The sequence below is a fragment of the Acidovorax sp. GW821-FHT10A04 genome (genome assembly GCF_059415825.1).
In genome coordinates this window covers 169,461-225,644 of record NZ_JBWKNZ010000009.1, presented here as the reverse complement: position 1 = coordinate 225,644, position 56,184 = coordinate 169,461, and the positions used below count along the sequence as shown (strand labels likewise).

Here is a 56,184-nt window from a genome sequence, read left to right as displayed (position 1 = left end):
CCATCGGCATCACCAAGCTCACGCTGGTGCAACCCTGAGGCTCCCTGCGCTTTCCTTTCGTTCCATGTTTTCTTTGCAAGCCCCTTACCGCCGGCGCGCCCTGCGCCTGGCGGTTGCCAGTATCGGCCTTGCGGCCCTGGGCGGCCTCATGGCCGACACGCCCGCCGACCCGCTCGGCGAGAAGGTCGGTGGCAACACCACGGTGTTCGCCACGGGCCGCAATGCCTTTTCCTTCCCGGCCGCCAACCTGGACGATGCGGAGCGTACGCGCTTCGTGATCGGCAATTCGTTCTTCCGCCGCAACTGGGTCGAGGCACCGGCCTCCACCAAGGCGCGCGACGGCCTGGGTCCGCACTTCATCGCGCGCTCGTGCGGTGGCTGCCATGTGCAGGACGGCCGGGGCGAACCGCCAGCCATCTTCAACCGCCTGGGCGATACCAAGGACCCGACCGTGGCCTTGTTGATCCGCCTGTCCATCCCCGGCGCGGACGCCCATGGCGGACCCAAGCACGACCCGGTGTATGGCGACCAGTTCAACAACGCGGGCGTGCAGGGCGTCAAGCCCGAGGGCCGTGTGACCCTGCGCTACAAGACCATCAAGGGCCAATTCGCCGATGGCACGCGCTACGAACTGCTCGACCCGAGCTACGGCTTTGCCGACCTGGGCTACGGCCCGATGCACCCTGAGATCATGGCCAGCCCGCGCATCGCGCCGCAGATCATCGGCGTGGGCCTGCTCGAAGCCATTGCCGAAGCCGACATCCTGGCCAACGCGGCCGACCAAGCTGCGGCCGGCGGCCCGATCAAGGGCGTGCCCAACCGGGTGTGGGACGCGCCCTCGGGCCAGATGATGCTCGGCCGCTTCGGCTGGAAGGGCAACGTCGCAACCATCGCGCACCAGACCGGCGGCGCCTTCCAGGGCGACATGGGCATCACCTCCAGGCACTTCGCCAACGAGACCTGCACGCCCACGCAAAAGGATTGCCTGGCCGCACCGAGCGGCAAGAGCGCCGCCGCGCAGGGCCAGCCCGGCGTGGAGATCGACGACAAGACCTTTGACGACGTGGTCTTCTACCAGGCCACGCTGGCACCGCCCGCACGGCGCAACCCCAAGGACGCCCAGGTGCTGCGCGGCCAGGCGCTGTTCGCGCAGGCCCAGTGCGCCACCTGCCACCGGCCGAGCTACGTCACCAAGGAAGGCCCCTTCCCACACCTGACGAGCAAGGCACTGTCGGGCCAGCGCATCTGGCCGTACACCGACATGCTGCTACACGACATGGGCGAGCGCCTGGCCGACAACCGGCCCGACTTCGCCGCCAATGGCCGGCAGTGGAAGACCCCGCCGCTGTGGGGCACGGGCCTGATCAAGGACGTGAACGGCCATACCCGGCTGCTGCACGACGGCCGCGCCCGCGGCGTGCTCGAGGCCGTGCTGTGGCACGGCGGCGAGGCCGAGGCCGCCAAGGACAAGGTTCTCAAGATGAACAAGGCCGAGCGCGACGCGCTGGTCAAGTTCGTGGAGTCGCTATGAAACACCCATCCCTTCGCACTGCAGCCGCCGCCGTGGCCCTGGGCGCGCTGCTGCTGCCGGCCCAGGCCCAGACCGGCTGGAAGCTCAACGCCGTGCCCTTCTACGACACCACGCACGCGCTGCAAAGCCTGTACGGCCACTGGGGCAAGCCGCGCGCGCAGGAGCTGGCCACGGCCGCGCAGGCGCTGACACCGGCCGTGCGCGCGCTCTGCGAGGCACCGGCTGGGCAATCGCAAGCCGCTTTGGCCAACGCCCGCAGCGCCTGGCAGCGCAGCATGATGGCCTGGGAGACCTTGGGCGCCGTGGCCGTGGGCCCCGTGATCGCGCGCCGCACCCAGCGGCAGATGGACTTTGCGCCCACGCGCCCAGCCCTCATCGAGCGCGCCATCAAGACCCAGCCCCAGGGCGCCCAGGCCTTCGAGCGCATCGGCACGCCTGCCAAGGGCCTGCCGGCACTGGAATGGCTGCTGTGGACGCAACCCGTTGCCCCGGCATCGGCTGCCTGCAGCTACGCCGTGGAAGTGGCGCTGGACATCGAGCGCGAGGCCGTGGCTGTGGCCAGCGCCTTCGACACCGCTGCCGGCACCGACTGGGCGGCCGAGGACGAGCAGGAGCGCTCCACCGCGGCCATGGGCGAGTTCATCAACCAGTGGGTGGGCGGCATCGAGCGCCTGCGCTGGGCGCACATGGAAAAGCCGCTGCGCGCCGCCCAGGGCACGCGCCCGCCCGAGTACCCGCGTGCCGCCAGCGGCCAGGCCTCTGCCGCCTGGAAGGCCGAGTGGAATGCCCTGCGCAACCTGGCCGTGCTGCCCGACAGCGCCGCCACGCCCACGCCCGGCGAGGCCCTGGTGCCGCTGGAGACCTATTTGCGCGGCCGCGGCCTGAACCCGCTGGCCGACCAGCTGCTGGCCACCACGCAGCGCGTGGACAAGGCCTTGCAGGCCATCGACCAGTCCGGCGCCACTGGCAAGGCCGGCGGCGAGCGGGTGCTGCAGGCCTCCAGGGAGCTGGCCGCGCTCAAGCGCCTGGCCGAAGCGGAAATTGCCCCGGCGCTGCAGGTGAGCATCGGCTTCTCCGACGCAGACGGAGACTGAGGTGCATGCATCGTTGAGCCGCCGCCAGGCCCTGGTGCTGATGGGCAGCCTGGCGGCCATGCCCCTGGCTGCGCATGCCGCACCCCGGGGTTTAGAGATGCAGCTGCTGGGCGCCTGGCAGGAGGCCGATGGCAGCTACCGCATCGGCGTGCTGGCAGCCCAGGCCGGAGGCCCTTCGCCGCTGCGCGCACGCCACGTGCTGGAAGTGCCCACACGCGCCCACGGCCTCAGCCAGTTGCCCGATGGCAGCATGGTCGCCACCGCGCGCCGCCCCGGCGACTGGCTGGTGCGCTGGCACCCGGGCCAGCCCGCCGACAAGGCGCAATGGCACTGGGTCGATGCCACGCGCTCCTTCAACGGCCATGTGATCGCCAGCGCCGATGGCCGCACCCTCTACACCACCGAAACCGACGTGGACACGGGCGCCAGCCTGGTGGCACGGCGCGACGCGCGCAGCCTGGAGACCGTGGACGAGTGGGCGACGCACGGCATCGACGCGCACGAGCTGATCTGGGCCCCTGCCGCCAAGGGCGCAAAGCCCACGCTGATCGTGGCCAACGGCGGCGTGCCCACGGCCCCCGAAACCGGCCGCACCAAGCGCGACCTGCACACCATGGATTCGAGCATCGTGCGGCTGCACGGTGACAGCGGCGAGTTGCAGGGCCAGTGGCGCCTGCCCGATGCGCGCCTGAGCCTGCGCCACCTGGCATGGAACGCCGAGCGCACGGTGCTGGGCATCGCCCTGCAGGCCGAGCACGCCGAGGCGGCGGACAAGGCGGCTGCGCCCATCCTCACGCTCTTTGATGGCAAGGCGCTGCGCCTGTGCCCGTCCGGCCAGTCGATGGCCGGCTATGGTGGCAGCATCGCCAGCACCGCCGAGGGCTGGGCCGTGAGCTGCCCGCGCAGCCAGGGCGTGGCCACCTTCACGCCCGAAGGCCAATGGCGCGGCCTGGTGGGCCTGGAGGAGGTCTGCGCACTGGCGGTAGGCAGCGGCCGCCTGTGGGCCGCCGGGGTCTCGCACTCCCTGGAAGATGCGCGCGCCCCCAGCCCGCTCACGCACGCGCATGCCAAGGAACTGGCCGGCGCGCGCATGGACAACCACTGGGTGAACTTTGGCTGACACCCCCTGAGTCGCTTCGCGCCTTCACCCCTCTCTCGACTCGCTGCGCGAGTCGGGAGGGGGACGCCCCCGGTGCGGCGGGGCGGCCCTTGCACGGGGGCACTGGCTCAGGCTGTGCCGGTTGCATGCGCAGCGCTACGAATAGCTGAAGTGTTTATCGAAGGGTGGCTTCAGGCCGTCTGCCGCTTGCGCTTCGCCAGGTCCTTGAGGCTGCCATGCAGCGCGAGCTTGCGCACGATGGCCGAGAAGGCGCGCGTGGAGGCCGACTCGCGCGCCAGCGGCGACCACAGCATGCCCGGCGTGCGCACCGGCGTGGGGCTTTCGAGCCGCACCACCACCAGCCCCGACTGCGCTGACACCACGTTCGCCGCGACGATGGAGGCCAGCTGCGTCTTGCCCACCAGGTCCATCATGGGCGCCAGGGTGTTGATCTCGGCCACCACCTGCGGCTCGGCGCCGCAGGAGCGAAAGCACTCGTCCAGCATCTGCCGCGTGGCAAAGCTTGCGGGCAGCAGGGCCATGGGCATGCGGTGCAGCTCCACCATGCGCACGCGCTTGCGCCGCGCGAGCGGGTGGCCCTGTGCCACCACCAGCACCATCTCCTCGTTGTAGAGCGGCTCGAACTGCAGCGGCCCCGGCGCGGCGGGCCGGTAGGCGATGCCCAGGTCCAGCGTGCCCTGCTGCAGGCGCGCGGCGATGTGGTCGGCCGACAGTTCCTCGACCACCACCTTCACGCGCGGATGGCGTTCGTGGAAGCTGGCGATGCAGCCCGGGATGAAGCCCAGGTTGAAGGTGTGCGTGGAGCCGATGTGCAGCTCGCCCGCCACCTCGGAGCCGTTCTGGCGCAGCGCACCCAGGCCCAGGTCGATCTCGTGCAGGGCCTTGGTGCAGTAGTGCAGGAACTCGTCGCCCGCACTGGTCAGCGCCACGCGCTTGCCCACGCGGTCGAACAGCGCCGCACCGATCTCCTCTTCGAGCTGCTTGATCTGGTGCGACAGCGTGGACTGCGTGACATGCAGCCGCTCGGCCGCACGTGTGAAGTTGAGCGAGCCGGCCAGGGCGATGAAGTAGCGCAGGTGCCTCAGTTCCATGGCGGTGCCACCGGTGGTTGATCGATGCCATCGATGGTAACCATGAAAAACAATCATTTCCAGGAATCCACCGCGCCCCCTACATTCGCTCACAGCCCCACAGCGGGGCCCCACACAACGACAGGAGACAACGAGGTGCACAAAGTCCTCAGCGGTATCAAGGTGCTGGAACAAGGCACGTTCATCACGGGCCCGGCGGCAGGCATGTTCCTGGCCGACCTGGGGGCCGAGGTCATCAAGATCGAGCAGCCAGGCGCAGGTGACCCGTTCCGCGCCTTCCGCGGCGGGCTCTATAGCCCGCACTTCCAGACCTACAACCGCAACAAGCGCAGCATCACGCTCAACCCCAAGCTGCCCGAGGATGCGGCGGTGTTCGACGAGCTGGTCAAGGATGCGGACGTCTACATCCAGAACTTTCGCCCCGGCGCGGCCGACCGGCTGGGCGCGGGCGAGGCCCGGCTGCGCGGCCTGAACCCGCGCCTGGTGTACTGCGCCATCAGCGGTTTCGGCCAGACCGGCCCGGCCGCCGGCCGCCCCGCCTACGACACCGTGGCCCAGGCCGCCAGCGCCTTCCTCAAGCTGCTGGTGAACCCTGCCAACCCGCGCGTGGTGGGCCCCGCGCTGGCCGACGCGATGACCGGCTTCTATGCCGCCTATGGCGTGCTGGGCGCCATCGTCGAGCGCGGCCGCACGGGCCTGGGACGCAAGGTCGAGGTGTCCATGCTCGAAGCCATGTGCCACTTCAACCTCGATGCGTTCACGCACTATTTCTCGGAAGACGAGGTCATGGGCCCCTACAGCCGGCCCAGCGTCTCGCAGTCCTACGTGCTCGAATGTGCCGACGGGCTGTGGATCGCGCTGCACATGTCCTCGCCCGAGAAGTTCTGGCAGGGCCTGGCCAACGCCATCGAGCGCCCGCGCCTGTTCGACGACCCGCGCTTTGCGACGCGCGAGGCGCGCATCGTGCACCAGGAGGACCTTATCGACCTGCTCGGCGGCCTGTTCCGCGGGCAGACGCGCGCCACCTGGTGCGAGCGCCTTGAAGCCGAGGACGTGCCCCACGCCCCCATGTACGACACCCGCGAGGCCATGGAAGACCCGCAGGCCCGCCACCTGCAGCTGCAGGTGAGCGCCCCCCACCCCGAAGGCGGCGAGTGGCGCACCATCCGCTCGCCCGTGAGCTTCGACGGCGAACGTGCGCTCGAGGTCACGGCGCCGCCCACGCTGGGGGCCGACAACGCGGCCATCGTCGGGCCGATACGCCAACGCCTCGGGCAGGCGCTCTGACGCGCCAGCCCCCCAAAAAAAAGACCAGGAGACAAGAACCCATGACCCCATCGAACGAGAACGAACTGACCCAGGCCGTGCTGCGGCGCCTGGAGGGCGCCAGCGACCCGCGCTTTGCACAGATCATGCAGTCGCTGGTCACGCACCTGCATGCCTTCATCCGCGAGGTGGATTTGAAGCCCGATGAGTGGATGCAGGGCATCGAATTCCTCACCGCCGTGGGCAAGGCCTGCGCCGGCCAGCGCCAGGAGTTCATCCTGCTGTCGGACACGCTGGGCGCCTCGATGATGGTGGTGATGCTCGACCAGCTGCGCGCCACCGCCCATGCCCAGGGCAGCCAGCGCATGACCGAAGCCACCGAGGCCACGGTGCAGGGCCCCTACTACTGGGAGGGCGCGCCCGAGCTGCCGCTGGGCGCCAACCTGTCCGAGGGCGTGAAGGGCGAACCCACCTTCTACAGCGGCCGCGTGACCGACACGCACGGCCAGCCGCTGGCGGGTGCGCTGCTCGACATCTGGTCGGGCGACGGCGAAGGCGTGTATGACATGCAGGTGGAAGGCTCGGGCATGGCGGCGCGCGCACGTGTGCGCACCGACGAGCAGGGCCGCTACTGGTTCTGGTCCATCCGCCCGAGCTTCTACCCCGTGCCGGTGGATGGTCCCGTGGGCCGCATGCTCGAAGGCATGGGCCGCCACCCCAACCGCCCCGGCCACATCCACATGATGGTCTCGGCGCCAGCGCATGCGCCGGTCACCACCCACCTGTTCGTGGCGGGCAGCCCCTACATCGAGTCGGACGCGGTGTTCGGCGTGCGCCCCAGCCTGGTCGTGGACTTCGAACAGCACCCCGCCGGCCAGGCCCCCGACGGCAGCGCCCAGGCCGTGCCCTGGTGGTCGGCGCACTACGACTTCCGCCTCGAACCCCAACACTGAGATCCGACCCATGAAAATCGGAAAATCCACCGTCCCGCGCACGGCCATCTGCACCTCCAACGAGCACACCATCGTCGTGCGTGGCGAGGACCTGTGCAACAACCTGATCGGCCACCTGTCGTTCGCCGACTACTTCTTTTTGCTGCTCACCGGCCGCCGGCCCGATGCGGCCTGCAGCGCGGTGCTCAACGCCACCCTGGTGGCGATTGCCGAGCACGGCCTGGTGCCCAGCGTGCAGGCCAGCCGCATGACCTTTGCCGCAGCGCCCGATGCGCTGCAGGGTGCGGTGGCGGCCGGCATCCTGGGCTGCGGCTCGGTGATCCTGGGCGCCTCCGAAACGGCGGGCCGCATGTTCGCCGACGTGGCGGCGCGGGTCGATGCCGGCGCCACGCTCGACGATGCCGCCACGGCGGTCGTCACCGAGCTCAAGGCCGCGCGCCGCTCCATCCCGGGCTATGGCCACCCGCTGCACAAGGAGGTGGACCCGCGCGTGGGCCGGCTCATCGCCGTGGCCACCGAAGCGGGCGCCGACCTGCGCTACGTGCAGATCGCCCAGGCCCTGGAAAAGGTGATCCCCGCCATCGTCGGCAAGGAGCTGCGCCTGAACGTCTCGGCTGCGATCCCCGCGGTGCTGATGGGGGTGGGCTTCCCCGTGGCCTCGCTGCGCGGCGTGCCCATCCTGGCGCGCACGGCGGGTCTGATTGCCCACCTGGCCGAGGAGGCCGAGACGCCGAGCGGCTTTGCCCTGTCCTACCAGGCCACGCGCGAGCTGCAGTACGAGGGCAGCGTGCCCGACGGCTTCGGGGAGGCGCCATGAAGCGCCGCCGGATCCTTGTTACCGCCACCACTCTGGCGCTGCTGGCCGCTGGTGCCAGCGCCCAGGGCAATAGCCGCCCCCTCAAGCTGGTCGTGCCCTTTGCGGCCGGCACCTCGACCGATATCGTGGGCCGCGTACTGGCCGAAGCCCTGGGCCGCCAGCTCGGGCAGACGGTGATCGTGGAGAACAAACCCGGTGCGGGCGGCACCATCGGCAGCGAGATGGTGGCGCGTGCGGGCGCCGATGCCAACACCCTGCTCATGGGCACCGTGGGCACGCATGCCATCAATCCCACGCTGTACAAGAAGCTGCCCTACCAGCCGCTGCGCGACTTCGTGCCGCTGGGCTTTGCCGGCGCCACGCCCACCCTGCTGGTGGTGCCGGCCAGCGCGCCCTGGAAGGGCGTGGCCGACCTGCGCCAGGCCAGCGGCAAGGCGGTGAGCTTTGCTTCGGCGGGCAACGGTACCTCGGGCCACCTGGCGGGCGAGACGCTCAACATCCGCCTGGCCAAAGACTTCGTGCATGTACCCTACCGCGACGGTGCGCAAGCGCTCACCGAGCTCATGGGTGGCAACGTGCAGTTCATGTTCTACCACCCGGCCGCCGTGCTGCCCCACATCCGTGCGGGCAAGCTGCGCGCGCTGGGCGCATCGAGCGCGAAGCGCAGCGCGGCCGCCCCCGACGTGCCCACGCTGGCAGAACAGGGCGTGGCGGACTTCGACCTGGTCGCCTGGTTCATGCTGTATGCGCCCACTTCCATGCCGGCCGCGCAGCGCGACCAGCTGCGCGATGCCACGCAGGCCGTGCTGGCCCAGGCCGAGGTGCGCGACAAGCTCGCTGCCCAGGGCATCGAGCCGGCCGCGATGAATGCCGCCGAGATGGCTGCCTTCGGCACGGCCGAAATCGCCAAGTGGGGCGAGGCGGTGAAACGCTCCGGTGCCCAGGTCGACTGACCCCAGTCCCAGCCATGAATCCCCCACCCCACAGCCCGCCCGGATCGGGGGCGGCTCTGGCGCAGCCATGCCCGGTCCGAAAGGAGTGACGCCATCGATTGACCGAGGGACGGAGCTATCCACACGGTGCGGTGCACGCCATGGCGGCAAAGCACCGCAGGTATTCCAAGCAAGCAGACCACACAAGCGGGCACGACTGACCCGCAACAGGAGACAAGCAATGCGCAGAACGATGATGATCAAGACCCTGCTGGGCCTGGCCAGCGGCATGCTGCTGGCCACCAGCGCCGGCACCGCCCTGGCCCAGGGGGCCGAGTGGCCGAACAAACCCATCAAGATCCTGGTGGGCTTCGCGCCCGGCACGCCGCCGGACATCTTTGCCCGCATGTACGGCGACTACATGGGCAAGAGGCTCGGCGTGCCCGTGGTGATCGACAACCGCCCCGGCACGGCGGGCAACCTGGCGTCGGACACGGTGGCCAAGTCGCCGGCGGATGGCTACACCTTCGTGTACAACCTGTCCACGGCCTTCACCATCAACCCCTACATCTACAGCAAGCTGCCCTTCGACCCCGACAAGGACCTGGTGCCCGTGGCCACCACCATGCGCCAGGGCCTGGTGCTGATCGCCACCAACAAGTTCCCGGCCAAGACCGTCAAGGACCTGGTGGCGGCGGCCAAGGCCAAGCCGGGCACCTACTCGCACGCCTCCTATGGTGCGGGCAGCCCTTCGCAGCTGATCGTGGAGTCGCTCAAGGACGAGGTCGGCATCGACATGCTGCACGTGCCCTACCGCGCCAGCCCCATCGCCGACCTGGTGGGCGGCCAGGTGGACACGCTGATGGAGCCCATCGCCACCGGCTACCAGCTCATCAGCAGCGGCAAGGTGCAGGCGCTCGCCTATTCGGGCCCCACGCGCCACCCTGCCCTGCCGGACGTGCCCACGCTGTCGGAGGTGATGCCCGGCTTCTCGATGATGTCCTGGCACGGCATCTGGGCGCCGGCGGCCACGCCCCAGCCCATCCTGACCCGCTTCAACGCGCTGATGGTGGAGGCGAGCAAGGACCCCGACCTGTCGCGCCGCATCAAGGAGCTGCACAGCGAGCCCCTGGGCGTGACACGCACCGAAATGGCCGCCATGGTGCGCCGCGATGCGGAGATCTACAGCCGCGTGGTCAAGGCGCGCAACATCAAGGTGGACTGAGCGAACACCGGCGACCGCGGCGAAGCGCTGCTACTGCGCAGGCGCGGGGGCCGGTGCAGCGGCAGGGGCCGGCGCCTCCTGGGCCTTGGGCTTGGGCACCTTGTCGCAGCCGGCCAGGGCCAGCGCCAGCACACAGGTGCCGGCCAAGACCGCGCAGGACATGGGGGATGGATGGCGGAGCATGGGCAGGTCCTCCTGGCCGTCAGATCAGAGGGCCTGCGCCGGACGGCGCGGGTGCAGGCCGCTGGGACTCCCATTCTTCAGGCGCCAACACGCGCTGTCTGTCAGAAAAAGGCGCCAACCGCCGGCCAGCAAGGCCCGTGGCGGCGGCGCCGCTCCTTCAATCGACGATGGTCAGCTTGGCCACCGACAGCGCCAGCCACTTGGTGCCATGGCGCGGAAAATTCACCTGCGCGCGCGCATCGTCACCCGTGCCTTCGAGTGCCAGCACCTTGCCTTCGCCGAACTTGGTGTGGAACACCGCGATGCCCGCACGCAGGCCGTGCGATGGCTGCGCCTTCTGTACAGGCACCGGGGGGCTGGCGAAATGCTCGCTGCGCACGGCACCGAAGCCGCCCCGGTCCCGCTGGGCGAAGGGGTTGCCGCCCCCGGCATTCGGCGCAAAGCTGCCGAAGCCCTGCTGCTTGGGCGTGATCCACTTGAGCGCGGACTCGGGCAGCTCGTCGAAGAAGCGGCTCTTGATGTTGTAGCGCGTTTGGCCGTGCAGCATGCGCGTCTGCGAATGGCTCAGGTACAGGCGCTTGCGCGCGCGGGTGATGGCCACGTACATCAGGCGGCGCTCTTCTTCCAGGCCCTCGCGCTCGTTGGCCGAGTTCTCGTGCGGGAACAGGCCCTCTTCCATGCCGCCGATGAAGACACCGTCGAACTCCAGGCCCTTGCTCGCGTGCACGGTCATCAGCTGAACGGCGTCCTGCCCGGCCTGGGCCTGGTTGTCGCCGGCCTCGAGCGCCGCATGGGTCAAAAAGGCGGCCAGGGGCGACAGCGTCTCGCCCGTGTCGGCGTCGACGATGCCGGCCACGGTGGGCAGGGCTTCGTCGGTCACCGGCGCATTCGGGTCGAGGCCCTGGCTGGCGGGGCTTTGCGTGAGGCGGTCGTTGCGCAGTTCGTCCACCGGCAGGGCCACGGCATCGCGGCCAAAGCCTTCCTGGGTGACGAAGCTCTCGGCCGCGTTGACCAGTTCCTCCAGGTTCTCGATGCGGTCGGCGCCTTCCTTCTCGGCGCGGAAATGCTCCACCAGGCCCGAGGATTGCAGCATGGTCTCGATGATCTTGCGCAGGTTCATGCCCTCGGTCTGCTCGCGCAGCACGTCGACCATGGCGACGAAGGCCGAGAGGTTGGCCCCCGCCTTGCCGGGCACGGCGCTCACGCCGTCGTGCAGCGAGCAGCCGGCCGCGCGCGCAGCGTCCTGCAGCACCTCGATGCTGCGCGCGCCGATGCCGCGCGGCGGGAAGTTGACCACGCGCAAAAAGCTGGTGTCGTCGTGCGGGTTCTCCAGCAGGCGCAGGTAGGCCAGCGCATGCTTGATTTCCGCGCGCTCGAAGAAGCGCAGGCCGCCATACACGCGGTAGGGCACGCTGGCGTTGAACAGGGCCGATTCGATCACCCGGCTTTGCGCATTGCTGCGGTAGAGCACGGCGATCTCCTTGCGCTCGAAGCCATCGCTCTTCACCAGTTGCTTGATCTCGTCCACCATCCACTGCGCTTCGGCCAGGTCGGTGGTGGACTCGTACACGCGCACCGGCTCGCCCGGGCCCTGCGTGGTGCGCAGGTTCTTGCCCAGGCGCCGGCTGTTGTGGCTGATCAGGGCGTTGGCCGAGTCGAGGATATTGCTGTAGCTGCGGTAGTTCTGCTCCAGCTTGATCTGCTGCTGCACGTCGAACTCGCGCACGAAATCGGCCATGTTGCCCACGCGCGCACCGCGAAAGGCGTAGATGCTCTGGTCATCGTCGCCCACCGCGATCACGCTGCCGCGCGCCTCGAAGCGCCCGCCGGCGTCATTGCCCGCCAGTTGCTTGAGCCAGGCGTACTGCAGCTTGTTGGTGTCCTGGAACTCGTCCACCAGGATGTGCGCGAAGCGGCGCTGGTAGTGCTCGCGGATGGGGTCGTTGTCGCGCAGCAGCTCGTAGCTGCGCAGCATCAGCTCGCCGAAGTCGACCACGCCCTCGCGCTGGCACTGCTCTTCGTAGAGTTGGTAGACCTCGACCTTCTTGCGCGTGTCGCTGTCGTGGGCCTGCACGTCGCCGGGGCGCATGCCCTCTTCCTTGCAGCCCGAGATGAAGTAGGCGAGCTGCTTGGGCGGGAAGCGCTCGTCGTCCACGTTGTGCTGCTTGCACAGGCGCTTGACGGCCGAGAGCTGGTCCTGCGTGTCCAGGATCTGGAACGACTGCGGCAGGCCGGCGGCCTTGTGGTGCGCGCGCAGCAGCCGGTTGCACAGGCCGTGGAAGGTGCCGATCCACATGCCGCGCACGTTCACGGGCAACATGGCCGACAGCCGCGCCACCATTTCCTTGGCGGCCTTGTTGGTGAAGGTCACGGCCAGGATGCCGCCGGGCGTGGTGTAGCCGTTCTGCAGCAGCCAGGCGATGCGGGTGGTGAGCACCCGGGTCTTGCCCGAGCCGGCACCCGCCAGGATGAGCGCATGGCCCGCCGGCAGGGTGACGGCGGCGAGTTGCTCGGGGTTGAGATTGGCCAGCAGGGGCGGCGCAGCGGAGGGGGCGGCGGGCGTGGAGGGCTCCAGGGGCTCGGGCGCACCCGGAAACAGGTCTTGTGGGAACATGGGGGCATTGTAGAAAGCGCCACCGCCTGCCATGAAAAACATTGCCCTTGCCGCAGCCATGCTGCTGGCCCTGCATGCCCCCCACCTCGCAGCCCAGTCGAGCTGCAGCAGCGACGGCGTAGCCCGCCCCGCGGCGCTGTTCGAACGTTTCGTGAGCGCCGACTGCGAAAGCTGCTGGGCCGACAAGGCCACGCCGGCCCCCTCGGCCCCTGGCACCCTGGTGCTCGACTGGATCGTGCCCGGCACGCAAGGCGACAACGCCCCGCTGTCGGCGGCCGCCACGCGCGATGCGCTGGCGCGGCTGGCGGCCCTGGGCCGCACGGCCCCCACGGCCACGGACGTGAACACCGCGCCCGTGCAGGGCGTGCAGGGCAGCCGGCTGCGCGTGTCGCACGGGCCGGCGTTCAACGACTACCTGGGCGCCTCCATCGCCTTCTCCCCGGTGCCGACGCGGGGAGCAAGCCCTGCGGCAGGGCCCGATGCGGGCGGTTTCTACCTGCTGCTGGTGGAATCCATCCCTGCCGGCACCGAGGGATCCCCCGTGGCCCGCAACCTGGTGCGCAACGTCTACCAGCGCTCCCTGGACAACCCGCACACCCTGTCCAGGGGCGAACGCTCGGGCTGGCGCGACTCGCGGCCCATCTACATCCCCGAAGGCGCCAAGACCGACCGCCTGCGCCTGGTCGGCTGGGTGCAGGACAAGGACGGTCGCATCATCGACGCGGCGCAGTCGCGCTGCGTGCCTTAGAAGCTTTGCCCTATTGAAGGGATAACAGTAGGGATATACCGGCGCCCGCTGGCGCGGGTAGAATCAATCACCGGGCCCAAGTTTCTTGCAGCCCGGTTTTTTTGTGCCTGCGCACAGCAGGGTTCGCGGCGGCCAGCACGGCCGCAGCCACGGAACCGGTCTCCAAGCCAAGCGCCCACCGCCGTGGAAATTGTTTTGCGGCGTCCTTTTATGGAGCTTGGAAATCTCATGGAAATCTTCGACTACGACAATGTCCTCTTGCTGCCGCGCAAGTGCCGGGTGGAAAGCCGCTCGGAATGCGATGCCGGCGTGGAGCTGGGCGGGCGCACCTTCCGCCTGCCGGTCGTACCGGCCAACATGAAGACGGTGGTGGACGAGAGCATCTGCACCTGGATGGCGCAGAACGGCTATTTCTACGTCATGCACCGCTTCGACCTCGACAACGTGCAGTTCGTGCGCGACATGCACGCCAAGGGCTGCTACGCCTCGATCTCGCTGGGCGTGAAGCAACCCGACTACGACACGGTGGACCAGCTGGCCGCCGCAGGCATCACGCCCGAGTACGTGACCATCGACATCGCGCACGGCCATGCCGACAGCGTGAAGAACATGATCGGCTACCTCAAGTCCAAGCTGCCCGCGGCCTTCGTGATCGCCGGCAACGTGGCCACGCCCGAAGCGGTGATCGACCTCGAAAACTGGGGTGCCGACGCCACCAAGGTGGGCGTGGGCCCGGGCAAGGTCTGCATCACCAAGCTCAAGACGGGCTTCGGCACCGGTGGCTGGCAGCTGTCGGCGCTCAAGTGGTGCGCGCGCGTGGCCACCAAGCCCATCATTGCCGACGGCGGCATCCGCAGCCATGGAGACATCGCCAAGAGCATCCGCTTCGGCGCCAGCATGGTGATGATCGGCTCGCTCTTCGCCGGCCATGAGGAATCGCCCGGCAACACCGTGGAGGTCGATGGTGCGCTGTTCAAGGAGTACTACGGTTCGGCCAGCGACTTCAACAAGGGCGAGTACAAGCACGTCGAGGGCAAGCGCATCCTCGAGCCCATCAAGGGCAAGCTGGCGGGCACCCTGGTCGAGATGGAGCAGGACGTGCAAAGCTCCATCAGCTACGCCGGCGGCAAGAAGCTCATGGACATCCGCAAGGTGAACTACGTGATCCTGGGCGGCGACAACGCGGGCGAACACCTGCTGATGTAATCGCGCCCGGTCTTCGCAGGGCCTGGGACAGCTTCAGGCCCGCAGGAGAATCAAGGCCATGTGGTGCACATCGTGCCCGGGCCTGGCCAACGCATCGACGATGCTGAAGTGGTTCAGGCCTTCCTGCACCTGGCAGCGCGGCACGGCGTGCGAGCCCCAGGCGTCCTGCACCAGCCGCGCCTGGCGGATGAACTCCGGGCTTTCATCGCCGCCCACGGCACAGTACAGCATGCCCTGGCCGGGCGCCTGCAGGCGTGCCGGGCTGTACTGCAGCACCTGCTGCTCCGTGAGCTTGAGCGTCTCCTGCAGGAACGGGGTGTGCATCAGCGGATCGAGGTCGTGCAGGCCCGAGACCGACAGCGCGCTGCGCACCGCGCCATCGGGCAGGTTGCCGATCAGGGGCCAGACGCTGGTGAGCAGCATGGCCGCCAGTTGCCCACCCGCCGAATGCCCCGCCACCGTGATGCGCTGTGGATCGCCGCCATAGCGCCCAATGTTCTGCCAGATCCAGGCGATGGCCTTTTCCATCTGCCGCATGATCTGGGGAATGCCGACCGGTGCCTCCGGTGTACCGGGGCACAGCGCGTAGTTGACCACCACCACGCAGACGCCTTCGCGGTTGAAGGCCGGCGCAATGAAGGAGTGGTCCGACTTGTCGAGCGCGCGCCAGTAGCCGCCATGGATGAAGACCAGCACCGGGGCCCCCTTGCCGGACCCGGGCGGCAGCTGGGTGGTCGGGAAGACATCCAGGGTCTCGCGCGTGCCCTTGCCATAGGCCAGGTCGGGCACGCAGGGGTGGTCGGCACGCACCTGGGCCGACTCCTGGGCCCAGCGGGCGAAGTAGTTCACGTGCTCGGGCACCAGCGCCCGGTTGTTGTACATCAGCTCCAGCCAGGCGGGGTCGTGCGGGGTTTTGGTGTCCAGGGCCATGGGTAGGTTCTCCTCGTCCTCTGGCGCCACATCATCCCGGCAAGTGGCGCCGACTGCAAGCCCGATGACAGGCTGGCAGCGCGAAAACCGCCGATGATGGCGGCAGAGACAACCGCACCAGGAGACAGAGACCATGCACAACACCCCTCCCCTGCGCACCACCGTCCTGGGCATCGGCATGATGGGAGCGCCCATGGCACGCCGGCTGCGCGCTGCCGGCCACGAGGTCCACGCCTGGAACCGCACGCGCGAGGCGGCCGAACCGCTTGCCGCCTCGGGCATCACCGTCCACTCCGACGTGCGCGATGCCGTGGCCGGCGCGGACGTGGTGATCAGCCTGCTCGCCAACGGCCCCGTGGTGGGCCAGGTGCTGTTCGAGCGCGGAGCAGCGCAGGCCCTGCGCCGGGATGCGCTGTTCATCGACATGGCCTCCATCCAGCCACGCGAGGCACGCGACCATGCGGCGCGCCTGGGCGAGATGGGCATCGCCCACCTCGACGCCCCGGTCTCCGGCGGCACCGTGGGCGCCGAGAACGGTACCCTGGCCATCATGGCCGGGGGCCGGCCAGAGGACTATGCGCGCGCCCAGCCCATTTTTGCGGCGTTTGGCCGGGCCACCCATGTGGGGCCGCACGGCGCGGGCCAGCTCGCCAAGCTGGCCAACCAGATGATCGTGGGCATCACCATCGGCGCCGTGGCCGAGGCGCTGCTCTTCGCCGCCAAGGGCGGGGCCGACATGGCCAAGGTGCGCGAGGCCATCAGTGGCGGCTTTGCCGACAGCCGCATCCTGCAACTGCATGGCCAGCGCATGGTGGAGCGCAACTTCGCCCCCCAGGGCCGCATGACGGTGCAGCTCAAGGACATGCGCAACGCCCTGGCCACGGCCGGCGAGATCGGCTTCGACGCGCCTATCACGGCACTCTTCGAGGCCTTGTATGCCGAGGGCGTGGAGCATGGCCTGGGCGAGCTGGACCACAGCGGCCTGTTCGTGGAACTGGCCAGCCGCAACGCGATGCAATGAAACTTTTTTTGCCGCGACTTGCCAACACCGAAAAAACTGGTGCATAATTCGAGGCTCTGCAGCAACGCAGACAGATCATTAAAAGATTTGGGTTCTTAGCTCAGTTGGTAGAGCAGCGGACTCTTAATCCGTAGGTCGAGTGTTCGAGTCACTCAGGACCCACCAAATCTAAGCCGCAAGGCACATGAAGCCGATACTACTGAAGTGGTATCGGCTTTTTTGTTGGCGCTGCGCTCCTGTGCAGTGGATGACGCCAGCGCCCCACGCACACCCGGGGCCTGCGCCCTCCCCCATTTGCCTGCCACCGGCCGTCCACCCGCACACCCTGGTGCACGCGTGCAATCTGCACGCCTTGCGCGTGACCGCGCCGCCGTCCCGAGCCCCCTTTGGTTCCCGACAAAAGCCAGCGTGAATTCCGCGCGACAGGATTTTCCGCGGAAATTGCATCCAGAAGGCATCTTCCAGCGTATCCCTGCGCAAGGCCCTTAATGCCGCCGCGTTTAATTGCAAACTAGTGTCTTTCGGTATTCCATAGCCAAAATGTATCGATACACTTTGTCATACAAATGACATCGTCGGCAGGCACGTCGCGGGCGTCTTCATCACCATCACGCCAGAACCCTTCAAGCATTGTGAATTCTCGACACACCACCCGAACAGTTCCCCTGCTGGCTGCGCTGATGGCCCTGGGCCTGGTCTCTGCGCCCCTTCCCACGGCCAACGCCCAGACGGCGCCTGCCAAGGAATCGACCGCCAAGGAGCGGGCCAAGGCACGCGCGGCCCGCGCCGCAGCGGCGTCGGCTGCCGCGCCCGACAGCGCTGCGCCGGCCACCGCCACCGCCGCCCCTGCAGCCGCAGCGCCCGCCCTGCCCCTGCGCCAGTGGAAGACCAGCCTCAAGGACCTGGGCCTGGCGCGCCCCATCGCCCTGCGCGGCGTGGAGAGCGAAGCCAGCGTCGGCGTGGGTGTGCGGCGTGACGAAGTGGTGGAGGCCGCGCGGCTGCGCCTGACCTTCACGCTGTCGCCGGCGCTGATCCCGAACCTGTCGCACCTCAAGCTCATCCTCAACGACGAGACGCTGCAGACCATCGTGCTCGACAAGGAACGCCTGGGCACGCCGCAGACGGTCGAGCTCAACATCGACCCGCGCTACTTCACCGACTACAACCGCTTTCGTTTCCAGTTCATCGGCCACTACACGATGGAGTGCGAGGCGCCCAACCATTCGAGCCTGTGGGCCACCATCAGCAACGAGAGCCAGCTGGACCTGTCGCTGCGCCAGATCCCGCTGCGCGATGACCTGGCGCTGCTGCCCGCACCGTTCTTCGACCCGCGCGACAACCGGCCGGTGAACCTGCCCTTCGTGTACGGCAGCAAGCCCAGCACGGGCACGCTCAAGGCCTCGGGCTCGATCGCCAGCTGGATCGGCATGCTCGCCGGCTACCGCGGCAACCAGTTCCCGGCGTTCGAGAACCAGCTGCCGCGCCAGCACGCCGTGGTGCTGGCCACCAACGACAACCGCCCCGCCTTCCTGCAGGCGATGGCACCGGTCACCGAGCCTACGCTCTCGGTCGTACCCCACCCCGACGTTCCGGGCGCCAAGCTGCTGCTGGTGCTGGGCAAGGACGATGCGCAGGTGCAGATGGCCGCCGATGCGCTGGCCCTGGGCAAGGCCGTGCTGTCGGGCCAGACCATCGCCGTCAAGTCGCTCGACTACCCCGAACTGGCCAAGCCCTACGATGCCCCGCGCTGGATCACCACCAAGCGCCCGGTGCGCCTGGCCGAACTGGTGCAGAGCGCGGCCGACCTGCAGCTGCGCGGCTCGGTGCTCAACGACACGGTGAACGTCTACACGCGCATGGCGCCCGACCTGTTCACCTGGAACGCCAAGGGCGTGCCGCTGGACCTGACCTACCGCTACACGCCCAACAGCGTGTCGGACCACGGCGCGCTGAATATCTCGATCAACAACCAGTTCATCCAGTCCTACCCGCTGCAGTCGCGCGAAGACCGCACCAGTGGCAAGAGCACGGTGATGCTGCCGCTGTTCGACGACGGCAATGCGCAAACGCGCTCGGACCTGAAGATCCCGGCCTTCATGATCGGCGGCGACAACCAGCTGCAGTTCGCCTTCCAGATCCCGCCCAACGACCTGGGCCGCTGCCGCTCGGCGCCGCCCACGGAGCTGTACGCGGCCATCGACCCACAGTCGACCATCGACCTCACGGCCTTCCGCCACTACCTGGCCATGCCCAACCTGGCGGCCTATGCCAACAGCGGCTTCCCCTTCACGCGGGTGCCCGATCTGGCGCAGACCTCGATCATCCTGCCCAACCAGCCGACCACCTCGGACGTGGAGGTCTTCCTCACGGCCGTGGGCCGCATGAGCGCCTCCACCGGCTACCCCGGCACGCGCTTCAAGCTGCTGCGGGCGTCCGAAGCCGACAAGGCCGCCGACACCGACATCCTCGTGATCTCCCAGGCCGACAGCGACGGTCTGCTGCAGAAATGGCAGAGCCACCTGCCGGCCCTGCTGGCTGCCGGGGCACGCTCGGTACAGCCGCTGGAGCGCGCCATGGGCTCCTTCATCGACCTGTTCAACCTCGAATCCAACCAGCGCCTGTCGGCCTCGGGTGGCCAGGCCATCCTGCAGGGCAATGGCCCGCTGGCCGCCGTCACGGGCTTCGAATCCCCGCTCTCGGCCGGGCGCAGCGTGGTGGCCCTCACGGCCACCGACAAGGACGCCATGGCCCTCTTGAGCCTGGGCCTCAACGATGCGGGCAAGATCAAGAGCCTGCGCGGCGACCTGGGCCTGATGCGCGGCGATGCCATCGAGAGCTTCCGCATCAAGCCCGTGTACTACGTGGGTGACCTGCCCTGGTGGCAGCGCCTGTGGTTCCACATGCACAGCCACCCGCTGCTGCTGGCCCTGGTGGGCATCGGCACCGGCCTGCTGCTGACCTTCATCGTCTATGCCGCGCTGCGCAGCATGGCCCGGCGCCGACTGGCGGCACGCAATGACTGATTCCCTTCGACGCCGCACTGCGCTGCAGGCCACGGCCGGTGCAGCCCTGCTGTCCTGCCTGCCGGCCGCAAGGGCCCAGCAGGCCGCCGGCCGCGCCACCTGGCCCGCCTGGGACGCGTTCAAGGCCCAGTTCATCAACGAAGGCGGCCGTGTGGTCTCCGATGACGATGGGGGCGGCCAGACCTATTCCGAGGGCCAGGGCTATGCGCTGTTCTTCGCGCTGGTGGCCAACGACCGCCCGATGTTCGACAAGCTGCTGCGCTGGACCGAGAACAACCTGTGTGCCGGCGACATGACGGCGCGCCTGCCCGCCTGGCTCTGGGGCAAGCGCCCCGATGGCACCTGGGGCGTGATCGACGCCAACGCCGCCTCCGACGCTGACCTGTGGATTGCCTACGCGCTGGGCGAAGCCGGCCGCCTGTGGAACGAGCGCAGCTACCGCGCCCTGTCGTCCCTGCTGGCAGCGCGCGTGCTGCGCGAAGAGACCGCCGACATCCCGGGCCTGGGCCCCACGCTGCTGCCCGCGCCCAAGGGCTTCGTGCAGGCCAATGGCCGCTGGCGCCTGAACCCGAGCTACATGCCCATGCACCTGATGCACTGGCTGGCCGCCGGCGACCTGGACCCGCAGTGGAAGCCGCTGGTGGACAGCTCGCTCAAGGTCATCCGCGGTTCGTCGCCCAAGGGCTTCACGCCCGACTGGACGGTGTACGACGCCAAGCAGGGTTTCCTCCTCGATACCGAGGGCAAGGAAAAGGGCCAGGGCACCTACAACGCCATCCGCGTCTACCTCTGGGCCGGCATGATGCACGCCGACGCGCCGGGCCGCAGGGCGCTGCTCGACACCCTGGCGCCCATGGCCCGCTACGTGCGCGAGCAGGGCTATCCGCCCGAATCCATCGACATCCTGACCGGGCAGGCCTCGGGCCCGGCGCCCTCGGGCTTTTCGGCCGCGATGCTGCCCTTCCTGCGCGCCGCGGGCGACGACAAGGCCCTGCAATCGCAGCGCATGCGCCTGGAGGCGCGTCCGCTGCGGCCCACGGCCTACTACGAGCAGGTGCTGGCCCTCTTCGGCCAGGGTGCGTTCGACGGGCAATACCGTTTCACGGCGGCGGGCCAGCTCATCGCGCGGTGGAAACCGTGACCCCCATGCCCCGCCGGACCCGCCAGTGGCTGCCCTCGCTCACCTTGCTGGCCGCCGCCTGCCTTCCCGCCAGCCACGGCGTGCTGGCCAGCGCACCGCCCGCGATCGAAGCCGAGCTGCTCAGCGGTGCCCGCCTGTGGGCGTCCAAGAACCGCCCCGACATGGCGCGCCAGCTGGTGGACAAGCTGCTGGCCATGGACCCCTACTCCCCCCAGGGCCTGGGCACCCTCGGTGACCTGGCCCTGCGCGAGAAGAAGACCGACGAGGCCAAGCGCATCCTGGAGACGCTGCGCACCCGCCACCCCCAGCACAAGGTGACCCAGGAACTCGAGACCCTGGTGCGCGTGTACGGCCCCGACCGCGAAAAGCTCTCGCAGATGCGCCTGATGGCGCGCGCCGGCCGCAAGGCCGAGGCCGCCGACCTGGCGCGCGAGCTGTTCCCGCAGGGCCCGCCCGAGCTCGGCGGCCTGGCCCTCGAATACCACCAGATCCTGGGCTCGGGCGCCAAGGGCGGCGGCGAGTCCGCGCGCCAGCTGGGCAAGCTCTACCAGGAGACGGGCGAGTCGCGCTACCGCCTGGCGCAGCTCGAGATGCGCATGTACGGTGGCGAGAACCCCAGCGCCGTGGTGCAGGAGATCGAGGCCCTGGCCAAGCAGCCGGACGTGAATGCCCAGCAGCTGCAGGACCTGTGGCGCCGCGCCGTGGACCGGCTGCCCAATACCGCCGGCAACATGCCGCACGTGCGCGCCTTCCTGCAGCGCTACCCCGCCGACCAGGCCATGGTGGACCGCCTGGCCGCGATGCAGCAGGCCGTGGAACGCGCGGAGCGCGCCGCCCGCGACCCGGCCAACATCGCGCGCAATGCCGCGCGCCTGGCCCTTGACCAGGGCAACACCGAGCGCGCCGAAGAGCAGCTGCAGACCGTGCTCGCGCTGCGCCCCGGCGATGGCGAGAGCCTGGGCAACCTGGGCATGATCCGCCTGCGCCAGGGCCAGCATGGAGAGGCCCAGGACCTGTTCGGCCAGGCCTTCGCGCTCACCCGCCAGGGCAAGTGGAAGGACCTGCAGGCCACGGCCCGGTTCTGGGGCTACCTGCGCCAGGCCGACGTGGCGCTGGAAAAGAACGAACTGGCCACGGCCGCTGACTTGGCGGGCCGGGCCCTGGCCATGCAGCCGAACAATGCCGAGGCGCTAACCACCCTGGCCAGCATCCGCGACCTGCAGGGCGAGCGCAGCCAGGCCGAGGCTCTCTACCAGAGCGCGATCAAGGCCGAGGCCAACAGCAGCTCGGCCTTGAAGGGCCTGGCCGGGCTGTACGCGCGCACGGGCCGCTCGGGCGAAGCCCTGGTGCTGCTCGAGAAGGCCTCCGCCAGCGACACGGCGCTGGGTGAAAAACTGCTGGGCACGCAGGCCGACATCCTCGGCGCCCAGGCCGACGAGCACCTGCAGGCCCAGCGCCTGAGCGCCGCCATGCGCACGCTGGAGTCGGCCGTGCTGCTCACGCCCGACGACGCCTGGCTGCGCCACCGCCTGGCACGGCTGTACCTGCGCCTGAACCTGCCGCGCGAGGCCCTGAGCGTGATGGACGACGGCATCGCCCGGACCACGGTGGTGGGCGCCGACCGCAGCGCCATGCACTATGCACGCGCCCTGGTGCGCTCGGCGGTGGACAACGACCAGGGCGCCCTTGCCGACCTGGCGCAGATCCCCGCGGCCGAGCAGACCGATTCCATGCAGGCCCTGGCGCAGCGCTCCACGGTCAAGTCGCTGGTGGCCCAGGGCGGCGCCAGCCGCAGCCCCGCAGAGGCCCAGGCCCTGCTCGACAAGGCCGAGCAGGCGGCGGGCAACGATGCCGAGCTGCTGTATTCCGTGGCCAACACCTGGTTCCGCCGTGCGCAGCCGGCCCGCGGCGTGGCCGTGTTCGACCGACTGGCCGCGCGCAGCGCTGCGCTGCCGATGGACGTGCAGCTCGACCACGCCCTGCTGCTCAACCGCGCGCAGGACGACGTGGGCCTGGCCGCCCGCCTGCCGGCCCTGCTGCAGTCGCCCGGCTGGAGCGCCGAGCAGGAGGCGCGGCTCATCGCCCTGTACACCGCGCACCGCGAGCGGCTCATCGAACAGCAGCGCCAGGCCGGCCGCCTCGGCGAAGCCCTGCGCCTGGCGCGCCAGCCCCTGCAACTGCCCGACACGCCCGCCACCGCCCCGCAGCGCACGCAGACGCAGGCGCGCCTGCTCATGGCCGCCGGCGAGTACGCCGATGCCGCCCAGCTGCTGGCCCCGCTGGCCAAGGCCCAGCCCGACAGCGTGGAGATCCGCATGAACCTGGCGGATGCGCTGTCACGCCTGGGCGATGCACGCGGCGCCACCGGACACGCCCAGTGGCTGCAGGACCACCTGCCGGCCACCGACGCCGCCCAGCAGCTGGCGCTGCTGCGCATCTGGCAGCGCGCCGGCCGCATGGACGAGGCGCGTGCGCTGTCCGCACGGCTGCTGCAGGACTTTCCGCAGGACAGCGACGTGCTGCTGCACGCCGCGCGCCTGGAGCGCGCCAACCGCAACTATGCCCAGGCCCTGGTGTTCTTCCGCAGCGCGCTCACGCTGGAGACACGTGGCGCCGCCGCACCGGCGGCAGAGACGGCCCCGGGCGAGCCCACCGAAGCCGAGGCACCGCTGAAGCTGCAGCAGAGCTACGCGCTCTCGCTGCCCGTGGACGCCGCCGTGGTGGCCAAGATCCAGGGCGAGATCGATGCCATCGAGGCCCGCCGCCAGGTGTGGATCGAGGCGGCCCACACGGGCCTGCGCAAGAACTCCACCGATGGCATCTCCAGCCTGCGCGGCTGGGAGCGGCCCGTGGTGGCCTGGATGCCGCGCGGCTACGACGGCCACTACTTCCTGCACGTGGACCGGGTCAAGCTCGACGCCGGCGAGCTGCCGGCCGACGGTTCGGACTTCACGGACTTCGGCCAGATCGCGGCGCTGCCGCCCAATTCGCCCCTGGCCTACCGGCGCCAGCGCGGCACGGGCACCAACCTGGGCTTCGGTTTCGTGGGCGATGACTTCCAATGGGACATCGGCACCACGGGCGTGGGTTTTCCCGTGACCAACCTGGTGGGGGGCCTCGCCAGGACCGGTGAGCTGGGCCGCTACCGCTACAAGCTCGAAGGGTTCCGCCGTCCGATCACGGGCAGCCTGCTCTCCTATGCCGGCGCGCGCGATCCCATCACCGGCCAGGTCTGGGGCGGTGTGGTGGCCACAGGCGCCTCCGGGCGGCTGTCGACCGACTTCGGCCCCTACAGCAGCTCGGTGAGCCTGAACCTGGCGGCCCTCACGGGCAAGAGCGTGGAGACCAACACCCGTGCCCAGCTGCGCGTGGCCGTGGACCGCGACGTCTGGAAGGGCGACACCAGCGTAGTCAACCTGGGCGTGACCTTCTCGGCCTGGCACTACGGCAAGGACCTGTCGGAGTACAGCTTCGGCCATGGCGGCTACTACAGCCCGCGCAGCTATGCGTCCGTCGCGCTGCCCCTGGAGTGGAGTGGCCGCAAGGGTGCGCTCACCTGGCTGGCTCGGGGTGCCATCTCGGTCTCGCGCAGCAGCAGCGGCGACACCGACTACTTCCCGCAGAACGCGCTGCTGCAATCGCTGGCGCGCGCGCGCCTGGCCGAAAGCGGCAGCGTGCCGGTGTACACGGGCAGCTCGGGCTCGGGGTTCGGCCGTTCGTTCCGGGGCGCACTGGAGTACCAGGTCACCAGGAACCTCTCCCTGGGCGCCCAGCTGGAGCTGGACCGCTCGGCCTACTACGCACCCACCAACCTCATGGTCTACGGCCGCTACCACTTCGACCCGGTGCTCGTGCCGCTGGAGAACCGCCCGCGCCCGGTGCAGCCCTATTCGAGTTTCTGACATGTCCTCCGCTTCCTCTTCCCCGCGCAAGAGCGCGCCACCCGCAGGGCTGGTGCGCTCCGCGCTGCGCTGGCTGCGCCCTGCATCCCGCAAGGATGCAGCCGCCGGCGCCACGCCGACGCGCATCGGCATCGAAGGCCTGCCCGATGGCGTGGGCCTGGTGCCGCCCCATGTGCCGGTGTCGCTGGTGGCGGCCGACGACAGCAGCGCCGCGCTGTGGTTTCCGGCCCTGATCGAGGACGCCGTCGCGGCCGGCCCGGTGGCCCTGGTCGCCTCGAGCGCGGCGTGGACCGACGGGCTGCTGCAACGCCCCGCACTGCAGGCGGCCTACCGCGCCGGGCGCCTGCAGCTGTGGCTGCTCGCGCCCGGCCTGCAGGCCGAGGTGCGGCGCCATGGCCTTGCCCCCCTGGTCGAAGAACTCGAGCGCACCGGCCTGCAGCCCGGGCACGCGCTGTACGTCTGCGACGCCCAGGGCCTGCTCAGCGGCCTGAGCGTGACCGAGCTTGCGCGGGTGAGCCGCCAGCTCAGCGCCCTGTGCCGCGAGCGCCTGCGCCCGGTGGTGCTGGGCTTCTTCCCGCCGCTGGAGCCCGAGGTGCTGCTGCCCGCGCTGCGCAACCTGTGCCAGATGTCCATGCACATCGCCACGCTGCGCGCCGAGGCCGACCGCTGGAGCCTGGGCCTGGAGCGCTGGAACACGGATGCCGGCGCCCTGTTCCAGACCGCCTTCGGCCTGCTGCACGATGGCGCAAGGGACCGCCTGGCCGCCGACGGCACGCGCACCCGGGGTGCCGTGCGCGAACTGGTCGAGGCGGTGGACCAGTCGGAGGTGATCGCCACGCGCGCCTCGGTCGATGGCCAGCGCGGCGTTCCGGGCCACTGGCGCATCGTGGACAGCCTGGCCGACCTGGAGGTCGCCGCCGCCGCGAGCGTGGCCGCCACGGTGCTGATCGACGCGGGCCAGGCATCGGACTTCGAGGCGCGTGCGCGCCTGGTGCACCAGTTGCGCCTGTCGCGCCCCCTCACGCTCAAGATCGTGGTGCGCGAGAACCTGGGCAAGCTGCGCACACACAGCGAGCAGGCCCTGCTGCAGCTGGGCGCCAGCGCCGTGGTCTACAAGGAAGTGGGCTTCTCCCGGCTGCTGCAGCTGCTGCAGGACATCAACGCCCAGAGCCACACCCGCAAGGTGCATCCCGACTATGAACAGGCGCTGGACAGCTTCATGCCTGCGCGCGAGCGCGGCTACCAGCCACCGGCACAGTTCTGTACCCTGGTGCGCGGCATGCTGGACCGCACCCACGGCATCGGCCTGTCGCACAGCCTGGTGCGGCTGAACGTGCTGGCGCAGATCCCGCACCTCGATGCGCTGCGCGCCTGCCACACCGCGCGCGACGGCGACCTGCTCACGGCCGACCATGAGAGCGTCTACGTCTTCCTGTTCGCCTGCCGCGAGCCCGACGTCGAGCTGGCACTGCACCGCCTGTTCACGCTGCCGCTGACCCAGCTGTTCTCCAGCGAGGCCACGGACAGCTCGGACACCGGCATCCGCGCCATGCTGGCCCCCCTGCACGAATCGGTGCGCAAGGGCCTGCCCGACTACAGCGCCACCCTCGCGGGCAGCCCCCGGCCCGCCACTGCACCGGCCCCGGCGCAGGCGGCATCGGCGGTCACGCCGGCGCTGCCGGCCGCCCCCGGCCTGGCGCCCGAGGCTGCCGGCACCGAATCCCGCCCGCTGCTGCCCCTGGCCGACGGCCCCGCCGTGCAGCACCGGCCCATTGCGCGGCGTGCCGTGCCGCGCCCCTCACCGAGGTCGATGGCATGAAGATCCTGATCGAGTTGCTGCTCTACACCGTGCTGGGCGCGCTGCTGGCCTGGCCGTGCTGGCTGGTGCTGCGCCGCCTGCGGCACGCGCACCGGCCGCTGCGCTGCGTGCAGCCCTACCGCCCCGCGCTGCCGCCGCCTGGCGCGGCGAGCCCGCCGTCCGCGGAATGACCGAACGAATGAAGAGAGATCCTGCATGCGCGTGATTGCCGTCGTATCGCCGCTCGGTGGAACGGGGCGGACCACCCTGACCGCCCACCTGGCCACGCTCCTGGCGCGCCAGGGCCAACCCTGCCTGGCGGTGGAGCTGTGTGCCCAGAACCTTCTTGCCAGGCACCTGGGCATGCACGAGCCCAGCGCCCTGGGCTGGGCCCCCCTGGCAGCGGCAGGCCAGTGGTGGGCCGATGCCGGCTTCGACAACACGGACGGCGTCAGCGTGCTGCCCTTCGGCAAGGTGGCGCCGGAGGCGGTCGACACCCTGCACCGGCAGCTGCAGGTGCAGCCACGCTGGCTGCTGGACCAGCTGGAGCTGCTCGACGTGCCCGACGCCTGCACCGTGGTGCTGGACACGCCGGCCTGGCCGTCCCCCCTGGCACGGGCAGCACTGCGCTGCGCGGATGTTGTGCTGGTGACGCTGGAAGCCTCGGCCCGTGCCTGCGCCGACCCGGACATGGTGCAGGCCCTGCTGTACGAGGCGACAACGGCCGCACCGGCAGACCAGGGCGTGCTGGTGACGCGCTTCGACCCGCGCCGGATCTCGCACCGCGAAGCGCTGCAGAAGCTGCGCCAGCAATGGGGCGAGCGGCTGATCCCTTACACGCTGCACGAAGACGAGAACATCCCGCGCGCGCTTGCGCGCTCGATGAGCGTGGGCAGCTTCGCGCCCCAGGCGCAGTCGGCCCACGACCTGCAAGGCGTGTGCAACTGGCTCACCGGCCAACGCCAGATGCCCCCCTCGATGCTTGCGGCGGGAGCAAGCCGGCCATGACGGGGCAGCCCGAGACCGGCATGGCCCCGCGCGCCGACAGCGCCGCGGCGCGCGGCGCCCGCGCATGGCTGCACCTGGCGTGGCAGTGGCTGGCGCGCCAGCTCGAAGTGGCGCCCGGCGCCCCCTGGTGGATGTGGCTGTGGCGCTGCGTCGTGCTGCCCGCCACGCCGGACCGCGCCCTGCTGCCCTGGCTGCTGCAGCCGCTGCGCTGGCTGTTCGCCGGCCTGGGCTTTGCACTGCGCTGGGGCTGGAAAGGCCTGTCGCTGGCGCTCTTCGCCGTGTTCTGGCCGATCCGGCTGTTCCTGCGCGCCATGGACCGCCTGGCCACCCACGTGAATGTGGACAAGGGCATGCGCCTGGCCGACCGGCTGCTGTCGCCCGCCATGGAGATACCGGGCCTGCGCTGGGTGGTGCTGGCCATCGGCATGGTGGCCGGCCTGGTGGTGATGACCACGCCCTTCAACTGGTTCGGGCAGACCCTGTTCATGCTGCTGTGCTGGAGCCTGTCGCTGGTGCTGCGGCGCCTGCCGGGACGCTACCCGTCGCTGGCGCTGGCGGCCATCAGCCTGCTGGCCATGGGCCGCTATGCCTGGTGGCGCGTGACCTCGTCCATCGAGTTCGACACGGCCATCGAAGCCGTCCTGGGTTACGGCCTGCTGGCAGCCGAGGCCTACACCTGGCTGGTGGTGGTGCTGGGCTTCATCCAGACCGCCTGGCCGCTGCAGCGCCGCCCGGCCGCACTGCAGGGCGTGCCGGCATCGTGGCCCACGGTGGACGTGTACATCCCCACCTACAACGAGCCGCTGAGCGTGGTGCGCACCACGGTGCTGGCCGCCATGGCGCTGGACTGGCCCGAGGACAAGGTCAAGGTCTTCATCCTGGACGACGGCCGGCGCGAGGAATTCCGCGCCTTTGCCGAGTCCATGGGCGTAGGCTACATCGTGCGCCCCGACAACAACCACGCCAAGGCCGGCAACCTGAACCACGCGCTGGGCAAGACCGATGGCGACCTGGTCGCCATCTTCGACTGCGACCACATTCCCACGCGCTCCTTCCTGACCACGGCCGTGGGCTGGTTCCAGCGCGACCCGAAGTGCGCCATGCTGCAGACGCCGCACCACTTCTTCTCGCCCGACCCGTTCGAGCGCAACCTGGGCACCTTCCGCCGCGTGCCCAACGAGGGCGCGCTGTTCTACGGCCTGATCCAGGACGGCAACGACTTCTGGAACGCCACCTTCTTCTGCGGCTCCTGCGCCGTGATCCGCCGCGGCCCGCTGATGGAAGTCGGCGGCATCGCCGTGGAAACGGTGACCGAGGATGCGCACACCGCCCTCAAGTTGCACCGCCGCGGCTACACCACGGCCTACATCAACGAGACCCAGGCCGCCGGCCTGGCCACCGAGAGCCTCTCGGCCCACGTGGGCCAGCGCATCCGCTGGGCGCGCGGCATGGCGCAGATCTTCCGCGTGGACAACCCCTTCCTGGGCAAGGGACTCACGCTGTGGCAGCGCATCTGCTATGCCAACGCCATGGTGCACTTCTTCTTCGGTCTGCCACGGCTGGTGTTCCTTACCGCGCCCATGGCCTTTCTGTTCTTCGAGTGGCACATCATCAACGCGGGCGCCATCATGATCGCGCTGTACGTGCTGCCCTACATCCTGCAGTCGAACATCGCCAACGCCCACGTGCAGGGCGAGCACCGGCACACCTTCTGGGCCGAGGTCTACGAGACGGTGCTGGCCTGGTACGTGGCCCTGCCCACCACGGTGGCCCTGATCAACCCGCGCCTGGGCAAGTTCAACGTCACCGCCAAGGGCGGCCTGGTGGAGCAGCCGTACTTCGACTGGGTGATCTCGCGCCCCTACACGGTGCTGGTGTTGCTGAACTTCGCGGCCTTCGGCTTCGGACTGGGGCGCCTGTTCTTCTGGAACACGGACGAGACCGCCACCGTGCTCATGAACCTGCTGTGGACCACCTACAGCATCCTGATGCTGGGAGCCGCGCTGGGCGTGGCCTCCGAGGCGCGCCAGGTGCGCCGCATGCACCGCGTGGCCACGCAGCTGCAGGCCACGCTGTACCAGGACGACGGCAGCGTGCTGCAGGCGGTGTGCATCGACTTCTCGATGACGGGCCTGGGCCTGCAGATGCCGGCCGGCACACCGCTGACCGTGGGCGACCGGGTCCAGGTAGGCCTGTGGCGCGGCAACACCGAGTGCACCTTCCCCGCCACCATCATGCTGCACCGGGGCCAGGGCGCCACGGGCCTGCAATTCGACCCCATGACCCGCGAACAACAGATCGACCTGGTGCAATGCACCTTCGCGCGCCCGGACACCTGGCGCGAGTGGAACGACAGCCACGACACCGACCGCCCCCTGCACGGCCTGCAGGAAATCGCCCAGCTGGGCGTGCTGGGCTACCGCAAGTTCTGGGAGTCGCTGCTCGAAGCCGCCCGGGCCCGCTGGCCGCTGGGCCGCCAGCGCGGGCAGCAAGGGCTGCGCGCATGAGCTACTGGAACCTGTATTTCCTGGCCAAGGTCGGCCTGTATTTCACGGGCTACATCGGCTTCAGCTGGTGGCTGAACCTGCTGCTGTGGCTGGCCCTGCTGCCGCCCATCGGGCACCGGCTGGCGCGGCGCACGCGCGCCGTGCTGGCCTGGCCCGTGGCGATCGCCCTGCTCTACTACGACTCCTACCTGCCCACGCTGGAGCGGGTGCTCTCCCAGCTCAAGGCCCTGGCCGGCTTCAGCGCCGACTACTGGCTGGAGCTGGCCGGGCGCCTGGTGAGCCCCGCAGCCCTGGTGATGGCCATCGCCGGCCTGTTCCTGTACGGCGCGCTGGCACGCCGCGTGCGCTTTGCCACCTTCGCCCTGGTCGGCATCCTGAGCGTGCCGCTGGTGGCTGCGATCCAGGAACGCAAGGCCGAGGAGAACGCCGCCGGCACCCTGGCCAGCCAGGGCGACGGCACGCAGGCGGCCGATGCCTCGGACCCCGATACCCTGCTGCAGAAGTTCTACGCCAGCGAGGGCCAAAAGCGCCTGCAGTTCACCCCAGCCGCGGGCGGCACGCCGCCCTTCGACCTCATCCTGCTGCACGTGTGCTCGCTGTCCTGGGACGACATGGAATTCGTGGGCCAGCGCAACCACCCGCTGCTCCAGCGTTTCGACATGCTGTTCACCAACTTCAACAGCGCGGCCAGCTACAGCGGCCCGGCATCGCTGCGGGTGCTGCACGGCTCCTGCGGCCAGACGCCGCACAAGAAGCTCTACGAAGGCATCGATCCACAGTGCTATGTGTTCCCCAACCTGGAAAAGCTGGGCTACCAGACGGCGGGCCTGCTGAACCACGATGGCGTGTACGAGGAGTTCGCCCACACGCTGGAGCAGCGCGGGGGCCTGGCCGGCAAGCTGCAGCGCAACCAGGACGCGCCGGTGCACATGCAGAACTTCGATGGCTCGCCGATCTACAACGACCATGCCCTGCTGTCGCAGTGGTGGAAGAAGCGCAGCGCCCAGGCCGGCGGCGCGCCCGTGGCGCTGTACTACAACACCATCTCGCTGCACGATGGCAACCGCGTGCCGGGCATGAGTTCGCGCAGCAGCCTCGACACCTACAAGCCACGCCTGGTGCAGCTGATGGCCGATTTCGACAAGTTCATCTCGGAGCTGGAGAGCGCCGGACGCCCGGTGGTGGTGATGCTGGTGCCCGAGCACGGCGCCTCGCTGCGCGGCGACAAGATCCAGATCTCGGGCATGCGCGAGATCCCGGGCCCGCGCATCACGCTGGTGCCGGCCGCCGTGAAGCTGGTGGGCATGAAGAAGGCCCCCGAGGCGCCGCCGACCGCGCCGCTGGTGGTGAACCAGCCCATGAGCTACCTGGGCCTGTTCACGCTGCTGGGCGACCTGCTGGCCGACAATCCCTACGCGGCAACGGCCCGTCCCCTGGCAGAGCGCCTGCAGGCGCCCGAAACCACGCCCTTCGTCTCGGAGAACGCCGACGTGATCGTGATGCGCAACGCGTCCGGCAAGTACATGATGAAGTCGGGCAACGGAGAGTGGATCCCCTACACCTATTGAAGCCCCGGGGCGCTGCGCGCCCTGGCGACCCGGCCAGATGGCCCCAAGATGGTGCAGGCATTGCGCTGGCGCAGTGCCGGAGCCAGCCGCTTCCCGCATAATCGGTCGAGAAGCCCGCCACGCGTCGGGCCTCTTTCTCGCCCACCCGCGGCACCCCCTCACGAATCCCGCCCCCGCATGAACCCACAAGCCCACCTGCTCTGGAAAGCGCCCCGCTGGGCTTTGGCGGTGCTGCTGGCGGTGCTGGGGATGCTGGGGCCGTTCTCCATCGACACCTATATCCCGGCCTTCTCGGGCATTGCCGCGGCACTGGGCGCCACGCCGGTGGAGATGCAGCAGACGCTCTCGGCCTACCTGTTCGGCTTCGCCTTCATGAGCCTGTTCCACGGTGCGCTGGCCGACAGCTTCGGCCGCAGGCCGGTGATCCTGTGGGGCATCGCGGTGTTCACGCTGGCCTCGGCCGGCTGCGCGCTGTCGCAGACCATCGGGCAACTGGTGCTCTTCCGCGCGCTGCAGGGCCTGTCCACGGGCGCCGGCATCGTGGTCTCGCGCGCGGTGATCCGCGACATGTTCCCGCCCGCCGAGGCGCAAAAGGTGATGAGCCAGGTCACCATCTACTTCGGCGTGGCCCCGGCGATCGCGCCCATCGTCGGCGGCTGGCTGTTCGTGCACACCGGTTGGCACAGCATCTTCTGGTTCCTGACCCTGGTGGGCGTGGCGCTGTGGACCGCCAACTACCGCTTGCTGCCCGAGACGCTGCACGTGGACCAGCGCCAGCCTTTCAACGTGCGCCACCTGGTGCGCGGCTATGTGCAGCTGGGCTCGAGCGCGCGCTTCGTGCTGCTGGCGCTGGCCAGCGGCGTGCCCTTCAACGGCATGTTCCTGTACGTGCTGTCGGCACCGGCGTTCCTCGGGGACCACCTCTCGCTGGCGCCCACGCAGTTCTTCTGGTTCTTCATCCTGACCATCTCGGGCATCATGGGCGGCGCCTGGCTCAGCGGCCGCCTTGCCGGCCGCATACCGCCCAAGCGGCAGATCCGCCACGGCTTTCTGATCATGTTCACGGTGGCGCTGCTCAACCTGGCGGCTAACCTGCTGTTCCCGCCCCATGCCTGGTGGGCGCTGCTGCCGATCGCCGTTTTCTCGTTCGGCTGGGCGCTGATGGTGCCGGTGGTGACGCTGCTGGTGCTGGACCTGCACCCCGAACGCCGGGGCATGGCCTCGTCGATGCAGGCCTTCGTGGGCTCCACGGCCAACGGGCTGGTGGCCGGCGTGATCGCACCGCTGGTGATGCATTCGACCGTTCTACTGGCCCTGTCCTCGCTGCTGATGCTGTGCATCGGCCTGGTGTCGTGGATCTACCTGCACCACCGCTGGCCCGACATCGGCCGCGCTCCCGTCAATTTTTGACCGGCCAGCGCTGCGGCAGCAGGCAACTGCGGCATCACGGGCCTGACTGCCGGCGGTCCTTGTCCTTTTGCTGGTAGTAGCGGTTCTTTTCCGCGTACATGGCCTGGTCGGCGCGGTTGATGGTGGCCTCCACCGCATCGCCGGACTGGCAGCTGGCAATGCCCATGGCCAGGCTCAGGTGCTGGCCGGGGTAGAACTGGTTGTTCAGGTCCAGCATGGAGATGATGCGCTCCTGCAGCGCCAGGGCCCCGCGTTCGTCGGTGCCCGGCAGCAGCACGGTGAACTCGTCGCCGCCGATGCGCGCAGCACAGGCCGGCGCGTCCACGGCCTTGGCCAGCACCTCGCCCACGCGGCGCAGCATGGAGTCGCCGGCCGCATGGCCCTGCTCGTCGTTGACGACCTTGAGGCCATTGAGGTCGATGGCGATCACCGACAGTGGCCAGGGGCCCTTGCGCGTGAGCCGGTTGAGCTCCTCGGCATAGAAGGCACGGTTGCGCAGCTGGGTCAGCACATCGTGCTTGCCCAGGTATTCGAGGTAGGCCTCGGCCTTCTTGCGCGCGGTGATGTCCACCAGCGACAGCAGCACCAGGCCCCAGTCGTGCCGGTGGCTGTCGAGCACCGAGAACTGCATGTGGATGTTCACCGCGTCGCCCGACAGCGAGTAGTTCACCACCTCGCGCTGCTGGAAGGTCTTGCCGTCCCACAGGTCCTGCAACTGCTCGCCGAAGGATTCGTGCATCTCGCCGCGGAACACGCGGCCGATGTTGTTGAGCAGCATGTCCTTGCTGGAGGCACCGAACATGCGCAGCGTCTGCTGGTTCACGTCGATGACGCGGATCTCCTGCATGCAGCGGCCCACAAAGTCGGGGTGCACCTTGAGGAAAGTCTTGAAATCGCCGATGCCCTGGGCGCGCACGCCGTCGAGCAGGTTCTTGACCGCGCTGAAATCCTCGACCCACAGCGACACGGGCGAGTGCTCGAACAGGTCGCGTGCGTACTGCTCGCTGCGCTGGATGCGGCGTGCGTCGTTGAACTGCACGGTGTTGTCTTCCAGCGAGACCAGCACCCGGCTCCAGTCGTGTTCGTGGCCCGGCAGGATGCGCGCGCGCACCTGCACGTCCAGGCGCCGGCCATCGAGCGCGTAGTTCACGGTCTGGTTGGAGAACTCGAGCTGCCCATCCCACAGCTGTGCCAGCTCGTGCGATGCCGTGTCGTGGCGGTCGTCGCGAAAGACCTTGTCCAGGTTGGCGACCAGGTGCTCCAGGCTGTCGGCAGAGAACAGCTCCAGGGTGCGGCGGTTGACCTGCAGCACGCGCAGCGAGGCGCTGCACTGGCGCAGGCGGGCCCGGTCTTGGGCCAGGTGGGCACGGATATCGGTCACCCCTTCCGCGCGCCAGCCATCGAACAGCTGTTTGAGCTCGCTGAAGTCCTCAAGCCACAACGACACAGGGGTCAGCTCGAACATGTGCTCGTAATCGGCCCCCGAGGATAGAGATGACACCACGACAAATTCCTCCGTGGGCAATTATTGACGACACGGCTGCAGAAAACAGGCCCGGCGTGGCAGCCGACGCAAAAAAGGGCTGGCACCTTGCGGTGCCAGCCCTTTGGTGAAGCCCGCCGGGGGCGGGTTTCATTCAGCAGGAGGATCTGCGATCAGCGTGCGGGACGGGCGGGACGCTTGCGTGCGTCGTGGGCCACAAAGGGCTTGCCGCCGCCAGCGCCGGCTGGCTTGGAGAATGCGGGCTTGCGCGGAGCGAAGTCGCCACGCGGTGCGCCGGCGTCGGCACGGGGGGCAAAACGGCCCTGGCCGGCATCGCCGAAGCCTGGCTTGCGGCCATAGCCTTCGGCATCGCGGCGCGGAGCGCCACCACCGAAGCCACGGTCTTCACGGGGAGCGCCATAGCCGCCACCGCCGTTGCCACCCTGGTAGCCACCGTCACGGCCGCCGCCTGGGAAGCCGCCGCGGTTGTTGTTGTTGTCGCTGCCACGGCCGGCGAAACCGCCACCAAAGCCGCCACCGAAACCACCACGGTCGTTGCCGCCGCGGTCATTGCCACGCGCAGGGCCATTGAAGCGGCCGCGCGATGGGTTTTCACGGTTGTCGTACGAGCGGCCCTGGCCACCACGGCCACCGCCGAAGTCGCCACCGCGCGGTGCCTGGGGCGCACGCTGGGTGGGCTCCATACCGGGCACGACTTCCGACTTGAACTGCTGGCGGCTGTAGGCTTCGATGTCGTAGATCTTGCGGCGGTCGCGGAACTCGGCGAACGTCACGGCCAGGCCATCGCGGCCGGCACGGCCGGTGCGGCCGATGCGGTGGGTGTAGTCCTCGGCCTTCATGGGCAGGCCGAAGTTGAACACGTGGGTGATCGTGGGTACGTCGATGCCGCGTGCGGCCACGTCGGTCGCCACCAGGATCTGCACCTGGCCGGCGCGCAGCGCCATCAGGCGGCGGTTGCGCAGGCCCTGGCTCAGGGCGCCGTGCAGTGCCACGGCCGAGAAGCCTTCCTGCTGCAGGTCATTGGCCAGGCCGTCGCACTCCACCTGGGTGCTGGCGAAAACGATGGCCTGGTTGATCGTGGTGTCGCGCAGCCAGTGGTCCAGCAGCTTGCGCTTGTGCTGGGCGTTGTCGGCCCAGTAGAGCACCTGCTTGATGTTGGCGTGCTTCTCTTGCGGAGAATCGATGGTCACCTTCTGCACCGACGAACCGCCGTCGTGCATCACACGCATGGCCAGTTGCTGGATGCGGGGCGCGAAGGTGGCGCTGAACATCATGGTCTGCTTGCGCTGGGCGGTCAGCTGGTTCAGTTCGGCCAGGTCGTCCGAGAAGCCCAGGTCGAGCATGCGGTCGGCTTCGTCGACGACCAGGAACTGCACCTTGTCGAGCTTGATCTGCATCGAGCGCTGCAGGTCCAGCAGGCGGCCAGGGGTGGCGACCACCAGGTCGGCGTTCTGCAGCTTGGCGATCTGCAGTTGGTAAGGCATGCCGCCCACCACGTTGGCGACGCGCAGGCCGCGGCAGTGCTTGACCAGGTCGATGGCGTCGTGCGCCACCTGCTGGGCCAGTTCACGCGTGGGGCACAGAATCAGGGCGCCGGGGGTGGCGGCCTTGAAGTTGCGCGAGCTGGTGGGGTCCTTGCGCTTGGCGCGCTTGGGAGCGGGTTCGCCACGTTCGGCGGCTTCGGCCACGGCGCGCTCGAAAGCAGCACGTTCTTCGGCTTCGGCAGCGGCTTGCTGGTTGATCAGCGTGTGCAGCACGGGCAGCAGGAAGGCCGCGGTCTTGCCCGAGCCGGTCTGGCTGGAGACCATCAGGTCAATGAAATGCTTGGCATCGGCGCCAGCACCCATGGCCAGGGGAATGGCCTTGAGCTGAACGCTGGTGGGCTGGGTGTAACCCAGGTCGGCCACGGCCTGGACGAGTTCGGGGGCCAGGCCCAGTTCCACGAAGCCATTGGGCTCGGCGGTCACGGCGGCGTCGGCTTCAGCGGCAACGGCCACTGCAGAGTCCAGGGCGGAGGACTGCACGGAAATGTCGGCAGCAAAGGAAGTATCGGCAGGCGCGAATTCGCCCTGCACCAAAGAGGTGTCGGTCATGAATTTTTCTCTCACGAAGACGGTCGCGGGCGCAGCCCACGATTGGCTTCGTCAAATGGTTAAAAAACATCAACCATCAAACGAAACCTGCGCTGGCTCTACTGGCCAAAGCGGGTGGGCGTTATTCGCCAGTCCTGCACTGTCGAAGGACAGTCGGCTGGCAAGCCCGGTGTGTGAGGGGAGATGCACAATCTGCGAGGGGATTCCTGCGCAGCCAGCGATTATGACACGGATAAGGGTTTCCCCGCAATACCCTTCAACTTCGCAACCCCGGTGGCGCGACCTGCCACCTGGCGCCCCCTTCAGGGCGCGCCGGGCGGCTGCAGGTGGCTTACTTCGCCCCCACCGACAGCAAGTGCTCGCGGTAGTGGGCCAGTTCGTCGATGGACTCGTGCACGTCGGCCAGGGCAGTGTGCTTTTGCGCCTTCTTGAAGCTGGTGTAGGCCTCGGGCTTCCAGCGCTTGGCCAGTTCCTTGAGCGTGCTGACATCGACATTGCGGTAGTGGAAGAACTTCTCCAGCTTGGGCATGTAGCGCACCAGGAATCGCCGGTCCTGGCCAATGCTGTTGCCGCACATGGGCGCCGTGCCCTTGGGCACGTACTGGGCCAGGAAGGCGATGATCTGCTGCTCGGCCTCCTCCTCGGTCACGGTGGAGGCCTTGACCTTGTCGATCAGCCCGCTGCGGCCATGGGTACCCTTGTTCCAGGCGTCCATGCCGTTGAGCAGTGCGTCCGACTGGTGGATGGCGAACACCGGGCCCTCGACGCGGGGCTCCAGGGTCGGGCCGGTCACGACGACGGCAATTTCCAGCAGGCGGTCGGTGTCGGGCTCCAGGCCGGTCATTTCGCAGTCGAGCCAGACCAGGTTCTGGTCCGATTTGGCGAGCTTCTGGGGGGTAGGGTTGTTGACTTCTGACATGGCCGGCATTGTCTCCTATGACCTAAACTCCCTGCACATGGCTCCCTCAGAAGACTTTTCCCCCTCGATGCTGCTCACCCTGGCCTTCGCCGCAGCCCTGATCGTCGGCCTGGCGCTCCGGTTCTGGCTGGCCAGCCGGCAGGTCCGCCACGTGGCGCGCCACCGCGCCAGCGTGCCGGCGGCCTTCGCCGAGCGCATCCCCCTGGCCGCGCACCAAAAGGCGGCCGATTACACCGTCACCAAGGCACGCCTGGGGATGCTGGAGATGGCGCTCGGTGCCGCGGTGCTGATGGGCTGGACCTTGCTGGGCGGCCTGGATGCGCTGAACCAGGCGCTGGTGGCCGCGATGGGCGGCGGCATGTGGCAGCAACTGGCCCTGCTGGTGGCGTTTGCGGCCATCAGCGGCCTCATCGACCTGCCGCTCTCGCTCTACCAGACCTTCGTGGTGGAGGAGCGTTTTGGCTTCAACAAGATGACGCTGCGCCTGTGGCTGGCCGATGCGCTCAAGGGCCTGCTCGTGGGCGCTCTCATCGGGCTGCCGATCGCGGCGCTGATCCTGTGGCTGATGGGCGCGGCCGGCCCCCTGTGGTGGCTCTGGGGCTGGGGCTTCTGGATGGGTTTCAACCTGCTGCTGATGGTGATCTACCCGACCTTCATCGCGCCGCTGTTCAACAAGTTCCAGCCGCTCGAGGACGAGTCGCTCAAGGAACGCGTGACGGCACTCATGCAGCGCTGCGGCTTCTCGGCCAAGGGCCTGTTCGTGATGGATGGCAGCCGCCGCAGCGCCCACGCCAACGCCTACTTCACGGGCTTTGGCGCGGCCAAGCGCGTGGTGTTCTACGACACGCTGCTGCGCCAGCTCGCGCCCGGCGAAGTGGAGGCCGTGCTGGCCCACGAGCTGGGCCACTTCAAGCACCGCCACATCGTCCAGCGCATCGTGGCCATGTTCGCCATGAGCCTCGTGGGCTTCGCGCTGCTGGGCTGGCTGTCCAACCAGGTATGGTTCTACACCGGCCTGGGCGTGCGCCCCAACATCTCGTTCGATCCGGCCCTGGCTGCTGCGCCCAACGATGCGCTGGCGCTGTTGCTGTTCATGCTGGCGGTGCCGGTCTTCACCTTCTTCATCTCGCCGCTCTTCGCGCGGCAGTCGCGCCGCCATGAATTCCAGGCCGATGCCTATGCCGTCGCCCAGGCCAGTGGTGCCGACCTCTCCTCGGCCCTGCTCAAGCTGTACGAGGACAATGCCTCCACGCTGACACCCGACCCGGTGTACGTGAAGTTCTACTACTCGCACCCGCCTGCCACCGAGCGGCTGGCGCGCATGCACACCCCGGCACCTGCCCCATGACTTCGCCCTCCTCTTCTTCGTCCATGCTCCCAAAAAAAGACTGGTCGGCCATCACGCGCCGCGCACTGACCGCCACCGAGGTGGTCACCCAATTGGCCAAGGTCGAGGGCTGGAGCCTGGCCGGCGACGGTGCCGACGTGGCCATCGAGAAGACCTACTGCTTCGCCAACTACTACGAAACCATCTCGTTCGTGAACGCCGTGGCCTTCGTGGCGAATGCGCAGGACCACCACCCCGACCTGTCGGTGCACTACAACCGCTGCGTGGTGCGGCTGAACACGCACGACGTCAAGGGCATCTCCAGCACCGACTTCGAGTGCGCCGCCCGCTTCGACGCACTGGTCGCCCTGTGAGGCAACAACACCATGGCTGAGCGCAGCGCCCTCATGGAAGGCACGGTGGTCGCCAGCCACGGGCGCCATTGCATGGTCGAGACCCCCGATGGCGAGCGCCGCATCTGCCACCCCCGGGGCAAGAAGAGCCAGGCCGTGGTGGGCGACCACGTGCTCTGGCAGGCCCCCCCACCCGGCCAGGGCGAGGAAGGCACCATCGAGAAGGTCCAGGAGCGGCGCAACCTGTTCTACCGCCAGGACGAGATCCGCACCAAGTCCTTCGCAGCCAACCTGGACCAGGTGCTGATCCTCATCGCAGCCGAACCCGTGTTTTCCGAGAGCCAGCTCTCGCGCGCCCTGATCGCCGCCGAGGCGGCGCAGATCACCCCCATCATCGCCCTCAACAAGAGCGACCTGGTGGAGCCCTTCGCGCGCGCCTGGGAGCGCCTGCTGCCTTACCGCCACATGGGCGCGGGCAAGCACTACGGCGTGCTGCCGCTGTCGCTGCGCCTGTCGAGCGACGTGGACCGGGCCCTGCTCATGGAGCACCTCACGGGCAAGACCACGCTGGTGCTGGGCCCCTCGGGCTCGGGCAAGAGCACGCTGATCAACCTGCTGGTGCCCGGCGCCACGGTGCTCACCGGCGAGATCTCGCAGGCCCTGAACTCGGGCAAGCACACCACCACCAGCACGCACTGGTACTGGATGGACAAGGAACGCACCACGGCGCTGATCGACTCGCCGGGCTTCCAGGAATTCGGCCTGCACCACATCGCGCCCATGCAACTGGCGGCCTGCATGCCGGACATCGCAGCGCATGCCACGGACTGCAAGTTCTACAACTGCACGCACCTGCACGAGCCGGGCTGTGGTGTGATCGACGCGGTCAAGCGTGGCCCCGAGGACGATGGGATCAGCGAGAACCGGTACCGGATCTATGGGGATCTGTTTGCTGAGTTGAGCCATACGCGGTATTGAATACCGGGAAGATTCTGTAGCGATGGCTGCTTCTGTCGCTTGTTGAGGGCGGAGGCCGGGATGTGCGCCCGGCGGCGCACCTACTTGTCTTTTGCTTCGCCAAAAGAAAGTAGGCAAAGAAAAGGCGACCCCGCTGCCCGTGTCCCCCTCGCCCGGTGGGCGAGGGGGCAGCCTGCGATGCTCCAAGCTGGGGTGCGCCTCGCAACTCACTGCGTTCCCCCTGCGGGCGAACTCCGTTCAGACATCTGCGGCGAGTCAGATCACGAAGCGCGTGTGTCCTTCGGCACACGCGCCACCCCAGCTTCTGCGCTTCTCGGCACGGTCAGAAGGGGGTGGATACCAACACGGGCCATTGCTTCGCTCGGCTCGCCAGGGCGATCGCCCCCCAACCGTCGGCAGCGCGCAGCGCGAACCGACCCCAGGCGCAGCTGCGCAGCAGCAGCCGATTGGTACCCGCTCCCCACCCCTGCTGGCTGCGCCGAGAAGCGCAGGAGCTGGGGTGGGTGCATGTGCCGAAGGACACATGCACTTCGTGGTCTGGCTTGCCGATGCTGTTTGAGCGGAGTTAACCCGCAGGGGGAACGCAGCGAGTTCATCGGCACCACCCCAGATCCGAGCATCGCAGGTTGCCCGCAGCGAAGCGGAGGGACGCAGACTGGGGGTCGCCTTTTCTTTGCCCACTTTCTTTTGGCGACGCAAAAGAAAGTGGGTGCGCCGCCGGGCGCACATCCCGGCTCCCGCCTTCAGCACAGGCATGCTGCACAAGCCAGCCAACCACTCACCCAAGAAACAAAGATCAGCCCAGCAAGCGAGCCAAGGTCAACAAAGCCAGCAGCAGCATCCACACCACCACCGACCTCCACACCAACCCCACGACACTGCGCAGATGCCCGACTTCAGGCTCCCGCCCCGGGGTGGAGTCGCTGTCCCCCATATCAGCATCGATCTCCAGCCCCTGCGGCGTATGCAACACCGACCGGGCCTTGAGCGCCTCGCCCCCCAGGCGGACGTTGATGGCCCCTGCCGTCGCAGCCAGCACCACCCCATCGTTGTCATTCGGAAAACGCTGCGCATGGAAGCGCCAGCCTTCGATCGCCTCCTCGAAGCTACCCACCACCGCAAAGCTCAGTGCGGTCAGCCGCGCAGGCACCCAGTCAATCACCGTCCAGGCCTGGGCCGATGCGCGTTGCAACGATTCGCTCGCGGGTTGGGCGCCCATGCGCTGGCGGTAGTGCCAGTAGCGCGAGGCGAATTCGGCCAGCCGGTACAGCACCGCGCCCGTGGGCCCCAGGCCCAGCGCGGCCAGCACCGAGAACCAGGCCAGCACGCCGAACACGTGGCGGTGGGCGGCGAGCACCGAGTACTCGATCACATGGCGCACGATCTCGCTGCGCGGCAAGAGGCCCACGTCCACCTGCTGCCAGTGGGCCAGGCGCTCGCGGGCCGCGTCCTCATTGCCCTCTTCCAGCGCATCGCGGATGCCGGTGAAGTGGTGGCTGAACTGGCGAAAGCCCAGGGTGACGTAGAGCACCGCCACGCTCCAGAGCACGGCGAACGGCCAGCCCAGCCCCCACAGCAGCAGCCAGTGGATGGCCAGCACCACCAGCGACGGCACGAGCACCGCCAGACCCCAGGCCACCCAGCCATGGTGGGACTTGCCGGCGTCGAAATTGCGGCTCACCGACAGGGCCCATGCACGCAAGCCTGCGTGGATGGGATTGCTGCGGGCCAGCGGACGGGCCTGCTCGATCAGCAGAGCGAACAGGATGGCGAAGAAACTCATGGGCGCCAATGATACTGGCGCTGCGCGTTCATGGAACGGCTTTGCAATTGCCGGCCGCCAGGCTCAGGCCAGCATGAAGCGGTAGAAGTTGCGCAGCATGCCTGCCGTGGCACCCCAGATGTGGTGGTTCTTGTCACCGTCCTGGTAGGGCATCGAAAACCATTCACGGGCCACCCCCTCCCACTCCAGCCGGTGGCGCTGGTGGTGGGCCGGGTCGAGCAGAAAAGCCAGCGGCACCTCGAACAGGTCCGCCACCTCGTAGGGGTTGGGCGTGAGCACGCAGTCGGGTTGCACCAGCGCGACCACTGGCGTGATGATGAAGGAGGTGCCGGTCACGTAGACGGGCAGCGAACCGAGCACCTCCACGTACTGGCGTTCGAGCCCCACTTCCTCGTAGGCCTCACGCAGCGCGGTGTCCGCCGGGTCGGCATCCTCGGGGTCGGCGCGGCCGCCGGGAAAGGCGATCTGCCCCGAGTGCGTGGACAGGTGCGCCGTGCGCTCGGTCAACAGCACCATGGGTTGCTCGCGCAGCACGATGGCCAGCAGCACCGAGGCATGGGCCGGCTCGCGGTTGGCGAACTTGCGCTCCAGCACCACCTCGGGCTCCCACTGCGGCGGTTGGGCAAACCGCAGGCGCAACGCCTCGGGGGTCTGCGCGGCCAGCGCAACAGAGGGCAGGTGCCCGTCCACCCCCACCACCGGCACCTTGCGCGGATCGAAATCGGGCAGGGTGGACAGGGGCGGAATGACGGAGGACACGGGGCTGATCGGTGGGTTCACTGCGGTGGCAAGGTGCAAGGTGGTGGGCGAGATGGATGGCAAACAGGGAGCGGCAAAAAAGCAAAAAGCCGCTACAGGCTGGCTGTAGCGGCTTGTCTGGACGGGGCCAGTCCTCAGGCGGCAGTGGCTGCGGCAGCAACCTTGACGCGCGAAGGCAGCTTTTCCTTGATACGTGCCGACTTGCCGCTGCGGTCACGCAGGTAGTACAGCTTGGCACGGCGCACGTCACCGCGGCGCTTGACTTCGATGCCGGCGATCAGCGGGCTGTAGGTCTGGAACGTACGCTCCACGCCTTCGCCGCTGGAGATCTTGCGCACGGTGAAGCCGCTGTTCAGGCCGCGATTGCGCTTGGCAATCACCACGCCTTCGTAAGCCTGCACGCGCTTGCGGGTACCTTCCACCACGTTCACGCTCACGATGACGGTGTCACCAGGGGCGAATTCGGGGATGGTCTTGTTCAAGCGGGCGATTTCTTCCGCTTCCAGGGTTTGAATCAGGTTCATGTTTACATCCAACGATCATGTCCGCGCCAAAAAATGGCTTCGTCGGGATTGACGGTTCTGTGTCGTGCGGGGCCCCAAAAGATCAGGGCGCCAGGGCAAAACGGCCGGCCAGAGGATCGAAAAGCCTTTGATTATAGCAAGTCAGCGCAATTTGGCCAATACGGCCTCGTCGGCGGGGGTGATGCGGCCGGCCCCACGGGCTGCCGCAATCAGGTCCGGGCGGTGGCGCGCGGTGATGGCCAGGCGCTGGTCACGCCGCCAGCGCTCGATCTGCGCATGGTGGCCCGACATCAGCGCAGCCGGCACGGCCTGGCCTGCCCACTCTTCGGGGCGGGTGTAGTGGGGGCAGTCGAGCAGGCCGTCGAGCGCGGGGTTGAAGCTGTCGAGCTGGTGGCTGCCCTCGTCGTTGAGCACGCCGGGCTGCAGGCGCGCCACGGCATCGAGCAGCGCCATGGCGGCGATCTCGCCGCCCGAGAGCACGAAATCGCCCAGGCTGATCTGCACGTCCACATGGGCATCGATGAAACGCTGGTCGATGCCTTCGTAGCGCCCGCACAGCAGCACCGCCCCGGCGCTGGCGGACCAGCGCTCCACGGCTGCGTGGTTGAGCGGCGCACCGATGGGCGAGAACAGCACCAGCGGGGCCTGGCCCTCGGCGGGCTCGGCCCGCTCGCTGCGGATGGCCGCCAGGCAGCGCGCCAGCGGCTCGGCCAGCATCACCATGCCGGGGCCGCCGCCAAAGGGCCGGTCGTCCACACGGCGGTAGTTGCCCTCGGCATGGTCGCGCGGGTTCCACAGCCGCACGTCCACCTGGCCGCTGGCATAGGCGCGCCGGGTCACGCCGCTGGCCAGAAAAGGCGCAAACAGCTCGGGGAACAGGGTGATGATGTCAAAGCGCATGGTGCGCAGCCGTCTGCTACCGTGGGCTCAGTAGTCGGGTTGCCAGTCGACGGTGATGCGCTTTTCGGGCAGCTCGACCTTGTCGACGAAGTTGGCAACGAAGGGAATCATGCGCTCCTGCACCTTGCCCCCCTCCTCGTACTCGATCACCAGCACGGTCTGCGGGCCAGTGGAGAGCAGCTCGCGCACGCTGCCCAGGGCCAGCCCTTCGCGATTGACCACGGCCAGGCCGATCAGGTCCACCCAGTAGTACTCGTCGGTGGCGGTGGAGGGGAAGCTCGAGCGCGGCACGAAGATGCGCGCACCGCGCAGCGCCTCGGCGCCGTTGCGGTCGTCGATGCCCTGGGCCCAGGCCACCACGGTGTCCGAATGGTCCTTGGCCTGGCGGATCGGCAGCAGCACGGTGCCCGAGAAGGTCTTGGCACCCCGCTCGGAGGGCTGCAGGTACCAGCTCTTGGCGGAGAACAGGGCCTCGGGGTTGCTGCTGTGGGGCAGCACCTTGAACCAGCCCTTGATGCCCCAGGCATCGGCGATGCGCCCCACTTCGACGGCGTCGGCAGGCAGTTCTGCGGGTTCGAGGGTCAGGTTCGTGGCCATGGAATGGATCTCGGAAATAGGAAAAGGGCGGGTTCCGCCAGGCAAGCCGACGGAACCCGCCCTTTTCAGGGAGCTTTAAGCAGCCTTCTTGGCGGCTTGCTTGATCAGGCGGTCCACGGTAGGCGAGGACTGGGCGCCCACGCTCTGCCAGTACGTCAGGCGGTCCTGGGCGATGCGCAGGCCTTCTTCGGTTTCCTTGGCGGTGGGGTTGTAGAAGCCCAGGCGCTCGATGAAGCGGCCATCGCGGCGCACGCGCTTGTCGGCAACGACGATGTTGAAAAATGGACGGCCCTTGGAGCCGCCGCGAGAGAGTCGAATGACGACCATGATTTATCCTTCGGGTGTTGGGTTCCGGCAATGCCTGCCGAAAGCCACAGTGTTCGCAACCATATTCGCAACGCTTGAGACACGCGACATGGCCACCCGGCCAGCGACACGCTGCAAAGCCCGCGATTATATCCAATTCCCCCTTTCATGCTTATTGTTCGTCCAAGTACCGACGCCGACCTGCCCGCGATCACCGCCATCTATGCCCACCATGTGCTCAACGGCACCGGTACTTTCGAGATAGATCCCCCCACCGCAACCGACATGGCAGGCCGCCGCGCCGACGTGCTGGCGCGCGGCCTGCCCTGGCTGGTGGCCGAGCAGGAGGGACAGGTGCTGGGCTTTGCCTACGCCAACTGGTTCAAGCCGCGCCCGGCCTACCGCTTTTCGGCCGAGGACTCGATCTACGTGGCCGACAGCGCCCGCGGCATGGGGGTCGGCCGCCAGTTGCTGGCCGAATTGATCGCCCAGGCCGAGGCGGCGGGCGTGCGCAAGCTGCTGGCCGTGATCGGCGACTCGGCCAACGCCGGCTCCATCGGCGTGCACCGCGCCCTGGGCTTCACGGACGTGGGCGTGCTGCGCTCCATGGGCTGGAAGTTCGGCGCCTGGCGCGACATCGTGCTCATGGAAAAGACCCTGGGCGCGGGCGACACCACTTCGCCGGAATAATCCACCCCATGAAAAACAAAACCCTGGCCGCCTGGCTGGCCTTCCTGGGCGGCCCTTTGGGCCTGCACCGCTTCTACCTGCACGGCATGGGAGACATGCTGGGCTGGCTGCTGCCCATCCCCACGGCGCTGGGGATCTATGGCATCCAGCGCGTGCAGCAGCTGGGCCAGGACGACCACTACAGCTGGGTGCTGATCCCCCTGCTGGGCTTCACCATCGCCGGCTGCGCACTGCGCGCCATCCTGTACGGCCTGACGACGCCCGAGCGCTGGAACGCCCGCTACAACCCGAACACCCCGGTGGACGCGCCCGCCGGCCAGACGCAGTGGACCACCATCGGCGCCATCGTCCTGGCCCTGCTGCTGGGCACCACGGTGCTGATGGCCAGCCTGGCCTTCAGCTTCCAGCGCTATTTCGAGTACCAGATCGAGGAAGCGCGCAAGATCTCGCAATAGGCCCTTCTCCACGAAAAAAGGCCTCCGGGATGCATCATCCCGGGGGCCTTTTTCTTGGCCGGTGCCTGGCCGCGGCTCAGTACAGCTGCAGGCTCACCCAGTAGGCGATGGCCGCCACGAAGGCACTGGCCGGGATGGTGAGCACCCAGGCCCAGACGATGTTGCCGGCCACGCCCCAGCGCACGGCGCTGGCGCGCTGGGTCGAGCCCACGCCGACGATGGCGCCGGTGATGGTGTGCGTGGTGGAAACCGGGATGCCCAGTGTGGTGGCCAGGAACAGGGTCAGCGCCCCGCCCGTCTCGGCGCAGAAGCCGCCCACGGGCTTGAGCTTGGTGATCTTCTGGCCCATGGTCTTGACGATGCGCCAGCCACCGAACATGGTCCCGAGGCCGATGGCCACGTAGCAGCTCACGATGGTCCAGGTCGGGGGCGAGGCATCGGTCGTCGAGGCATAGCCCGTGGCGATCAGCAGCAGCCAGATGATGCCGATGGTCTTTTGCGCATCATTGCCGCCATGGCCCAGGCTGTAGGCCCCGGCCGAGACGAGCTGCAGGCGCCGGAACCACTTGTCCACCTTGCTCGGCCGCGAGCGCCGGAAGATCCAGGCCACGGCCACCATCATCAGCGAGCCCAGCGCAAAACCCAGCAGCGGCGAGACGAAGATGAAGGCCACGGTCTTGAGGATGCCGGTGGAGACCAGCGCGCTCGCGCCGGCCTTGGCGATCACCGCGCCCACGATGCCGCCGATCAGCGCATGCGAGGAGCTGCTGGGGATACCGTAGTACCAGGTGATCACGTTCCAGGTGATGGCGCCCACCAGGGCGCCGAACACCACGTGCGTGTCCACGATGCCGGGCTGCACGATGCCCTTGCCCACCGTGGCGGCCACGCTCAGGTGGAACACGAAGATGGCCACGAAATTGAAGAATGCCGCGAACAGCACCGCCTGCGCGGGCTTGAGCACGCCGGTGGAGACCACCGTGGCGATCGAGTTGGCGGCATCGTGGAACCCGTTCATGAAGTCGAACAGGAGGGCGAGCGCCACGAGCAAGATGACAACCCACAGGGCTGCTTGTACGGTTTGCATGCTGCTGGACCCTGTCGATCAGGAGTTCTCGAGGACGATGCCCTCGATGCAGTTGGCCACGTCCTCGCACTTGTCGGTGATGGTTTCCAGCAGCTCGTAGATGGCCTTGAGCTTGATCACTTCGCGCACATCGGGCTCCTCGCGGAACAGCTTGCTCATGGCGCTGCGCATCACGCGGTCGGCGTCGGATTCGAGCTTGTCGATCTCCTCGCAGGTCTTGAGGGCGGCCTCGGCCACGGCAGGGTCGGCGATCTTGTCGAGCAGCTTCACGGCATCGCGCACGCGCTCGCAGCACTTGAGGCTCAGGTCCGTCAGGCGCGTGATCTCGTCCGTCATGTGGCGCACGTCGTACAGCGCCATGGTCTCGGCCGAGTCCTGGATCAGGTCGGCCACATCGTCCATGGTGTTGATCAGCGTGTGGATCTGCTCACGGTCGATGGGGGTGATGAAGGTCTTGTGGATGGCCTTGTTGACCTCGTGCGTCACGCGGTCGGCAGCCCGCTCGGCGTTGTCGACGTCCTGGTTGTACTTGTCGCGCAGGTGCGGATCGTTGTAGTTCGCCACCAGTTGCGAGAAGGCGCGAGCCGCTTCCACGATGCGGTCCGCATGCTGGTTGAACATTTCGAAAAAGTTGCCTTCGCGTGGCAACAGCTTGGCAAACAGCATGGGAGAGGCTCCTGGAACGGGGGATGGGATTTCTTGAAAATGACGACGCCATGACAAAACCATGACGCCAGCGTGACTGCCCGGAGTTTAACCGCCGGGCCATTCCAGGCCGACCCGAGACCCATCCGAGCGGCCCCGCGGCCCCAACCGGCAGATCGCCGGATCCCCGGGCTGGGCCTACCCGCCAGCTGCCCACAGTCCTACAGGGGCAGGCCGGGCCACGCCTTAGATTGGGCGTTCGCCTCGCGGGCACACCCCTCCCGCCGAACTTCTCCACGATCCAAGGACATACCCCATGCCATCCCCGCTCCGAATGATTCCCTGGCTGGCAGTTGCTGCAGCCGCCTGCGCCGCTACCGGCGTGCAGGCGCAGACCAGCAGCAGCAACAGCGCGGCAAAACAGCAGCGTGACTCTGTCATCCCGTACACCCAACAAGGCTACATCGGCCTGAGCGGTGGCCGCTCCAACTACGATCTCAACGCCGGCCCCGCTGGCACCGGCCTGGGCTTCGACGACTCCGACGCCGCCTGGAAGCTGTCCACCGGCGGCTATTTCCACCCCAATGCCGGCGTGGAACTGAGCTACCTGAATGCCGGCAAGGCCCACCGCCTGGGGGGCACCACCCGGGCCCAGGGCGTCAACCTGAGCCTGGTCGGGCGGGCCCCGCTGAACGAGCAGTTCGACCTGTTCGGCAAGGTGGGTACCACCTATGGCCGCACGCGCACCACGGGCTTCTCGGGCCTGGGCGTGGCCACGGGCAAGGACAGCGGCTTCGGCCTGTCCTACGGCCTGGGCGCACGCTGGAACTTCAACCAGCAGTGGGCCGCCGTGGTGGAGTGGGAGCGCCACAAGTTCCACTTCGCGGACGACAACTCGGGCGTGAAGATGACCACGCTGGGCGTACAGTACAAGTACTGAGCGCGGCCTGGCCTGCCATCGGCCGGCACCCGCCATGAAAAATGCCGCCCCGAGGGGCGGCATTTTCTTGCGTGCAGCGGGTGCTTACTCGCCCAGGTAGGCGGCGCGCACCTTGGGATCGCTCAGCAGTTCCCGGCCCGGGCCGGTCATCGTGATCAGGCCCGACTCCATCACGTAGCCACGGTCGGCGATGGCCAGCGCGCGGCTTGCGTTCTGCTCCACCAGCACGATGGTCACGCCCAGGGCGTACACGTCGCGCACCACCTCAAAGATCTTGTCCACCATGATGGGCGACAGGCCCATGGAGGGCTCGTCCAGCAGCAGGACCTTGGGCTGGCTCATCAGCGCGCGACCCATGGCCAGCATCTGCTGCTCACCGCCCGACATGGTGCCGGCCAGTTGGTCCTTGCGCTCGCGCAGGCGCGGGAAGATGGTGAACATCTTCTCGATGTCGGCCAGGATGCCGGCCTTGTCCTTGCGGATGTAGGCGCCCATCTGCAGGTTCTCGGTGATGGTCATGCGCGCAAACACGCCACGGCCTTCCGGCACCATCACCAGACCATCCTTGACCAGGTCCCAGGCGCCCTTGCCCTTGATGCTCTTGCCCAGGTACTCGATGTCGCCATCGCCCATGGGCAGCGTGCCCGTGATGGCCTTCATGGTGGTGGTTTTGCCGGCGCCGTTGGAGCCGATGAGCGAGACCAGCTCGCCTTCGCGCACTTCGAAGTCCACGCCCTTGACGGCCTGGATACCGCCGTAGGCCACCTTCAGGCCCTTGACCTGCAGCAGTACCTTGTTGGATTTTTCGGCCATTCTCAGTGTCCTCCGGTGCCCAGATAGGCCTCAATCACTTTTTCGTTCTTCTGCACTTCGGCAGGGTTGCCTTCGGCAATCTGCTTGCCGTAGTCGAGCACGGTCACGCGATCGCACAGGCCCATCACCAGCTTCACGTCGTGCTCGATGAGCAGGATGGTGCGGTTGTCGTTGCGGATGCGGTCGATCAGCTCGCGTAACAGCACCTTCTCGGTGGCGTTCATGCCGGCGGCGGGCTCGTCCAGGGCGATCAGTTGGGGGTCGGTGGCCAGGGCACGGGCGATCTCCAGGCGGCGCTGGTCGCCGTAGCTCAGGGTGCGCGCCTTGTAGTCGGCAAACTTGCCGATGCCCACGTAGTCGAGCAATTCCTGCGCGCGCCTGGCGATGGCCAGCTCTTCCTCCTTGAAGCTTTTGGTGCGGAACACCGCTCCCACCAGGCCGGACTTGGTGCGGATGTGGCGGCCCACCATCACGTTCTCGAGCGCCGTCATTTCGGCAAACAGGCGGATGTTCTGGAAGGTGCGGGCAATGCCCGCCTTGGCCACTTCGTGCACGGCCGTGGGCTCGTAGGGCTTGCCGGCCAGCTCGAAGGTGCCACTGTCAGGGGTGTACAGACCGGTGATCACGTTGAAGAACGTGGTCTTGCCTGCGCCGTTCGGACCGATCAGGCCATAGACCTGGCCGCGCTCAATCGTGATGCCCACGTCGGAGAGGGCCTGCAAGCCGCCGAAGCGCTTGGAAATGCCCGCAACCTTCAGCACCACATCTTTGGATTTCTCTGCCATGTTCTAACTTTCTGCGGTGTTCAGGACTTCTGCGTGAGGCTCTTGCCGTGCTCGGGCGCGGGCCACAGGCCACGGGGGCGCATCAGCATGATGACGATCATCGCCACGGCAATCAGGAACTGGCGCAGGATGGCAGAGTCGAGGCGGCCATCGGTCATGGCCTGCAGCGGACCGGCCACGTAGCGCAGCACCTCGGGCAGGGCCGACAGCAGCACGGCACCCAGGATCACGCCGGGGATGTGGCCGATGCCACCCAGCACCACCATGGCGACGATCATGACCGACTCCATCAGGCTGAAGGATTCGGGCGAGACAAAGCCCTGGAAGGCACCGAACATGGCACCCGAGACGCCACCGAACGAGGCGCCCATGCCAAAGGCCAGCAGCTTGAGGTTGCGGGTGTTGATGCCCATGGCCTTGGCGGCGATCTCGTCTTCGCGGATGGCCATCCAGGCACGGCCGATGCGCGAATCCTGCAGGCGGTAGCAGATGACGATGCTGATGATCACCAGCACCAGGAACAGGTAGTAGTACAGCGTGACGGAGTTGATGTCGAAGCCGAACAGCTCCAGGCGCTTGCCCAGGTCCAGACCGAAGATCTTGACCGAGTCGATCTGCCCCAGGCCCTTGGGGCCGTTGGTCAGGTTGACCGGGTGGTCCAGGTTGTTCAGGAAGATGCGGATGATTTCACCGAAGCCCAGCGTCACGATGGCCAGGTAGTCGCCGCGCAGCTTGAGCGTGGGCGCCCCGAGCAAGGCCCCGAACAGCGCCGCGACCAGCGCCGCCAACGGTATCACCAGCCACAGCGAGGTGTGCAGGCCGTTGGGGAACATGGCCGCAAAGGCTGTGAAGGTATCGGCCAGGTGGGGCGATGCCATCAGCGCGAACAGGTAGGCACCCACGGCATAGAAGGCCACGTAGCCCAGGTCGAGCAGGCCGGCGTAGCCGACCACGATGTTCAGGCCCAGGGCCAGCATCACGTACAGCAGGGCCAGGTCGGCGATGCGCACCCAGGCGTTGCCGAAGAATTGCAGGATCAGCGGGAGGATCAGCAGCGCGATGCCGCCGACGACCCATTTGGCAAGGTTGTTGTTCTTCATGGCGAGGGTCCTCAGGCTCGATCCGCCACACGCTCACCCAGCAGACCCGAAGGACGCAGCGTGAGAATGATGATCAGCACGATGAAAGCAAAGATGTCGGTGTAGTGGCTGCCCAGCAGGCCGCCTGTGAGGGCGCCGATGTAGCCCGAGCCGATGGCTTCGATCAGGCCCAGCAGGATGCCGCCGACCACTGCGCCGGCCAGGTTGCCGATGCCGCCGAACACGGCGGCCGTGAAGGCCTTGAGGCCCGGCAGGAAGCCCATGGTGTGCTGCGCCGTGCCGTAGTTGGAGGCGTACATGATGCCGGCAATGGCCGCCAGGATGGCACCGATGATGAAGGTGGCCGAGATCACCATGTCGGGCTTGACACCCATCAGCGAGGCCACGCGGGGGTTCTCTGCCGTGGCGCGCATCGCGCGGCCCAGGTTGGTGTGGTTCACCAGGTAGACCAGCGAGGCCAGGGCGATCGCAGTCACGCCCAGGATCAGGATCTGGGTGGGGGTGATGAAGGCGCCACCGATCTGGAACGGCGAGCTCGGGAGCATCGTCGGATAGGGCTTGTAGTTGGGCTTCCAGATGATCATGGCCAGCGTCTGCAGCAGGATGGACATGCCGATCGCGGTGATCAGGGGGGCCAGGCGCGGACTGCTGCGCAGCGGCCGGTAGGCGACTTTTTCAATCACGAAGTTCAGGGTGGCCGCGACCACGCAGGCAATGATGGTCGCCAGCAGCAGGATCAGCCAGCCAGGTGCGCCGGGCATGGCCCCTTGCATCAGGCCGATACAGCTCCAACTGGTGAGTGCACCGATCATGAGCACCTCGCCGTGGGCGAAGTTGATCAGTTGAATAATGCCGTACACCATCGTATAGCCCAAGGCTATCAAGGCGTACATGCTGCCGAGAACCAGACCGTTGATGATCTGTTGCAGCAAAATGTCCATAAGAGAAGTCCTTCGTTTGTAACGCACCCCAAGCGCAGGCACCGGAATCGGTACAGCCTTGTGGGCCCGACTGCCATCTAGCAAAAAACCCGCCAGAAATGCAGCTGTGCGGGTTTGTGGACGGGATTGTAGCCAGTAGTGTCAGGAGCCCCCCTCCAGGATTGGCGGGGTTTTCCCTCGGGTTCGCAAGTCCATCAGCGACCGCCCGGGTACATAAGTAATTTTGATACACGCAAGAATATTGCTGCGCAAACTTATTACCGCACTCATGCAAAATCGGCATAACGCCGGATTCAACGCAATTTGTCCTGCTGCCCTTCAGTCCTCGGGGTGCACTGCGCCATCGGCCGTGCTGTTGCGATCACGCAGCTCACGCAATTTCTGTGCGATCTTGATTTCAAGTCCGCGCTCCACCGGCTGGTAGAAGCCGGGCGCTTGCATGCCCTGGGGCAGGTAGTTTTCGCCCGCCGCGAAGCCGTCCTCCTCGTCGTGCGCGTAGCGGTAGCCCTTGCCGTAGTCGAGCTGCTTCATGAGCTTGGTCGGTGCATTGCGCAGGTGCATGGGCACCGGGCGCGTGCCATCTTGCTTGACCCAGGCGCGCGCCGCGTTGTAGGCCTTGTAGACGGCATTAGACTTGGGCGCAACGGCAAGGTAAACCACGCACTCGGCCAGCGCCAGCTCGCCCTCGGGCGTGCCCAGGCGCTCATAGACCTCGGCGGCATCGAGCGCCAGGCGCAGCGCGCGCGGGTCGGCCAGGCCGATGTCCTCGCTGGCCATGCGCACCAAGCGCCGCGCCATATAGCGCGGGTCGGCCCCGCCATCGAGCATGCGCACCAGCCAGTACAGCGCCGCATCGGGATCGGAGCCACGCACGGATTTGTGCAGCGCGCTGATGGTGTCGTAGAACTGCTCGCCGCCCTTGTCGTAGCGGCGCATGCGCTCGCCCAGCACCTTGAGCAGCCACGCATCCGAGATCTCGGCCAGTTGCTCCTGCGTGGCCGCCATGGCCAGGGTTTCCAGCGTGTTGAGCAGGCGCCGGGCATCGCCGTCGGCATAGGCCACGAGCCGGTCGATGGCGTCCTGCTCGATGGCCGGCAGGGCGCCCTGCTGCTGGGCCAGTGCCACGAGCTGCTGCAGATCCTCGGCCGACAGGGGCTGCAGCACATAGACCGCAGCGCGCGATAGCAGCGCAGAATTGACCTCGAACGAGGGGTTCTCGGTGGTCGCGCCGATGAAGGTGAACAGGCCGCTTTCCACGTGCGGCAGGAAGGCGTCCTGCTGGCTCTTGTTGAAGCGGTGCACCTCGTCGACGAAGACGATGGTGCGCTGCTGCATGAGGCCATCGCGCGCGAGTTCGGCGCGTTCCACCGCCTCGCGGATGTCCTTGACCCCGCCCAGCACGGCACTGATGCTGATGAACTGCGCGTCGAAGGCGTCGGCCATCAGGCGCGCGATGGTGGTCTTGCCCACGCCCGGTGGGCCCCACAGGATGCAGCTGTGCGGGCGGCCCGACTCGAAGGCCAGGCGCAGCGGCATGCCCGGCCCGAGCACCTGCTGCTGCCCGATCACTTCGCCGAGCGTGCGCGGGCGCAGGCGCTCGGCCAGCGGCTGGTGGGTGGCGCCGGAGGCAGGAGAGGACGAAGAACTGCGCGAGGAACTCATGAAAGGGGCCATCGTGGAAGGGTGGATGCCATGGCGGGCACAGCATCCAGATGGAGGTTCGGCAGCCCACTGCAAGCGGACGGCATGCCCGATTCCAACACAGGCCTGCACCCGAAACGCCAACAATGTCACAGAATCCTGCGGCCCCTGGCATGAACCTGCCCGGGCCTGGCCTATAAAGCGGGCAGACAACTGCCCTATTTTCCTCGCCATGGCACATTCGCATCCACTTCGGCATTGGCTGCGCCCGCTCGCGCTGGCCGCCCTGGCCTTCTCCAGCTTCGCCCTGCCTGCGCTGCAGGCCCACGCACAAAGCACGCGCCCCGCGGCGAGCGCGGTCGTGCAGGACACGGCCACGGCCCTGGTCGGCTGGTGGGAGGAGTACTCGCCCTCCTCCAACATCGTGCAGTTCCTGCCCGATGGCACGGTGCGGCTCTACCTCAAGAAAGGCGAGATCGATGCACTGCGCAGCCTGGACGGCACCTGGAAGGTGGCGAGCGATCCGACGGGCATCGAGATGGTGTTTACCGTGCGCGGGCGCACCCTGACCCGGCGCGCACAGATATCCTTCGAGGGGCCGGAAATGGTCATCCACGAAGGAAAGACCCAACCGACCCGCCACCGCCGGCACTCGGGCCAGTTGCCCGAGGCCTACCTCTGGTGAGGCCGCTTCCCCCGGCCTCCTCCCATTCGATCACGCACACCATGACCCATCCCACCAAACGCTCCCTTTCCAGCCTGCTGCTCAGCGTTTCCCTGACCCTGCTGGCAGCAGCCGCCCATGCCGACGTGACCGAAGCCGAGGCCATCGAGGCCCAGCTGGGCTCGGCCCTCGCGTCGGCCGATTTCGCGGCCAAGAACTGCCCCAACCTCGGCATCAACGACGACAAGGTGCAGGAGCTGCTCAAGCGCATCAAGAAGACCGCGGCAGACCTGCGTGCCGGCGAGGACTACGACGAGCAGCGCACCGTGGTCCAGCAGCTCGAAAAGCAGCAGGGCCGCGCCATGATCTGCATGGTGCTGCCCTCGGCGCACGGCGGCTATGCGCGCGGCGTCATCCAGAAGAAATAGGCCGCAGCGTCCGCCTACTGCTTGACCACGTCCGCCCCGGCAGGCGGCTTGAACTGGAAGGTGCCGGCCGGCAGCGGCGGGTTGGCCTGCATGCCGCTGAAGCGGATGGCCGAGCGCTGGCCGAAGCTGTCCAGGATGTCCAGGGCCGCCAGCTGCTCACCCGCGAAGCCCACGCGCACGCTCTGCAGTTGCCCGTCCTTGGCCTTGGGGCGCGCCAGCACCCATTGCAGGCCGTCGGCCTCGGGCGCCGCCTCGAGCGTGAAGTCGGCCTTGAGCGCCGACAGGTCGGGGGCCGAGGCCAGCAGGGCCGCCGGTGTGGTGCCCAGGGCCTGGGCCTGGGCGCGCTGCGTGACCTGGTTCAGGTCCACGTCGTGCAGCCACAGGGTCTGGCCATCGGCCACGATGGTCTGCTCGAAGGGCTTCTTGTAGACGAACTTGAAGCGCCCCGGGCGCTGGAACTCGAACGATCCGCTGGAGTTCTTGGTGCGCGCCGTCTGCCCCTCCTTGGGCGGCGAGGTCACCACCTGGGTGAACTCGGCGCGGCCCGTCTGGGTGCTCTTCATGAAGGATTCGAGGCTCTTGAGCCCGTCCGCGCTGGCCCACTGGGCACTGGCCGCGATCACGATGGCTGTCACAACTTTTTTCAAAAATAGACTCCTTGGGTGGTGGGCGCCGGGCCCGCAACGCCTCATTCAGGGCGAGCAGGCACCAGCACTTCGCGCTGGCCGCTGGCGGTGAGGCCGCTGACCAGGCCCGCCTTCTCCATGTCCTCCAGCAGGCGCGCCGAGCGGTTGTAGCCGATGCGCAGCTTGCGCTGGACGTAGGAGATGCTGGCCTTGCGGTCCTTGAGGACCACTTCCACGG

51 protein-coding genes and 1 tRNA gene (2 of these 52 running past the window's edge) are annotated in these 56,184 nt (G+C 68.0%); 30 read left to right on the top strand and 22 right to left on the bottom strand.

Features of this window, described 5'->3' with window-relative positions:
* The 4 genes in view from AC07PF_RS20020 to AC07PF_RS20005 are tightly spaced (at most 26 nt apart) and all read left to right on the top strand, a layout consistent with a single transcriptional unit that may run on beyond the window.
* Positions 1–38: the final stretch of an imelysin family protein gene (locus AC07PF_RS20020; protein ID WP_007854075.1), read on the top strand. It extends 1,162 nt beyond the left edge of the window; the window shows 38 of its 1,200 coding nt (coding positions 1,163–1,200); the start codon falls outside the window, past its left edge; the stop codon is at positions 36–38.
* Between the two features lie 26 nt (positions 39–64).
* Positions 65–1,531 carry a di-heme oxidoreductase family protein gene (locus tag AC07PF_RS20015; protein ID WP_007854073.1) on the top strand — a complete coding sequence of 489 codons (1,467 nt, stop codon included), beginning with the start codon at positions 65–67 and terminating at the stop codon, positions 1,529–1,531.
* The gene (locus AC07PF_RS20010) at positions 1,528–2,625 is read left to right on the top strand and encodes an imelysin family protein (RefSeq protein WP_494612980.1); all 1,098 of its coding nucleotides are present in this window, start codon (positions 1,528–1,530) and stop codon (positions 2,623–2,625) included. Before AC07PF_RS20015 ends, AC07PF_RS20010 begins: the two co-directional genes overlap by 4 nt.
* Position 2,626: 1 nt before the next feature.
* Entirely contained in the window at positions 2,627–3,745 is a 1,119-nt protein-coding gene (locus AC07PF_RS20005; RefSeq protein WP_494612979.1) for a DUF1513 domain-containing protein, read from the top strand.
* Between the two features lie 170 nt (positions 3,746–3,915).
* Here AC07PF_RS20005 and AC07PF_RS20000 read toward each other — a convergent pair whose 3' ends face one another.
* A complete protein-coding gene (locus tag AC07PF_RS20000) occupies positions 3,916–4,836 on the bottom strand; it encodes a LysR substrate-binding domain-containing protein (protein ID WP_494612978.1) in 921 nt (306 codons plus the stop codon).
* Positions 4,837–4,971: 135 nt separating this feature from the next.
* Between AC07PF_RS20000 and AC07PF_RS19995 the strand changes: the two genes are divergently transcribed.
* The 5 genes from AC07PF_RS19995 (at position 4,972) to AC07PF_RS19975 (ending at position 10,029) form a co-directional block, all read left to right on the top strand.
* Positions 4,972–6,123, top strand: coding sequence for a CaiB/BaiF CoA transferase family protein (locus tag AC07PF_RS19995; protein ID WP_494612977.1), 1,152 nt, complete (start codon positions 4,972–4,974; stop codon positions 6,121–6,123).
* Positions 6,124–6,164: 41 nt separating this feature from the next.
* Positions 6,165–7,055: a dioxygenase family protein gene (locus AC07PF_RS19990; protein WP_494612976.1), complete on the top strand. Its 891-nt coding sequence runs from the start codon at positions 6,165–6,167 to the stop codon at positions 7,053–7,055.
* Between the two features lie 10 nt (positions 7,056–7,065).
* On the top strand, positions 7,066–7,872 hold the full coding sequence (locus tag AC07PF_RS19985; protein ID WP_494612975.1) for a citryl-CoA lyase: 807 nt from the start codon (positions 7,066–7,068) through the stop codon (positions 7,870–7,872).
* Positions 7,869–8,825: a Bug family tripartite tricarboxylate transporter substrate binding protein gene (locus AC07PF_RS19980; RefSeq protein WP_494612974.1), complete on the top strand. Its 957-nt coding sequence runs from the start codon at positions 7,869–7,871 to the stop codon at positions 8,823–8,825. Before AC07PF_RS19985 ends, AC07PF_RS19980 begins: the two co-directional genes overlap by 4 nt.
* Before the next feature lie 220 nt (positions 8,826–9,045).
* On the top strand, positions 9,046–10,029 hold the full coding sequence (locus tag AC07PF_RS19975) for a tripartite tricarboxylate transporter substrate-binding protein (RefSeq protein ID WP_145696796.1): 984 nt from the start codon (positions 9,046–9,048) through the stop codon (positions 10,027–10,029).
* A gap of 30 nt (positions 10,030–10,059) precedes the next feature.
* On the opposite strand, the gene AC07PF_RS19970 is transcribed toward AC07PF_RS19975, so the two are convergent.
* Both AC07PF_RS19970 and AC07PF_RS19965 read right to left on the bottom strand, forming a co-directional pair.
* Positions 10,060–10,212 (bottom strand): hypothetical protein, encoded by a 153-nt coding sequence (locus AC07PF_RS19970; protein WP_494612973.1) that lies wholly within the window; start codon positions 10,210–10,212, stop codon positions 10,060–10,062.
* Positions 10,213–10,369: 157 nt separating this feature from the next.
* On the bottom strand, positions 10,370–12,826 hold the full coding sequence (locus tag AC07PF_RS19965; RefSeq protein ID WP_494612972.1) for a UvrD-helicase domain-containing protein: 2,457 nt from the start codon (positions 12,824–12,826) through the stop codon (positions 10,370–10,372).
* Between the two features lie 31 nt (positions 12,827–12,857).
* Between AC07PF_RS19965 and AC07PF_RS19960 the strand changes: the two genes are divergently transcribed.
* Together AC07PF_RS19960 and AC07PF_RS19955 are read left to right on the top strand one after the other, a co-directional pair.
* On the top strand, positions 12,858–13,574 hold the full coding sequence (locus AC07PF_RS19960) for a hypothetical protein (protein WP_145696791.1): 717 nt from the start codon (positions 12,858–12,860) through the stop codon (positions 13,572–13,574).
* 228 nt (positions 13,575–13,802) lie between these two features.
* Positions 13,803–14,780: a GMP reductase gene (locus AC07PF_RS19955; RefSeq protein WP_007850242.1), complete on the top strand. Its 978-nt coding sequence runs from the start codon at positions 13,803–13,805 to the stop codon at positions 14,778–14,780.
* Between the two features lie 33 nt (positions 14,781–14,813).
* Here AC07PF_RS19955 and AC07PF_RS19950 read toward each other — a convergent pair whose 3' ends face one another.
* Positions 14,814–15,710: an alpha/beta hydrolase gene (locus AC07PF_RS19950; RefSeq protein ID WP_007850244.1), complete on the bottom strand. Its 897-nt coding sequence runs from the start codon at positions 15,708–15,710 to the stop codon at positions 14,814–14,816.
* A gap of 133 nt (positions 15,711–15,843) precedes the next feature.
* Between AC07PF_RS19950 and AC07PF_RS19945 the strand changes: the two genes are divergently transcribed.
* The 11 genes from AC07PF_RS19945 (at position 15,844) to AC07PF_RS19895 (ending at position 33,088) form a co-directional block, all read left to right on the top strand.
* Entirely contained in the window at positions 15,844–16,731 is an 888-nt protein-coding gene (locus AC07PF_RS19945) for an NAD(P)-dependent oxidoreductase (protein WP_007850247.1), read from the top strand.
* Between the two features lie 89 nt (positions 16,732–16,820).
* Positions 16,821–16,896 (top strand) — tRNA-Lys (locus AC07PF_RS19940).
* Between the two features lie 467 nt (positions 16,897–17,363).
* Complete coding sequence (bcsB, locus tag AC07PF_RS19935; RefSeq protein ID WP_494612971.1) at positions 17,364–19,754, top strand: cellulose biosynthesis cyclic di-GMP-binding regulatory protein BcsB; 2,391 nt, start codon at positions 17,364–17,366, stop codon at positions 19,752–19,754.
* Positions 19,747–20,895, top strand: coding sequence for a cellulose synthase complex periplasmic endoglucanase BcsZ (gene bcsZ, locus AC07PF_RS19930; protein ID WP_007850252.1), 1,149 nt, complete (start codon positions 19,747–19,749; stop codon positions 20,893–20,895). Before bcsB ends, bcsZ begins: the two co-directional genes overlap by 8 nt.
* Before the next feature lie 5 nt (positions 20,896–20,900).
* Positions 20,901–24,797 (top strand): cellulose synthase subunit BcsC-related outer membrane protein, encoded by a 3,897-nt coding sequence (locus AC07PF_RS19925; protein WP_494612970.1) that lies wholly within the window; start codon positions 20,901–20,903, stop codon positions 24,795–24,797.
* 1 nt (position 24,798) lies between these two features.
* Positions 24,799–26,616, top strand: coding sequence for a cellulose biosynthesis protein BcsE (gene bcsE / locus AC07PF_RS19920; RefSeq protein ID WP_494612969.1), 1,818 nt, complete (start codon positions 24,799–24,801; stop codon positions 26,614–26,616).
* Positions 26,613–26,786, top strand: a complete 174-nt coding sequence (locus AC07PF_RS19915) for a hypothetical protein (protein ID WP_158279146.1) — start codon at positions 26,613–26,615, stop codon at positions 26,784–26,786. Before bcsE ends, AC07PF_RS19915 begins: the two co-directional genes overlap by 4 nt.
* Positions 26,787–26,811: 25 nt before the next feature.
* Complete coding sequence (bcsQ, locus tag AC07PF_RS19910) at positions 26,812–27,603, top strand: cellulose biosynthesis protein BcsQ (protein WP_494612968.1); 792 nt, start codon at positions 26,812–26,814, stop codon at positions 27,601–27,603.
* Entirely contained in the window at positions 27,600–30,110 is a 2,511-nt protein-coding gene (bcsA, locus tag AC07PF_RS19905; protein WP_494612967.1) for a UDP-forming cellulose synthase catalytic subunit, read from the top strand. Before bcsQ ends, bcsA begins: the two co-directional genes overlap by 4 nt.
* Positions 30,107–31,678 (top strand): cellulose biosynthesis protein BcsG, encoded by a 1,572-nt coding sequence (gene bcsG / locus AC07PF_RS19900; protein WP_494612966.1) that lies wholly within the window; start codon positions 30,107–30,109, stop codon positions 31,676–31,678. The genes bcsA and bcsG overlap by 4 nt, the downstream gene beginning before the upstream one ends.
* Positions 31,679–31,855: 177 nt before the next feature.
* On the top strand, positions 31,856–33,088 hold the full coding sequence (locus AC07PF_RS19895) for a multidrug effflux MFS transporter (protein ID WP_007858455.1): 1,233 nt from the start codon (positions 31,856–31,858) through the stop codon (positions 33,086–33,088).
* A 34-nt stretch (positions 33,089–33,122) separates the two neighbouring features.
* Here the strand turns inward: AC07PF_RS19895 and AC07PF_RS19890 are convergent, their stop codons facing one another.
* From AC07PF_RS19890 to orn, 3 genes are all read right to left on the bottom strand, one after another.
* The gene (locus tag AC07PF_RS19890) at positions 33,123–34,592 is read right to left on the bottom strand and encodes a sensor domain-containing diguanylate cyclase (RefSeq protein WP_494612965.1); all 1,470 of its coding nucleotides are present in this window, start codon (positions 34,590–34,592) and stop codon (positions 33,123–33,125) included.
* Positions 34,593–34,744: 152 nt separating this feature from the next.
* Complete coding sequence (locus tag AC07PF_RS19885) at positions 34,745–36,685, bottom strand: DEAD/DEAH box helicase (RefSeq protein ID WP_494612963.1); 1,941 nt, start codon at positions 36,683–36,685, stop codon at positions 34,745–34,747.
* A 331-nt stretch (positions 36,686–37,016) separates the two neighbouring features.
* Positions 37,017–37,604: an oligoribonuclease gene (orn, locus tag AC07PF_RS19880; protein ID WP_007858462.1), complete on the bottom strand. Its 588-nt coding sequence runs from the start codon at positions 37,602–37,604 to the stop codon at positions 37,017–37,019.
* Between the two features lie 37 nt (positions 37,605–37,641).
* On the opposite strand from orn, the gene AC07PF_RS19875 reads away from it, so the two are divergent.
* From AC07PF_RS19875 to rsgA, 3 genes are read left to right on the top strand one after another with little or no spacing between them, the layout of a single operon-like run.
* On the top strand, positions 37,642–38,952 hold the full coding sequence (locus AC07PF_RS19875) for a M48 family metallopeptidase (RefSeq protein WP_494612962.1): 1,311 nt from the start codon (positions 37,642–37,644) through the stop codon (positions 38,950–38,952).
* Positions 38,949–39,305 carry a 4a-hydroxytetrahydrobiopterin dehydratase gene (locus tag AC07PF_RS19870; RefSeq protein ID WP_494612961.1) on the top strand — a complete coding sequence of 119 codons (357 nt, stop codon included), beginning with the start codon at positions 38,949–38,951 and terminating at the stop codon, positions 39,303–39,305. The genes AC07PF_RS19875 and AC07PF_RS19870 overlap by 4 nt, the downstream gene beginning before the upstream one ends.
* A gap of 12 nt (positions 39,306–39,317) precedes the next feature.
* Positions 39,318–40,262 (top strand): ribosome small subunit-dependent GTPase A, encoded by a 945-nt coding sequence (rsgA, locus tag AC07PF_RS19865; RefSeq protein ID WP_494612960.1) that lies wholly within the window; start codon positions 39,318–39,320, stop codon positions 40,260–40,262.
* Between the two features lie 796 nt (positions 40,263–41,058).
* On the opposite strand, the gene AC07PF_RS19860 is transcribed toward rsgA, so the two are convergent.
* The 6 genes from AC07PF_RS19860 to rpsP form a co-directional block, all read right to left on the bottom strand.
* The gene (locus AC07PF_RS19860; RefSeq protein ID WP_007859797.1) at positions 41,059–42,045 is read right to left on the bottom strand and encodes a CobD/CbiB family protein; all 987 of its coding nucleotides are present in this window, start codon (positions 42,043–42,045) and stop codon (positions 41,059–41,061) included.
* A 63-nt stretch (positions 42,046–42,108) separates the two neighbouring features.
* Positions 42,109–42,804, bottom strand: coding sequence for a CoA pyrophosphatase (locus AC07PF_RS19855; RefSeq protein WP_238541917.1), 696 nt, complete (start codon positions 42,802–42,804; stop codon positions 42,109–42,111).
* A gap of 134 nt (positions 42,805–42,938) precedes the next feature.
* Entirely contained in the window at positions 42,939–43,328 is a 390-nt protein-coding gene (rplS, locus tag AC07PF_RS19850) for a 50S ribosomal protein L19 (protein ID WP_007859795.1), read from the bottom strand.
* A 141-nt stretch (positions 43,329–43,469) separates the two neighbouring features.
* Complete coding sequence (gene trmD, locus AC07PF_RS19845) at positions 43,470–44,228, bottom strand: tRNA (guanosine(37)-N1)-methyltransferase TrmD (protein ID WP_007859793.1); 759 nt, start codon at positions 44,226–44,228, stop codon at positions 43,470–43,472.
* A 27-nt stretch (positions 44,229–44,255) separates the two neighbouring features.
* Positions 44,256–44,825, bottom strand: a complete 570-nt coding sequence (gene rimM, locus AC07PF_RS19840; RefSeq protein WP_007859792.1) for a ribosome maturation factor RimM — start codon at positions 44,823–44,825, stop codon at positions 44,256–44,258.
* Positions 44,826–44,900: 75 nt separating this feature from the next.
* Positions 44,901–45,152, bottom strand: coding sequence for a 30S ribosomal protein S16 (rpsP, locus tag AC07PF_RS19835; protein ID WP_007859791.1), 252 nt, complete (start codon positions 45,150–45,152; stop codon positions 44,901–44,903).
* Positions 45,153–45,299: 147 nt separating this feature from the next.
* On the opposite strand from rpsP, the gene AC07PF_RS19830 reads away from it, so the two are divergent.
* Both AC07PF_RS19830 and AC07PF_RS19825 read left to right on the top strand, forming a co-directional pair.
* A complete protein-coding gene (locus tag AC07PF_RS19830; protein ID WP_007859790.1) occupies positions 45,300–45,821 on the top strand; it encodes a GNAT family N-acetyltransferase in 522 nt (173 codons plus the stop codon).
* An 8-nt stretch (positions 45,822–45,829) separates the two neighbouring features.
* Complete coding sequence (locus tag AC07PF_RS19825; RefSeq protein ID WP_494604445.1) at positions 45,830–46,276, top strand: TM2 domain-containing protein; 447 nt, start codon at positions 45,830–45,832, stop codon at positions 46,274–46,276.
* 76 nt (positions 46,277–46,352) lie between these two features.
* Here the strand turns inward: AC07PF_RS19825 and AC07PF_RS19820 are convergent, their stop codons facing one another.
* Positions 46,353–47,363 carry an inorganic phosphate transporter gene (locus AC07PF_RS19820; RefSeq protein ID WP_007859788.1) on the bottom strand — a complete coding sequence of 337 codons (1,011 nt, stop codon included), beginning with the start codon at positions 47,361–47,363 and terminating at the stop codon, positions 46,353–46,355.
* 18 nt (positions 47,364–47,381) lie between these two features.
* Positions 47,382–48,029, bottom strand: coding sequence for a DUF47 domain-containing protein (locus AC07PF_RS19815; protein ID WP_007859787.1), 648 nt, complete (start codon positions 48,027–48,029; stop codon positions 47,382–47,384).
* A 295-nt stretch (positions 48,030–48,324) separates the two neighbouring features.
* On the opposite strand from AC07PF_RS19815, the gene AC07PF_RS19810 reads away from it, so the two are divergent.
* Positions 48,325–48,948: an outer membrane beta-barrel protein gene (locus AC07PF_RS19810; RefSeq protein WP_007859786.1), complete on the top strand. Its 624-nt coding sequence runs from the start codon at positions 48,325–48,327 to the stop codon at positions 48,946–48,948.
* 84 nt (positions 48,949–49,032) lie between these two features.
* On the opposite strand, the gene AC07PF_RS19805 is transcribed toward AC07PF_RS19810, so the two are convergent.
* From AC07PF_RS19805 to AC07PF_RS19785, 5 genes are all read right to left on the bottom strand, one after another.
* Positions 49,033–49,761 carry an ABC transporter ATP-binding protein gene (locus AC07PF_RS19805; protein WP_007859785.1) on the bottom strand — a complete coding sequence of 243 codons (729 nt, stop codon included), beginning with the start codon at positions 49,759–49,761 and terminating at the stop codon, positions 49,033–49,035.
* A 2-nt stretch (positions 49,762–49,763) separates the two neighbouring features.
* Positions 49,764–50,546: an ABC transporter ATP-binding protein gene (locus AC07PF_RS19800; protein ID WP_007859784.1), complete on the bottom strand. Its 783-nt coding sequence runs from the start codon at positions 50,544–50,546 to the stop codon at positions 49,764–49,766.
* Positions 50,547–50,566: 20 nt separating this feature from the next.
* Positions 50,567–51,646, bottom strand: a complete 1,080-nt coding sequence (locus AC07PF_RS19795) for an ABC transporter permease subunit (RefSeq protein WP_007859781.1) — start codon at positions 51,644–51,646, stop codon at positions 50,567–50,569.
* 11 nt (positions 51,647–51,657) lie between these two features.
* A complete protein-coding gene (locus AC07PF_RS19790) occupies positions 51,658–52,587 on the bottom strand; it encodes a branched-chain amino acid ABC transporter permease (RefSeq protein ID WP_007859779.1) in 930 nt (309 codons plus the stop codon).
* Positions 52,588–52,905: 318 nt separating this feature from the next.
* Positions 52,906–54,261, bottom strand: a complete 1,356-nt coding sequence (locus AC07PF_RS19785) for a replication-associated recombination protein A (RefSeq protein WP_494612959.1) — start codon at positions 54,259–54,261, stop codon at positions 52,906–52,908.
* A 199-nt stretch (positions 54,262–54,460) separates the two neighbouring features.
* Here AC07PF_RS19785 and AC07PF_RS19780 point away from each other — a divergent pair, with 199 nt between their 5' ends.
* A complete protein-coding gene (locus AC07PF_RS19780; protein WP_007859774.1) occupies positions 54,461–54,913 on the top strand; it encodes a hypothetical protein in 453 nt (150 codons plus the stop codon).
* Between the two features lie 41 nt (positions 54,914–54,954).
* Entirely contained in the window at positions 54,955–55,320 is a 366-nt protein-coding gene (locus AC07PF_RS19775; RefSeq protein WP_007859772.1) for a hypothetical protein, read from the top strand.
* Between the two features lie 14 nt (positions 55,321–55,334).
* On the opposite strand, the gene lolA is transcribed toward AC07PF_RS19775, so the two are convergent.
* Positions 55,335–55,967, bottom strand: coding sequence for an outer membrane lipoprotein periplasmic chaperone LolA (gene lolA / locus AC07PF_RS19770; protein ID WP_007859769.1), 633 nt, complete (start codon positions 55,965–55,967; stop codon positions 55,335–55,337).
* A 41-nt stretch (positions 55,968–56,008) separates the two neighbouring features.
* Positions 56,009–56,184 carry the end of a DNA translocase FtsK gene (locus AC07PF_RS19765; RefSeq protein ID WP_007859767.1) on the bottom strand. It continues 2,161 nt past the right edge of the window, so 176 of the gene's 2,337 nt are visible here — the last part of the coding sequence; its start codon lies off the right edge, out of view; it ends in the stop codon at positions 56,009–56,011.

Excerpts from the sequence above, each read along its gene's own strand:
- AC07PF_RS20000 (WP_494612978.1), bottom strand. The coding sequence starts at position 4,836 with ATGGAACTGAGGCACCTGCGCTACTTCATCGCCCTGGCCGGCTCGCTC.
- AC07PF_RS19780 (WP_007859774.1), top strand. The coding sequence starts at position 54,461 with ATGGCACATTCGCATCCACTTCGGCATTGGCTGCGCCCGCTCGCGCTG.
- AC07PF_RS19895 (WP_007858455.1), top strand. The coding sequence starts at position 31,856 with ATGAACCCACAAGCCCACCTGCTCTGGAAAGCGCCCCGCTGGGCTTTG.
- AC07PF_RS19970 (WP_494612973.1), bottom strand. The coding sequence starts at position 10,212 with ATGCTCCGCCATCCATCCCCCATGTCCTGCGCGGTCTTGGCCGGCACC.
- trmD (WP_007859793.1), bottom strand. The coding sequence starts at position 44,228 with ATGCGCTTTGACATCATCACCCTGTTCCCCGAGCTGTTTGCGCCTTTT.
- AC07PF_RS19960 (WP_145696791.1), top strand. The coding sequence starts at position 12,858 with ATGAAAAACATTGCCCTTGCCGCAGCCATGCTGCTGGCCCTGCATGCC.
- AC07PF_RS19985 (WP_494612975.1), top strand. The coding sequence starts at position 7,066 with ATGAAAATCGGAAAATCCACCGTCCCGCGCACGGCCATCTGCACCTCC.
- AC07PF_RS19775 (WP_007859772.1), top strand. The coding sequence starts at position 54,955 with ATGACCCATCCCACCAAACGCTCCCTTTCCAGCCTGCTGCTCAGCGTT.
- rsgA (WP_494612960.1), top strand. The coding sequence starts at position 39,318 with ATGGCTGAGCGCAGCGCCCTCATGGAAGGCACGGTGGTCGCCAGCCAC.
- AC07PF_RS20010 (WP_494612980.1), top strand. The coding sequence starts at position 1,528 with ATGAAACACCCATCCCTTCGCACTGCAGCCGCCGCCGTGGCCCTGGGC.
- bcsQ (WP_494612968.1), top strand. The coding sequence starts at position 26,812 with ATGCGCGTGATTGCCGTCGTATCGCCGCTCGGTGGAACGGGGCGGACC.
- AC07PF_RS19860 (WP_007859797.1), bottom strand. The coding sequence starts at position 42,045 with ATGAGTTTCTTCGCCATCCTGTTCGCTCTGCTGATCGAGCAGGCCCGT.
- AC07PF_RS19950 (WP_007850244.1), bottom strand. The coding sequence starts at position 15,710 with ATGGCCCTGGACACCAAAACCCCGCACGACCCCGCCTGGCTGGAGCTG.
- AC07PF_RS19975 (WP_145696796.1), top strand. The coding sequence starts at position 9,046 with ATGCGCAGAACGATGATGATCAAGACCCTGCTGGGCCTGGCCAGCGGC.
- AC07PF_RS19790 (WP_007859779.1), bottom strand. The coding sequence starts at position 52,587 with ATGGACATTTTGCTGCAACAGATCATCAACGGTCTGGTTCTCGGCAGC.
- AC07PF_RS19820 (WP_007859788.1), bottom strand. The coding sequence starts at position 47,363 with ATGCAAACCGTACAAGCAGCCCTGTGGGTTGTCATCTTGCTCGTGGCG.
- AC07PF_RS19800 (WP_007859784.1), bottom strand. The coding sequence starts at position 50,546 with ATGGCAGAGAAATCCAAAGATGTGGTGCTGAAGGTTGCGGGCATTTCC.
- AC07PF_RS19785 (WP_494612959.1), bottom strand. The coding sequence starts at position 54,261 with ATGGCCCCTTTCATGAGTTCCTCGCGCAGTTCTTCGTCCTCTCCTGCC.
- AC07PF_RS19805 (WP_007859785.1), bottom strand. The coding sequence starts at position 49,761 with ATGGCCGAAAAATCCAACAAGGTACTGCTGCAGGTCAAGGGCCTGAAG.
- bcsA (WP_494612967.1), top strand. The coding sequence starts at position 27,600 with ATGACGGGGCAGCCCGAGACCGGCATGGCCCCGCGCGCCGACAGCGCC.
- rimM (WP_007859792.1), bottom strand. The coding sequence starts at position 44,825 with ATGGCCACGAACCTGACCCTCGAACCCGCAGAACTGCCTGCCGACGCC.
- AC07PF_RS19875 (WP_494612962.1), top strand. The coding sequence starts at position 37,642 with ATGGCTCCCTCAGAAGACTTTTCCCCCTCGATGCTGCTCACCCTGGCC.
- AC07PF_RS19980 (WP_494612974.1), top strand. The coding sequence starts at position 7,869 with ATGAAGCGCCGCCGGATCCTTGTTACCGCCACCACTCTGGCGCTGCTG.
- AC07PF_RS19830 (WP_007859790.1), top strand. The coding sequence starts at position 45,300 with ATGCTTATTGTTCGTCCAAGTACCGACGCCGACCTGCCCGCGATCACC.
- AC07PF_RS19990 (WP_494612976.1), top strand. The coding sequence starts at position 6,165 with ATGACCCCATCGAACGAGAACGAACTGACCCAGGCCGTGCTGCGGCGC.
- rplS (WP_007859795.1), bottom strand. The coding sequence starts at position 43,328 with ATGAACCTGATTCAAACCCTGGAAGCGGAAGAAATCGCCCGCTTGAAC.
- bcsE (WP_494612969.1), top strand. The coding sequence starts at position 24,799 with ATGTCCTCCGCTTCCTCTTCCCCGCGCAAGAGCGCGCCACCCGCAGGG.
- AC07PF_RS19965 (WP_494612972.1), bottom strand. The coding sequence starts at position 12,826 with ATGTTCCCACAAGACCTGTTTCCGGGTGCGCCCGAGCCCCTGGAGCCC.
- AC07PF_RS19915 (WP_158279146.1), top strand. The coding sequence starts at position 26,613 with ATGAAGATCCTGATCGAGTTGCTGCTCTACACCGTGCTGGGCGCGCTG.
- bcsZ (WP_007850252.1), top strand. The coding sequence starts at position 19,747 with ATGACTGATTCCCTTCGACGCCGCACTGCGCTGCAGGCCACGGCCGGT.
- AC07PF_RS19825 (WP_494604445.1), top strand. The coding sequence starts at position 45,830 with ATGAAAAACAAAACCCTGGCCGCCTGGCTGGCCTTCCTGGGCGGCCCT.
- AC07PF_RS19945 (WP_007850247.1), top strand. The coding sequence starts at position 15,844 with ATGCACAACACCCCTCCCCTGCGCACCACCGTCCTGGGCATCGGCATG.
- AC07PF_RS19955 (WP_007850242.1), top strand. The coding sequence starts at position 13,803 with ATGGAAATCTTCGACTACGACAATGTCCTCTTGCTGCCGCGCAAGTGC.
- AC07PF_RS19925 (WP_494612970.1), top strand. The coding sequence starts at position 20,901 with ATGCCCCGCCGGACCCGCCAGTGGCTGCCCTCGCTCACCTTGCTGGCC.
- AC07PF_RS19870 (WP_494612961.1), top strand. The coding sequence starts at position 38,949 with ATGACTTCGCCCTCCTCTTCTTCGTCCATGCTCCCAAAAAAAGACTGG.
- AC07PF_RS20015 (WP_007854073.1), top strand. The coding sequence starts at position 65 with ATGTTTTCTTTGCAAGCCCCTTACCGCCGGCGCGCCCTGCGCCTGGCG.
- AC07PF_RS19885 (WP_494612963.1), bottom strand. The coding sequence starts at position 36,685 with ATGACCGACACCTCTTTGGTGCAGGGCGAATTCGCGCCTGCCGATACT.
- rpsP (WP_007859791.1), bottom strand. The coding sequence starts at position 45,152 with ATGGTCGTCATTCGACTCTCTCGCGGCGGCTCCAAGGGCCGTCCATTT.
- bcsG (WP_494612966.1), top strand. The coding sequence starts at position 30,107 with ATGAGCTACTGGAACCTGTATTTCCTGGCCAAGGTCGGCCTGTATTTC.
- AC07PF_RS19815 (WP_007859787.1), bottom strand. The coding sequence starts at position 48,029 with ATGCTGTTTGCCAAGCTGTTGCCACGCGAAGGCAACTTTTTCGAAATG.
- AC07PF_RS19810 (WP_007859786.1), top strand. The coding sequence starts at position 48,325 with ATGCCATCCCCGCTCCGAATGATTCCCTGGCTGGCAGTTGCTGCAGCC.
- AC07PF_RS19795 (WP_007859781.1), bottom strand. The coding sequence starts at position 51,646 with ATGAAGAACAACAACCTTGCCAAATGGGTCGTCGGCGGCATCGCGCTG.
- orn (WP_007858462.1), bottom strand. The coding sequence starts at position 37,604 with ATGTCAGAAGTCAACAACCCTACCCCCCAGAAGCTCGCCAAATCGGAC.